Genomic DNA, 55,738 nt, shown 5'->3' on the forward strand with positions numbered 1-55,738 from the left:
GCTCCATCAAGCCCCCGACTTCAGCCGGGCGGCGGCACGGCGCCGCAGCAGCCCGCGCGCGAGCAGCGCCAGCAGCAGGCTGCCCGCGCACACCAGCACCGCCAGCCACAACGGGTGGTTGGCGAAGAACCAGCGCATCGCCGTCAGCGGCGGCAGGCGGCCGACGTGGTAGGTCTGGTTGCCGGCCAGGCTCACCAGCCTGTCCCGCTGCAGCAGGACCACGCTGCCCTGGAACAGGGCCAGCTTCCGCGGGTCGAACCAGGCCTCGAACAGGCGCGTGGCCTGCGCCGGGTCGTCGGCCATCAGCGCGACCACGCTGCGGCGCGCGCGCAGCGGCGACTCGAAGCCCATCAGCACCACGTCCCCGGCCTCCGGGCGCACCGCCACCTCGGCGGTGGTCGGCAGGTCGGTGCGGCGGGCGGCCGGCGAGAGGAACGGCAGCTTGCGCCCGATCCAGTCGCTCAGCGCGAAGCGCCGGTCCTCGCCCTGCCCGCCCACCGGCAGGTGCGCGGCCCAGCGCTCGAACAGCGGCTGGTTGCGGCGCGAACCCAGCACCAGCAGGTCGCGCCCGGCGTGCTGCTCGACCTGGGCGGCGGAGACCACGCGCGCGCGCAGCGCCGGGTAGCCGGTGGAGGCACCCATGCGCCCGAACAGGGCCAGGGCATTGGCCACGTCGTCGGCGCCGGGGTTGTCCGGCATCACCAGCGCGGTCTCGGCCAGGTCGGCCAGGCGGGTGAACGGGAAGCCGGCGTTGCCGAACGCCGCCAGGTTGGGCATGGCGATGAAGTGGGCGAAGCCGCTGACGTCGATGGTCGAATCGCCATCGATCGCCGCCGACACGTCGGGGAAGGTGTTCTTGCAGGCCTCCGCCACCGGACGGTCGAAGAAGAAGTGGAAGCGCAGCTGGCTGCTGGCCGAGAACGGGCCGGTCGGCAACCGCAGCGGCTGCTCGATCGGCATGCGGCCCTTCGGCGCGACCTGGTGCCACAGCTGCACCGGCAGCGCCCGCCCGCGCGGCCGCCCGTCCAGCGGCAGGGTGGCGACGAAGGCGTCGTTGATGCTGACGTTCAGCGCCGAGCGGTTCGCGCCCTCGGGCAGGGTGTAGCGGTAGCGCAGGTTCACCGGGATGCCTTCGCTCTCCCACACGAACAGGTCCGGGGCCAGGCGCAGGCCGATCCGGACCAGGTCCGGGTGGTAGCCGCGCACGTTGAGCGCCGCCGTGTCCGGCACCAGTTCGTCGAAGCGCACCGGGCGGTCGCCGGGCAGCCAGGCCGGCGCGTCGTAGGGCTTGCGCGGCGCGGCCTCGCGGAAGTCGCGGACCAGCGCACGCTCGCCCGCCAGCGGGGTGCCCAGCGCCAGCGCGCTGGCGGCGGTGCGCAGCTCGTCCTCGTCGCGGCCCAGCACCAGCAGCAGCTTGGCGTTGGGGTCCTGCGGGTGGGTGGCGACGGCCAGGGTCGGGCCCTCGACCTCCGGCAGCTCCACGCCCGGCGGCGGGTTGCGCGGGGTGCCGAACAGCACCGCGTGGCCCTGGGCCGGCAACATGCCGGTGTAGGCGGGGAACAGCGCGCCGCGGTAGCCGGCCAGGGCGCCGAACCAGGACGCGGTGATGCCGGCCGCCTGCAGGGTGGCGTTGGACGGCTGCCCGGCGAACACGAACGGCAGCTCCAGGCGCGCGGTGTCGCGCGGGTCGAAGAACGGCAGCGGCAGCAGCGACAGGTCGTCGGCCAGCTGCAGCGGCGCCCAGGCCAGCTCGATGTAGCTGCCGCGGTCGATGTTGGCCCACAGGCTGGTGTGGTCCGGGTCCTCGCAGTCGCGGGTGTAGTGGCCGATCAGCTGCAGGTTGATCCAGTTGTGGTCCACGAACAGGCGCGGGTCCAGCTCGATGTCGCGCTCAAGGTCGCGTCCGCCGTCCTCGGCGGGCACCGGCACGGTGGCCGCGGTGACGCCGTTGACCGTGACCTTCAGGTGCGACAGGTCCGGCAGCAGCGCCGGCGAATAGCTGTACTTCAGGTGCAGGGTGGCGCGCTGGACCACCTGGTCGCTGCGCACCGGAAACGGCACGCCGGCGGTGCCCTCGATGCCGCGCAGGGTGATCTCGTAGTCCACGCCCAGCTGGCGCAGGGTGGCGCGGCTCTGGCGCAGCTCCTGGCCCTGCGGCGCGGCGGCGGCCGGGTCCTGGGCATGGGCCAGTCCGAACAGGAAGGCGAAGGCGAAGGCGGCCGGGATTCTCAGGCGCATGCGGGCGGTGGTGGTCTGGGTGGAGGGTCGGTGGCTGGGGTTCATGCCTTCTCCCCCGCGCGCGGGCCGCGGAAGCCTTCGCGGCTGCTGCTGGCCACGTGCCGGCCCAGCGCCACGAAGCCGCGCATGCTGGCGCGCAGCACGCCGCCCAGCGAACCGAGGAAGGTGTCGCGGTCGTGGCGGCCCCACTGCGAGAGCCACAGGTCGGCGCGGGCGAAGGTGGAGGCCACCAGCCAGCGCTCCTGCTCCAGGTCCAGCTCGCGGAACTCGATGCTCAGGCCGTGCTCGTCGCGGTCCTGGCGCACCACCGCCGGCAGGCTGCAGCTGCGGCCGCGGTGGCCCAGCTCGACCTGGACCTCGGTGCCCGGGGCCAGCGGGTGCGGCGCGTCCGGGCGCAGGGCCATGCCGCCGGTGGAGAAGTCGATGGTGTGGCAGGGCACGCTGGTGCCGTCCGGCAGGTGCAGCAGCGCCGGCATGCGCAGCGGCACGCGGTGGGCGCGGCGGATCTGGCGCTGCTCGCTGCAGGTGGCGATGGTCGCGCCGAGGATCATCATGTTGTAGGCGGTCCAGCCGAGGTTGAGCCACAGCGTCTGCACCTCGCCCTCGGAGCCGCCGAACACCAGCCGCAGGATGCCGGCGGCCATGCCGGTGAGGTTGAGCACCAGCAGGAACAGGTAGGGCTTGGCGATCTGGGTGTCGAAGTAGCTGCGCTGCACCAGGCCACCCTTGGCGGTGACGTTGAACTTGCCCAGCTTCGGGTTGATCACCGCCATGGTGGTCGGCAGCAGGATGTACCAGGCGAGGGTGGTCTCGTAGACCTCGTTCCACAGCAGGCTGCGGTAGTGGCCCTGCACCCGCAGGTTGGTCAAGCCCGACTGCACGATGTGCGGCAGCGCGTAGGCCAGGATCATCAGCGCCGAGGCGTGGATCACGTGCGCGCCGAACAGCAGGAAGGCCAGCGGCGCGGTGAGGAAGATGATCCGCGGCAGGCCGTAGAAGAAGTGCAGCATCGCGTTGGTGTAGCAGATGCGCTGGGCGAAGCTCAGGCCGCGGGCGAACAGCGGGTTGTCGACCCGGAAGATCTGGGCCATGCCGCGCGCCCAGCGGATGCGCTGGCCCACGTGCGCCGACAGGCTCTCGGTGGCCAGGCCGGCGGCCTGCGGGATCGGCAGGTAGGCGCTGCCGTAGCCGCGCTGGTGCAGGCGGATGGCGGTATGCGCGTCCTCGGTCACGGTCTCCACCGCCACGCCGCCGACCTCTTCCAGCGGGCCGCGCCGGATCACCGCGCAGGAGCCGCAGAAGAAGGTCGCGTTCCAGGCGTCGTTGCCGTCCTGGAGCAGGCCGTAGAACAGGTGGCCCTCGTTGGGCACCTTGCCGAAGGTGCCGAGGTTGCGCTCGAACGGATCGGGCGAGAAGAAGTAGTGCGGGGTCTGCACCACCGCCAGCTTCGGGTCGCGCACCAGCCAGCCCATCGCCACCTGCAGGAACGAGCGCGAGGGCATGTGGTCGCAGTCGAAGATGGCGACGAATTCGCCGGAGGTCTTCTTCAGCGCGGCGTTGATGTTGCCGGCCTTGGCGTGGCTGTTGTTGGTGCGGGTCAGGTAGTGCACGCCGGCCTGCTCGCAGAATTCGCGCAGCTCGTCGCGGCGGCCGTCGTCGAGCACGTAGACGTTGAGCTTGTCCTCCGGCCAGTCCAGCACCGAGGCCGCCAGCACGGTGGTGCGCACCACCGCCAGCGGCTCGTTGTAGGTGGGGATGAACACGTCGACCGTCGGCCACTGCGACTGGTCCTGGGGCAGCGGCACCGGCCTGCGGTTGAGCGGCCAGGCGACCTGGAAGTAGCCCAGTACCAGCACCAGGAAGGCGTACAGCTCGGCCACCAGCAGGCCGCTGCCCAGCACCAGGTCCAGGGGGGTCCCCACGTCCATGGTCCGGGTCAGGCGCCACCAGATGTAGCGGGTGGACATGGCCAGCGACAGACCCATCAGCGCCAGCACCACCAGCCGGCTGGAACTGCGCCGCAGCAGCAGCGCGGCGACGAACACCGCCGCCGACAGCACGAACTGCTGCTTCACGTCCAGCGGCACGCTGGCCACGAAGCCGACCAGCGCCAGCCCGGCGACCCACAGCGCGGCGGTCGCCAGCTTGCCGCCCACGACGCTTCCCTCCCGCTTGTCCCCCAGTCCCATTCGCATGTCCTCGTCGCGTCCGGGCGCCCGGATCAGTTCCCGCCGAACCCGGCAGGCGCCCGCCTGGCTGGATCAGTGGCCACGCAGCCGCCGCAGCGGGCTCTCGTTGCCGGTCTCCGCGCTGGCCCCTGCCAGGCGGTCGAACAATTGCTGCAACGGCGTGCGCGGCGCCGGCGGCAGCGCGCGGGCGGCAGCCGGGGCTGCCGGGACGACGGACGCGTCTTCGCCGGCCCCGATCGCGATCGCGGGAGCCGTTGCCGTTGCCGTTGCCGTTGCAGGTGCAGGTGCAGGTGCAGGTGCAGGTGCCGGCCTTGCCGCGGCCGCAGGCGCGGGCTTCGGCGTCCGCAGGCGCCGGGTGCCGAAATCGCGGTAGTCCACCCCGCCGTCTGCACCGAGGCGGTTGAACAGTCCGGCGACGTCGTCGTCGCCGCTGCTCGGGGAGTTCGGGTCGCGCATCGGGGAGGCCCTCAGGTCACGCGGCACAGCACGTAGCTGTCGACATGGCCGGCATCGGCCTGGGTACACACCACGTCCAGCACCGGCGCGCCTCCGGCGGCGTGGAACCAGGCGCGGTAGACGCCTTCCAGGTAGGCGGCAAGCCACGGCCGCCCGGTTCCGCCCGCGGCCGCCAGCGGCGAGGCGCCGTGCCGGACCAGCACGCAGTCAGGCTGCTCCTCGAATTCCACCCGGCCCCAGTCCAGCGCCGCCCACACCGCGTTGGCCGCGTCCTGCAGCGCCTGCAGGGTCGCCGCCTCGGGCAGCGGATGGGCTGCGGCGAAGCGCCCGCCGAGCCGCGCCATCAGGCGCGCGCGGTCGCTCTCGTCCAGCCCCTGTTCCAGTTCCTCGCACAGCGCGCGCACGAAGCCCTGCCATTGCGGCGAACAGCAACGGGAGCGGTAGTGGTCCAGCAGGTCGGCAGGGCTCATGCGGCAACTCCCCGGTCGAGGCCAGGGCAATGGGGGAAGGGGGATACGGACCCGAGCTTTCGCAAGACCGGCACCGAGTACCGGCGCACAAAAAAATATGCGAATTACGTCGCAAAAACCAGCGCCACAGTATTCAGTTAGCCAGCTGACGCACTACGCCACTTTCTGACGCATTGCGTCACACCCCTCGCCGGATCAGCGTTCTGGGGGCTCGGCCACCGAGAATACCTGACGCAGGTAGGCCAGGTAGCCTGGGTCGTCGACCATGGTCTTGCCCGGGCTGTCGCTGAGCTTGGCCACCGGCTGGTCGTTGCAGCGGACCATCTTCATCACGATCTGCAGCGGCCTGGGGCCGAGGTCGTTGGTGAGGTTGGTGCCGACCCCGAAGGACATGCGGCAGCGACCGCGGAAGTGGTCGTACAGCGCCATCACCCGCTCGATGTCCAGGCCGTCGCTGAACACCAGGGTCTTGGTGCGAGGGTCGATCCGGTGGGCCTGCAGGTGGGCGATGATCCGCTCGCCCCATTCGAACGGGTCGCCGGAGTCGTGGCGCATGCCGTCGAACAGCTTGCAGAAGTACAGGTCGAAGTCGCGCAGGAAGGCATCCAGCCCGATCACGTCGGTCAGGGCCACGCCCAGGTCGCCGCGGTACTCGCGCGCCCAGGTATCGAACGCGGCCACCTGCGAATCGCGCAGGCGCGGGCCCAGGGCCTGGAACGCCTGCAGCCACTCGTGGGCCATCGTGCCCTGCGGCACCAGGCCGTACTTGCGCGCGAAGTACACGTTGGAGGTACCGACGAAGTGGCTGCCGAACTCGGCGCGCAGGTGCGGCAGCACCTCGCCGTGCCAGGCGTGCGAATAGCGCCGGCGGGTGCCGAAGTCGGTGATCACGCAGTCCTCGAAGCCCACCGCCTCGCGCAGGCGCGCGGTCTTGGCGCGGATCCGGCGCAGGCCTTCCTCGCGGTCCGGCGGGCCGTAGGTGCCGGTCATGTACAGCTCGCTGACGATCGCCAGCAGCGGCACCTCGAACAGGATGGTGTGCAGCCACGGCCCGCGCACGCGCAGCTCGATGCCGCCGTTCTCGTCCGGGTTGGCGCGCAACTGCACGTACTTGCGGTCGAAGTGGAACAGGCCGAGGAAGTCGACGAAGTCCGGCTTGATGAAGCGCAGCCCGCGCAGGTAGTCCAGCTCCTCCGGGGTGGCGCGCAGCGCGCACAGGGCGTCGATCTGGTCGGAGATCGCGTCCAGGTACGGGACCAGGTCCACGCCTTCGCTGCGGCAGCGGAACAGGTATTCGACCTGGGCGCCGGGATGCTGGTGCAGCACCGCCTGCATCATCGTCAGCTTGTACAGGTCGGTGTCCAGCAGCGAGGGAATGATCGGCACGGTCGCCTCCGGGAGCGTCATCGACGCGGCCACATGCGCGGCAGCCGCGCCAGGAAATGGGCCCAGATCGCGGCGAACACCGCGGCACGGACCAGCGGTCCGCGACGGGGCGCCTCGAAACGGGAGAAGTAGCGCCAAAGCCCGCGGTGCTTGTGCCACTCCACGAACAGCGGGCGCGAGCGGCTGGACACGCCGCGCACGTGCAGCACGGCCACGTCGTTGGCCACCGCCACCAGTGCCCCGGCCCGGCGCGCGCGGCGGCACAGGTCCAGGTCCTCGGCATGCAGGCGGTAGCCTTCGTCGAACCCGCCGATGCGCCCGAACAGCTCCCGCGGCACCAGCATCAGCGCGCCGGACACCGCGTCCACCGGCTGCAGCACCCGCTCCGGATCGGCCGCCACGTCCAGCTTCGCCGCGGCCGCCGGGTTGCGCAGCATCGCCGCGAAGTCCGGATCGCGGCGGCGCGCGGCGCCGTCGTGAACGCCGTCCTCGCCGTACAGGTCCGCGCCCAGCAGGCAGGGCCCGCCATGGGCGAGCGCGTGCGCGCGCAGGCGCACCAGCGAGTCGCGCTCCACCTGCAGGTCGGGATTGACGAAGGCCAGCCACGGCGCATCGGTGTCCGCCGCGCCCTGGTTGCAGGCCACCGCGAAGCCGGGATTGTCGGGGTTGGCGATGAAGCGCACCCGCGGGTCGGCCACCGCGTGCTGGCGCGCGATCTCCAGGGTGCCGTCGTCCGAACCGTTGTCCACCACCCGGATCTGGGCGACCCCGTCGGCGATGCGCAGCCGGTGCAGGCAGGCGTCCAGGGTCGAGGCGCTGCGGTAGCTGACCACCACCGCGGCGATGTCCGCCGGCGTGCTCATGCGCTGGCCCCGGCAACGTCGAACAGGTCGTCCTGGCGGCTGTCGCGCAGGCGCGCGTGCAGGTCCTGCAGCTCGGCGCGCGCGGCACGCAACGGGTCGCGCATCAGGAAGTCCGCCAGCCGTGCCTGCCAGGCCGGCCAGCGCGCGGCCAGCAGGTCGAGGTCGCCCTGGGCCGCCCCGCCCTCGCCGCCGCGGGCGACGAACGCGGTTTCGCATAGCACGTTGCGCCAGCCCAGCCCGGCCAGGCGCAGCGACAGGTCGGCCAGGGCCCCATACCAGGAGCCGAAACTGGCCGTGTCCAGGCCGCCGGCGCGGGCGCGCGCCGAACCGCGCAGGGCCACGGCGTGGTCGACCGCGGTCGGCAGCTCCGGGTGGCGCGGCGCCATCGCCGCGCAGGCCTGCGCGGTCAGCGCCGGATCGGCCGGCGCCGGCGCGACCTCGCCCAGGCGTGGCCAGCTGGCGACCTCGCCGGCATTGCACCACGGGGTGGCGGTGGCGATGGAGGCGTCACGCGCCAGGCAGGCGGCCAGCTGCGCCAGCCAGCCCGGCAGCGGCCGCGCGTCGGCCGAGAGCACCACCACGTCGGCGTCGCCGCAGGCGGCCAGCATCTGCTGCAGGTGCGCGACCGGTCCGACCGGCTGCGGGCGGCGGGTGTACTCGGCGCGCAGCCGGGTGCGCTGCAGCCAGCGCTCCACCAGGGCCACGCCGCGCGGGCCGGCCTGGGCGTCGTCGGCCAGCCACACCGGGGTGCCGGCGGGCGTGGCGGCGTCGAGCGCGGCCAGGCAGGCATCCAGCGCGTCCTCGTCGGCGGCAAGCGGCAGCAGCACGATGGGCAGGTCGCTCACGGCGGGACCGGGACTCCTTCTGGAAACGGCGCAACTTTAGCAGGGCCGCGCGCCCGGCCCGGATACGCGACGGCGCCCGCCGGGGCGCCGTCGTTCACTCCATGTCCGGGGGGCTCAGCCGACCCACACGCGCGCGTTGCGGAACATCCGCATCCACGGCGAGTCGGCGCCCCAGTCGCCCGGATGCCAGCTGAGGTTGACCGTGCGCGCCACCCGCTCCGGATGCGGCATCAGGATGGTGGCGCGGCCGTCCTCGCTGGTCAGGCCGGTGATGCCGTCCGGCGAGCCGTTGGGGTTGAGCGGATAGGTGGTGGCGATGTTGCCGTCGCCGTCCACGTAGCGCAGGGCCACGCGCGCGGCCGCCTGGTCCACCGCCGAGTCGAACTCGGCGCGGCCCTCGCCGTGCGCCACCGCCACCGGGATGCGCGAACCGGCCATCCCGCGCAGCAGCACCGAGGGCGACTCCACCACCTCCAGCAGCGAGGTGCGGGCCTCGAACTGCTCGCTGCGGTTGCGCAGGAACTTCGGCCAGTGGCGGGCACCGGGGATGATGTCCTTGAGCTGGCTCATCATCTGGCAGCCGTTGCACACGCCCAGCGAGAAGGTGTCCTGCCGGGCGAAGAACGCGGCGAACGCGGCACGCAGCTCCGGGCGCTCCAGGATCGAGGTGGCCCAGCCGCGGCCGGCGCCAAGCACGTCGCCGTAGCTGAAGCCGCCGCACGCCGCCAGGCCCTTGAACCCGTCCAGGGTGGCGCGGCCGGCGACCAGGTCGCTCATGTGCACGTCGACCGGGGTGAACCCGGCGCGGTCGAACGCGCGCGCCATCTCGATGTGGCTGTTGACGCCCTGCTCGCGCAGGATCGCCACCCGCGGCCGCGCGCCGGTGTTGATGAACGGCGCGGCCACGTCCTCGGCCGGGTCGAAGCTCAGCTGCGGCTTCAGTCCCGGGGCGGAGAAATCGCGCGCCACCGCGCGCTCCTCGTCGGCGCTGTCGGGGTTGTCGCGCAGCTTCTGCATGGCGTGGGTGACCGACCACCAGGCATCGAACAGCTCGTCCCACTCCCACTGCGCCAGCAGCGCGCCGGAATGGCGCACGCGGACGCGCGGAGTGCCGGTCGGACGGGCGATGCGCTGGGCGCACTCGGTCAGGGCATGGCGCTCGACCAGGTCGGCGAACGCGGCGCGGTCCTCGTCGGCGACCTGCACGATCGCGCCCAGCTCCTCGTTGAACAGGGTGCGGAACGGATCATCGCCCCAGCCGTCGAGCACGATGTCCAGGCCGCGGCGCGAGGCGAAGGCCATCTCGCACAGCGCGGCGAAGGCGCCGCCGTCGCTGCGGTCGTGGTAGGCCAGCAGCAGCCCGGCCTCGCGCGCATCGCGGATGAGGGCGAAGAAGTTGCGCAGGCGCTCGGGGTCGTCCAGGTCCGGGACCTCGCCGCCAAACGCCGGCAGCTGGCCTTCGGCGTGCACCTGGGCCAGCACCGAGCCGCCCAGGCGCTGGCGCCCGCCACCCAGTCCGATCAGCCACAGGTCGCTTTCCGGCTCGGCGGCCAGCAGCGGGGTCAGCTGCCGGCGCACGTCGGCCACCGGCGCGAACGCCGAGACCACCAGCGACACCGGCGACACCGACTTCTGCGGCTGGCCGTCGGCCTGCCACTGCGCCTGCATCGACAGCGAGTCCTTGCCCACCGGGATGCTGACTTCCAGCTCCGGGCACAGTTCCATGCCCACCGCGTGCACGGCGTCGTACAGCAGCGCATCCTCGCCCGGGTGGCCGGCGGCCGCCATCCAGTTGGCCGACAGCTTGACCTGCTCCAGCGCCTCGACCGGCGCCGCACACAGGTTGGTGATCGCCTCGCCCACCGCCATGCGCGCGGCCGCGGCCGAATCCAGCAGGGCCAGCGGGGTGCGCTCGCCGATCGCCATGGCCTCGCCGGCCACGCCGTCGTAGTCGGCCAGGGTGATGGCGCAGTCGGCCAGCGGCAGCTGCCAGGGGCCGATCATCTGGTCGCGCGCGGTCAGGCCGCCGACGCTGCGGTCGCCGATGGTGACCAGGAAGCTCTTGGCGGCCACGGTCGGGTGCGCGAGCACGCGCAGGCCGGCCTGGCGCAGGTCCAGCGCGGCGGTGCTCAGCGCCGGCCACGGCGCGGGCGCCGGGTGCACGGTGTCGCGGTGCATCTTCGGCGGCTTGCCGAACAGCACGTCCATGGGCAGGTCGATCGCCGGGTCGGCCGGGATGTTGCCCGGGGTCGCGCCGTAGGCCACGACCAGCCGCTGCTCGGCGGTGGCCACGCCCACGGCGGCGAACGGGCAGCGCTCGCGCGCGCAGATCTCGGCGAACTCGTCCAGGCGTTCGGCCGGGATGCCCAGCACGTAGCGCTCCTGCGACTCGTTGCACCACAGCTCCAGCGGCGACAGCGACGGGTCGTCGGTCGGCACCCTGGCCAGGTCGATCACGCCGCCCACGCCGGAGTCGTGCAGCAGCTCGGGGATGGCATTGGACAGGCCACCGGCGCCGACGTCGTGGAAGAAGTGGATCGGGTTGCGCTCGCCCATCGCCACGCAGCGGTCGATGACCTCCTGGCAGCGGCGCTCCATCTCCGGGTTGTCGCGCTGCACGCTGGCGAAATCCAGGTCCTCGGCGCTCTCGCCGGAGGCCACCGAACTGGCGGCGCCACCGCCCAGGCCGATCAGCATCGCCGGGCCGCCGAGCACGATCACCGCGTCGCCGGGCTTGAGCGGGATCTTCTCCACCTGCACGCGGTCGATCGCGCCCAGGCCGCCGGCCAGCATGATCGGCTTGTCGTAGGCGCGGACCAGCTTGCTGCCGTCCGGGCCCTCGCCTTCCGGCAGCTCGAAGCTGCGGAAGTAGCCCAGCAGGTTCGGCCGGCCGAACTCGTTGTTGAACGCGGCGCCACCCAGCGGGCCGTCGAGCATGATCTCCAGCGCCGGGGCCATGCGCGGGTTGAGCGCGCGCTCGCCCTCCCACGGCTGCGGCAGCGTGGGGATGCGCAGGTGGGACACGGTGAAGCCGGTCAGGCCGGCCTTGGGCTTGCCGCCGCGGCCGGTGGCGCCCTCGTCGCGGATCTCGCCGCCGGCGCCGGTGGAGGCGCCCGCGAACGGCGAGATCGCGGTGGGATGGTTGTGGGTCTCGACCTTGATCTGGAACGCCGAGGGCACCGGCGGCTCGCTGCGGTACTCGCCGGTCGCCGGGTCCGGGCGGTAGCGCGAGGCCACGTGACCCTCGATCACCGCGGCGTTGTCGCTGTACGCGCTGAGCGTGTGCTGCGGCGCCTTCTGGTGGGTGTTGCGGATCATCCGGAACAGGGAACGCTCCTGCTCCTTGCCGTCGATGGTCCAGCTGGCGTTGAAGATCTTGTGCCGGCAGTGCTCGGAGTTGGCCTGCGCGAACATCATCAGCTCAACGTCCGAGGGATCGCGGCCCAGCTCGGCGTAGCGCGCGCGCAGGTACTCGATCTCGTCCTCGGCCAGGGCCAGGCCCAGGCGGCGGTTGGCCGCTTCCAGCCCGTCCAGCGGGATGCGCTCCAGCGGGCGCCGCGCCGGGGCGGCGAACAGCGCCGAGGCCGCCTCGCGCGACTCCAGCAGCGACTGGGTCATCGGGTCGTGCAGCAGCTTGCCGAGCGCGGCCTGGGTGGCGGCGTCGTCCGGCCAGCCCGCCAGGTCCAGGCGCATGCCGCGCTCGACCCGGGCGACCGGCTGGCCGGCGCCCTGCAGCAGTTCGGTGGCCTTGCTCGACCACGGCGAGCGCGTGCCCAGGCGCGGCACCACGTAGCGCGACAGCGCGCCTTCGGCCCGCGGCGCCGGCTCCGGGCCGGCCTGGAGGATGCGGTTGAGCGCGTCCGGATCCGGTGCGGCATCGCCCGGCTGGACGAAGTAGACGTGCCAGGCGCCTTCGATGCGCAGGCCGGGGACGAGGGACTGCAGGCGGGTTTGGAGCCGTTGCCGACGGAACGGCGAAAGGGCGGGCGCGCCCTCGAGGACGATCATGTCCGGGAGATGTCGCTGGGAAAGGCCGGCCATTGTACCGGACCCGGCCGCCGGCTTCGCCGCGGGCGGCCGCGGTGGCGGCCGCGCCGGAAGCGGCGGTTCAGCGCCCGCCGGCGCCCTCGCCCTTGCCGGCCAGGCGGTCCAGCGCCTCGCGCAGCGCCGCCGGGGCCATGTAGCCGCCCAGCTGGGTGCCATCGGGCGCGAACACCGCCGGGGTGCCGTTGACCCCGACCCGCTGGCCGATCGTGTAGTGCATCGCCACCGGGCTGGTGCAGCTGCGCGCCTGCACCCGGCCGCCGGCCTTGGCCTCGGTCAGGGCGCGGCGCCGGTCGGGCGCGCACCACACCGAGACCATGTCGCGGAAGTCCTGGCTGGCCATGCCCATGCGCGGGAAGGCCAGGTACTCCACCGCGATGCCCTGGCGGTTGTACTCGGCGATCTGCTCGTGCATGCGCCGGCAGTAGCCGCATTCGACGTCGGTGAACACGGTCACCGTGTACGCCGGGTTGGCCGGCGCGAACACGATGCGCTCCTCCTTCGGAACCCCGGCCAGGACCTTGCGGCGGTAGGCGTTGAGGCCCGGGCTGGCGGCCGGCGCGCGCGCCTTCAGGTCGATCGGCTGCGACTGCAGCAGGTAGCGGCCGTCGTCGGAGACGTACAGCACCTGGCCCTCGAGCAGGACCTCGCGGAAGCCGGGGAACGGCGCCGCGCCGAGGTAATCCGGCTCCGCGCCCGGGACCACCTCCGCCAGCGCGGCGCGCACCGCCTGCTCGGGACCGCCCTTGCCGGCAGCGCCCGGTTTGGCGCCCCCTGCGGCCTTGTCGGGCGTGGACGGAGCCGGCTGGGCACAGGCGCCAAGGCTGATCGCGCAGAGCAGCGCGACGGCAAGCGGTCGGAACATTCGGAAAACCTGTCGGGACTGAGGCCGGGGATTCTGGCACAGCGCCGATGAGCGGATCCGCACCGGGGCCTGGCCGGCGCTTCCTCCGCGGTATCGCGGCGCCTGCCCCCCCGCCGGCAGGGGCCCAGGGAGCCTGCCATCCCTGGCGCACGTCGGCTTAGGCCCCGGCCCGGCCATCCATGGCCGGGCGTTCGCCCCTTTTGCGGCATGCCGCAAAAGGGGCTCACCCCCTCGGATGGTGCTTTGCGTGGAGGCGTTGGAGGTGCTGGCGCGCGACCATGGTGTAGATCTGGGTGGTCGACAGGCTGGAGTGGCCCAGCAGCAGCTGCAGCGCGCGCAGGTCGGCGCCGTGGTTGAGCAGGTGGGTGGCGAAGCTGTGGCGCAGGCCGTGCGGGGTCACCGAGCGTGGATCGATCCCGGCGGCGGCGGCATGGCGCTTGATCGCGCGCCAGAAGTCCTGGCGGGTCGGCGCGCTGCGGCCGGCACCGAGGAACAGCGGCACCTCGCCGCTGGCGTCGGGCGCCACCGGACGGCCGCCGGCCAGCACCGGGCGGGCCTCGCGCAGGTAGCGCTCGAGCCAGTCCTGCGATTCCTCGCCCAGCGGCACCAGCCGCTCCTTCGAGCCCTTGCCGCGCACCCGGACCACGCCCTGGCGCAGGTTGACCGCATTGGCCGGCAGGTTGACCAGCTCGCTCACGCGCAGGCCGGCGGCGTACATCAGCTCGAGCATGGCGCGGTCGCGCAGCCCCTCGGGCGTGGACACGTCCGGCGCTGCGAGCAGGGCCGCGACCTGGGACTCGGACATGGCCTTGGGCAGCGGCCGCGGCAGGCGGGGCGGGTCGATCAGCGCGGCCGGGTCGTCCCGGCGGATCCCCGCCAGGACCAGGTGGGCGTAAAACGCGCGCAGGCAGGCGCGCAGGCGGGCATTGCTGCGCGGGCCGTAGCCCTGGTCCGCGCGCCAGGCCAGGTAGGCGAACAACGCCTCGCGGTCGGCGCCCACCAGCCCGCCGCCGGCGCCGTCGCGCCAGCGCGCCAGCAGCTCCAGGTCGCGGCGGTAGGCCTCCAGGCTGGCCCGGGCCAGGCCGCGCTCGGCCCAGGCAGCGTCCAGGAAGCGCGCGATCGCGCGGGCATCGTCCTCGCGCAGCGGCGGCAGGGCCATGGCCTGCCCGCGGCGCTCGGCCGCAGTGCGGGGACGGTCGCTCACCGGGCGGCTCCGGCGGCGTGGCAGGCGGGGCAACGGCGCTTCATCGCGCAACAGGATACGTCGCCGCGCCGCTATCCTTTGCCGCATGCACGTCCCCGCCCAGCCCTCCCCTGCCGCCGAAGCGGCTTCCGCCGCGCGCCCATCGGCGCTGGTCCTCCGCCGCCTGCTGTCCCTGTGCTACGACCTGCTGCCGGTGGTGGCACTGTGGATGCTGACCGCGATCCCGTTCGTGCTGCTGGACGTGGCCCTGCACGGCGGCGACACCCGCCACAACATCGAGCCCTTCAGCCTGATGTCCTGGCTGCTGTGGTCCGCGTGCTGGGCGGTCACCGGCCTGTACGCCACCGTCAGCTGGCGCCGCGGCGGCCAGACCCTGGGCATGCGCCCGTGGCGGCTGCGGCTGCGCACGGCCGACGGCGCGCCGCCGTCATGGCGGGCGCTGTGGTTGCGCTACGCGGTGGGCACGCTGTCGCTGCTGGCCGGCGGGCTGGGCTTCTGGTGGGCCTGGTTCGACCGCGGCCGCCTGGCCTGGCACGACCGCGCCAGCGGTACCGGCCTGGAGCGGCTGCCGAAGCGCAAGAAGTAGGCCTCAGCCGGACTTGCGCCGGAACAGCCACCACGAGGTGGCCAGCATCAGCATCGGCGGCAGGGCGTAGGCGATGCGGTAGTCGAAGCGGAACGCCCCGGCCAGCCGCCCGAACTGCATCTGCAGCAGCATGAAGCCCAGCGAGAACACGATGCCCAGGAACAGGCGCTTGCCCATGCCGCCGCTGCGCAGGCTGCCGAACGCGAACGGCACCGCGGCCAGGCACAGGGCCAGCACGTTCAACGGGTAGAACCAGCGGCTCCAGTAGGTGTCCTCGTAGTCGCGTGCGTCCAGGCCGTTGCGCCGGCGGTACTCGATGCTGGCCTGCAGGTCGGCGGCCGAGAGGTTGCGCGGACGGGTCACGCCGGCGGCCAGGGCGTTGGGATCCAGCTCCGAATTCCAGCGCTGCTCCTCGGCGGTGGTCTGCACCGCGCTGGCCTCGCCGAACGCCACCCGCCGCACCTGGCGCAGCTTCCAGCCGCCGGCGTCGTGCACGGCCATGCCGGCGCGGGTCAGCGCCAGCAGGCGGCCGTCCCCGCCCACCTGGTACAGGCGCACGTCGCGCAGCTCCAGCACGCGCTGGCCGCCCTCCACCCGCTCCTGGCCGTCGACCGCGTTGAGGAAGGTGTCGCCCTCGCGGGCCCACAGGCCGGAGTAACGGGCCATGGCCACGTTGTTGGTCTTGGCCGCCAGCTTGAGCTGGTCGGCCTGGCGCTGGCCCCAGGGGGCCAGGGTCTCGCCGGTCAGCACCATCAGCGCGGTCAGCAGCACCAGGGCCGCGGCCACCGAGATCGACAGCCGGCGCCGCGACAGGCCCAGCGCGCGCAGCGCGGTCAGCTCCGAGGTGCCGGCCAGCTGGCCGAGGCCCAGCAGCGAGCCGATCACCGCCGCGTACGGGAAGATCGTGTAGGCCCGGCGCGGCACCGAATAGGCCACCACCGCCAGCGCGGTGGGGAAGTCGTAGCTGCCCTTGCCGAGGTCGCCGAGCTGGCCGGACAGGGCCAGGACCACGTCCAGGCCAACCAGCACCGCCCAGGTCAGCAGCACCGAGGCCAGGACCACCCGGCCGATGTACAGGTCGTGCAGGCGCACCAGGGACCTCATGCCGCCACCCTCCGCGGACGCGGCAGGCGCCCGTCGCGCAGGTACAGCCACAGGGCGAAGGCCAGCAGCGGCAGGGTCAGCCACCACAGGCCCGCCGGTGCCGGCAGGCGGCCATCGGCCAGCATGCGCACGCCGATGAACATCAGGTTGAGCCCCACCAGGTAGGCCAGGAAGCCCAGCATCAGCCGGCCGTAGCGCTGCTGCCGCGGCGAGCTGCGCGCCAGCGGCACGGTCAGCAGGGCAAAGCCCAGGGCCAGCAGCGGCGGGGCCAGGCGGCCATGCAGCTCGGCAATCGCGGCCGGGCGGCCGTCGCCGAACAGGTCCAGGGTGGAGGCGATGGCGGGGTCGTCCTCGCCGCGGTCCTCGGCCCGGTCGGGCAGCGCCACCTCGTTGACCGCATAGCGCATCAGGCGGAAGTCCAGGCCGCCGCCGATCGGACCTTCCACCCGGTGTCCGTCGACAAGCCGCAGGAAACGGTCGCGATCGCCGCCGAACTCCAGGCTTCCACCGCTGGCGGTGACCACGTCGATCCGATCCTCGCGCTCGCGCTGCAGGAACACGCCCTGCAAGGTGCGGCCATCCTCGCTCATGCCGTCGATGTAGACGATCCCGCCGCCGGGCAGGGAGGTGAAGCGGCCCGGCTCCAGCCCGGCCACGATCAGGCTGCGGTTGGCCTGCTCGACCATCTTCGCCGCGGTGCGCTGGGCCCAGGGCCCCAGCCACAGCGAGCACAGCCCGACCAGCAGCACCACCGGCAGCACCGCCATCAGCAGCGGCCGCAGCAGGCGCCGCGGGCCGACGCCCACGGCGTTGAGCACGGCCATCTCCGAATCGCGGTACAGCCGGGCCACGGCCAGCATCAGGCCCAGCATCAGCGCCAGCGGCAGCACCAGCGGCAGGTACACCAGCAGCTGCAGGCCCAGCTGGGACAGCAGCAGGCGCGCCGGCAGGCCGCCGTCGGCGATCTCGCCCAGCACGTCCACCAGCACCCCGCCCAGGCTCACCGTGAGCAGCACGATCAGGGTCGCCAGGAAGCTCTGGACGAAGTCGCGCAGCAGGTATCGGTCGAGCTTCGGCATCGGCGGGGCCAGTCCTATAAAATCCCGGGTTCGCTTCGCGGACCCCGCCGGCCGGGATCTCCCGGCCCATGATCGAGGGGCGATCCGCGATTGTACGTACCTGCTCCCGGAATCTGATCAATGGCCCTGCAATTCACCCTGAACCGCGAGGCCGCCGCGGCGGCCGCCACCGACTGCGTCGTGATCGGCGCCTTTGCCGACAAGACGCTCACCCCCGCGGGCCAGGCGATCGACGAGGCCAGCGGCGGGCGCCTGCGCGCCCTGCTGGAACGCGGCGACCTCAATGGCCGTACCGGCAGCAGCCTGGTCCTGCACGACCTGGCGGGCGTGGCCGCGCCGCGGGTGCTGGTGCTGGGCCTGGGCGAGCCGGCCAAGTTCGGCGTGCCGCAGTACCTGAAGGCCGCCGCCGACGCGGTGCGGGCGCTGAAGACCGGCCCGGTCGCGCATGCCCTGTTCACCCTGTCCGAAGTCGCCATCCCCGGCCGCGACGCGGCCTGGAACGTGCGCCAGGCCGTGGTCGCCGCCGACCACGCCGCCTACCGCTACACCGCCACCCTGGGCAAGAAGAAGGACGAGCCGGGCCTGCGCGCGCTGGCCATCGCCGGCGACGATGCGGCCGCCCTCGCCCAGGGCCAGGCCATCGCCGAGGGCGTGGCCTTCACCCGCGAGCTGGGCAACCTGCCGCCGAACATCTGCAACCCGGCCTACCTGGCCGCGCAGGCCGAGGCCTTCGCCGCCGCCCACGAGGGCGTGGAGGCCGAGATCCTGGACGAGCAGCAGATGGAAGCCCTGGGCATGGGCTCGCTGCTGGCCGTGGCCCGCGGCTCGGCCAACCGTCCGAAGCTGGTCGTGCTGAAGTGGAACGGCGCGGCCGACAAGGCGGCCAGGCCCTACGTGCTGGTCGGCAAGGGCATCACCTTCGACACCGGCGGCGTCAACCTGAAGACCCAGGGCGGCATCGAGGAGATGAAGTACGACATGCTCGGCGCCGGCAGCGTGCTGGGCACCTTCGTCGCCGCGGTGAAGATGCAGCTGCCGCTGAACCTGGTGGCGATCGCCCCGGCGGTGGAGAACGCGATCGACGGCAACAGCTACCGCCCGTCGGACGTGATCACCTCCATGTCCGGCAAGACCATCGAGGTCGGCAACACCGACGCCGAGGGCCGCCTGATCCTGTGCGATGCGCTGACCTACGCCCAGCGCTTCCAGCCGGCCGCCCTGGTCGACGTGGCCACCCTCACCGGCGCCTGCATGGTCGCCCTGGGCAAGTTCGCCACCGGCCTGATGAGCAAGCACGACGACCTGGCCGACGAGCTGCTGGCCGCCGGCGAGCACGTGTTCGACCGCGCCTGGCGCCTGCCGCTATGGGATGAGTACCAGACCCTGCTGGAGTCCAGCTTCGCCGACGTCTACAACATCGGCGGCCGCTGGGGCGGCGCGATCACCGCCGGCTGCTTCCTCTCGCGCTTCACCGAGGGCCAGCGCTGGGCGCACCTGGACATCGCCGGCTCGGCCAGCGACGAGGGCAAGCGCGGCATGGCCACCGGCCGCCCGGTGGGCCTGCTGAGCCAGTGGCTGCTGGACCGCGCGGCCGAAGGAAGCGCCGCGTAAGCGGCCCGCCATGCCCCGCGCCGACTTCTACCTGATCGCCAAGCCCCGGTTCGCCGGGCAGCCACTGCTGCTGGTGTGCGAACTGGCCAAGCGCGCCTACGCGACCAACCAGTTCACCCTGGTGCTGGCGCGCGACGCGGCCCAGGCCGAGGAACTGGACGACCTGCTGTGGTCGTTCGAGCCGGACGCCTACATCCCGCACCAGATCGCCGGCGACGAGGAGGACGAGCTGACCCCGGTCCTGATCGTCCCGCCGGAGATCGAGGCCCCGGCGCGCCCGCTGGTGATCAACCTGCGCGACGCCGCCTGGACCGCCGCCTGCGAACGCGTCCTGGAAGTGGTGCCCGCCGACCCCGCCGCCCGCGGCCCGCTGCGCGAGCGCTGGCGCCAGTACCAGGCCCTGGGTTACGACCTGAACAAACATGACATGTGAGGGGCCGTGATTCGGGATTCGTGATTGGTGATCCGAAAAGGCGACAGCAAAACCGCCTGCCACCCATCCCGGTCCGACGAAGCACTGCTCTTTCCAATGACGAATAACGAATCACCAATCACGGCCCTTATGTCCACTCTTCCCTCCGGCTACGAACCCAAGACCTTCGAATCGCGGCTTTACGCCGAATGGGAAGCCAGCGGCTGCTTCGCGCCGCGCGGCGAGGGCAAGCCGTACTCGATCCTGCTGCCGCCGCCCAACGTCACCGGCACCCTGCACATGGGCCATGCCTTCCAGCACACGCTGATGGACGCGCTGGTGCGCTTCCACCGCATGGACGGCTACGACGTGCTGTGGCAGATGGGCACCGACCATGCCGGCATCGCCACCGAGATGGTGGTCAGCCGCAACCTGGCGGCCGAGGGCAAGGGCGAGACCCGCGATTCGCTGGGCCGCGAAGGCTTCATCGCCAAGGTCTGGGAGTGGAAGGCCAGCTCCGGCGACACCATCGAGCGGCAGATGCGCCGCCTGGGCGCCTCCGGCGACTGGTCGCGCAGCACCTTCACCATGGACCCGCAGCCCTCGGCGGCGGTGGTCGAGGCCTTCGTGCGCTGGCACGAGGAAGGCCTGATCTACCGCGGCCAGCGCCTGGTCAACTGGGATCCGGTGCTGAAGACCGCGATCTCCGACCTGGAGGTGGAAAACGTCGAGGAGGACGGCTTCCTCTGGTCGATCCGCTACCCGCTGGCCGACGGCGCGAGCTACGAGTACGTCGAGCTCGACGCCGACGGCAACGAGGTCCTGCGCGAGACCCGCGACTACGTGGTCGTGGCCACCACCCGCCCGGAGACCATGCTGGGCGACACCGCGGTGATGATCCACCCGGAGGACCCGCGCTACCCGGGCCTGGTCGGCAAGGAAGTGGTGCTGCCGCTGACCGGCCGCCGCGTGCCGGTGATCGGCGACGAATACGTGGACCGCGCCTTCGGCACCGGCGTGGTCAAGGTCACCCCGGCGCACGACTTCAACGACTACCAGGTCGGCGTGCGCCACAAGCTGCCCCTGATCAACATCTTCACCCCCGAGGCCGCGGTCAACGACAACGCCCCGGAGAAGTACCGCGGCCTGGACCGCTACGAGGCACGCAAGGCCGTGCTGGCCGACCTGGAGGCCCAGGGCCTGCTGGTGGAGACCAGGCCGCACAAGCTGCAGGTGCCGCGCGGCGACCGCACCGGCCAGGTGATCGAGCCCTACCTCACCGACCAGTGGTTCGTGCGCATGGACGCGCTGGCCAGGCGCGGCCTGGAGCTGGTCGAGTCCGGCCAGGTGAAGTTCGTCCCGCCGAACTGGATCAACACCTACCGCCACTGGATGGAGAACATCCAGGACTGGTGCATCAGCCGCCAGCTGTGGTGGGGCCACCGCATCCCGGCCTGGTTCGACGAGGCCGGCAACTGCTACGTCGGCCGCAGCGAGGCCGAGGTGCGGCAGAAGCACGGCCTGGGCGCCGAGGTGGCCCTGCGCCAGGACCCGGACGTGCTGGAGACCTGGTTCTCCTCGCAGCTGTGGCCGTTCTCGACCATGGGCTGGCCGGACGAGAAGGCGATGGCCGAGCGCGGCTTCGACCGCTACCTGCCGTCCTCGGTGCTGGTCACCGGCTTCGACATCATCTTCTTCTGGGTGGCGCGCATGATCATGGCCACCGACCACTTCACCGGGAAGGTGCCGTTCCGCGACGTGTACATCACCGGCCTGATCCGCGACGCGCAGGGCCAGAAGATGTCCAAGTCCAAGGGCAACGTGCTCGACCCGCTGGACATCATCGACGGCATCTCGCTGGAGGACCTGGTCGCCAAGCGCACCCGCGGCCTGATGCAGCCCAAGCTGGCGGAGAAGATCGAGAAGGCCACGCGCAAGGAATTCCCGGAGGGCATCCCCGCCCACGGCGCCGACGCCTTGCGCTTCACCATCGCCGCGCTGGCCGGCCACGGCCGCGACATCAAGTTCGACCTCGGCCGCGCCGAGGGCTACAAGAACTTCTGCAACAAGCTGTGGAACGCCACCCGCTTCGCGCTGATGAACACCGACGGCGCCTCGTCCAGCGGCGTGCCGCAGCCGCAGACCGATGCCGAGAAGTGGATCCTGGCGCGCCTGGCCGCGGTCACCGCCGAGGCCCGCGCGCAGTTCGCTGCCTACCGCTTCGACCTGCTGGCGCAGGCGCTCTACGAGTTCGCCTGGAACGAGTTCTGCGACTGGTTCGTGGAGCTGGCCAAGCCGGCCCTGGGCGGCGACGACGCCGCGGCCGCGGCCAGCACCCGCCACACCCTGCTGTACGTGCTGGAGGCGCTGCTGCGCCTGCTGCACCCGCTGATCCCGTTCGTGACCGAGGAACTGTGGCGCCAGGTCGCCCCGCGCCTGGGCATCGCGGCGGCCACGGTGTCGCTGCGCCCGTACCCGGCCGAGGCCGACTTCGCCGGACAGGACTACGCCGCCGCCGAGGCCGACATCGAATGGCTCAAGGCCATGGTCTCCGGCCTGCGCCGCGTGCGCAGCGAGCTGGGCGTGTCGCCGGGCAAGCCGGTGCGCCTGCTGCTGGCCGACGGCGTGGACGCCGACCGCGCCCGCGTCGCCCGCTTCGACTCCCAGTTGCGCTTCCTGCTGCGGCTGGAGTCGATCGAATGGCTGGCGGCCGGCGCCGCCGCCCCGGCCGCCGCCGCGGCCGTGGTCGGCGAGCTGAAGCTGCTGGTGCCGCTGCAGGGCCTGGTCGACCTGGACGCCGAGCGCGCGCGCCTGGACAAGGAGATCGCGCGCATCTGCGCCGAGAAGGAGAAGAGCGAGGCCAAGCTGGCCCGCTTCAGCGAGAAGGTGCCGCCGGCGGTGGTCGAACAGGAGCGCCAGCGCCTGGCCGACTGGACCACCAAGCTCGCCGCCCTGACCGAGCAGCGCGCGCGGCTTTGAGGACAGCGGGGCGGCCAGTGGCCGCCCCGTTTGCTTGCCGGCCCGCGAGCCTGCCCTGCGTGGGGCGCATGTTTGCGCGCCACGGACATGCATGTGCCGCATCCCGCAGGCGTGATGCCTCCGCGGATGCGCTGCGCTTGCCGGGGCTAAGCGGCCTCCGCAGGACGGCGGAACAGGGACGGGAGCGGCGCCGTCAGAGCGGCGGCATCCGGGCGATGTCGCCGGAGACCAGCTCCATCGCCATCACCAGCGCGTCCTCGCGGCCATTGTGCGCCGGGTAGTAGCGCGGGCGGCGGCCGATCTCGTTGAAGCCCTCGCTCAGGTACAGGGCGATGGCCGGTGGATTGGACGGCCGCACTTCCAGGAACACCCGGTGCGCGCCGCGGTCGCGCGCCATTCTCAGCAGCGCGCGCAGCACGTAGCGGCCCAGCCCGCGCGACTGCCGCTCCGGCGCGGTGCACAGGTTCAGCACGTGGGCTTCGTCGGCGGCGATGCTCATCACCCCGTAGCCGGCCGGCTGGTCGTCCTGCAGCGCCAGCAGCGCCGGGTACCCGGCCAGCAGGCAGTCGCGGAAGATGCCGCGGGTCCACGGGAACGGATAGGCCCGCTTCTCGATCGCCATCACCGCGTCCAGGTCGCCCTCGCGCATGGCGCGCAGCCGCCACTGCGGCCGCGCGGTCTCGCGGTAGGCGGCGATGCTCACGCCGGCCTCCGCAGCGCGCGCAGCAGCGGCCACAGCTGGCGCTTGGCGGCCGGGTCGGCGCGCAGGCGCTCGCTGGGCCAGTCGGCCAGCAGGGCCTGCAGCCGCGGGTCGGTCGGCGGCAGCCCGGAAGCGCGCAGCACCGCCAGCTGCAGGCGGTCGGGCAGGCCCACCGGGCGGCGCATGCTGCCGGGACGCGGCATGGACGTGGCGGCCGCGGGCGCCGGGGCCGCCGCATCCGCCTCCGGTGCGGCCGGCGCGCGCCGGCGCGGCGGCGGCGCGATATCGCGGTCGGGATCGCGGCCGACCGGGGGCGCCGGGCGCGCCGGCGCCGGTGCCGTCGGCGGCGCCGGACGCTCCGGCGCGGCCACCCGGGCCTGCACCGGCTCCAGCCGTTCCTCCTCCTCCGTGCCGGCCACGCGCAGCACGCTGTAGCCCAGCGCCTGCAGCCACCAGCGCTGGCGTGGGCTCCACGGCGTGCCGGCCTGGGCCTGCATGTCAGGCCACCTCCTGCGACGGCCGGAAGCGCTGCCAGGCCCACATCGCCGGCCCGGACAGCGCGTACAGGATGCCCACTGCCAGCAGCGCGCGCGGCAGGTCGATCACCAGTACCGCGATCACCACCGGCACCACCAGCAACACCGCGAACGGCACCTTGTCCGCGCGCGCCCCGCCCTCGCCGCTGCCCTTGAAGCTCCAGTAGCGGATCTGGCTGACCATCAGCAGGGCCGCGCACAGGGTCACGCCCAGCGCGACGTAGCGCAGCTCCTCGCCGCTCCAGCCCAGCTCGCCGTCGGCGAAGGCCCACACGAAGGACATCATCAGCCCCGCCGCCGCCGGGCTGGCCAGGCCGACGAAGAAGCGCTTGTCGACCACGCCCACCTGGGTGTTGAAGCGGGCCAGGCGCAACGCCGCGCAGGCCGCGTACAGGAAGGCGATGGCCCAGCCGACGCGGCCGGCGATGCCGCCGTCGAACTTCAGCGAGGACAGCGACCAGTGGTACATGACCAGGGCCGGGGCCAGGCCGAAGCTGACCAGGTCGGCCAGCGAGTCGTACTGCACGCCGAAGGCGCTGCTGGTGCCGGTCAGGCGCGCCACCCGGCCGTCGATGCCGTCGGCGATGGCGGCGACGAACACGGCGATGGCGGCCGCGGTGAACTGGCTGTTGGCCGCCGCGATGATCGCGTAGAAGCCCGCGAACAGGCCGCAGGTGGTGAACAGGTTGGGCAGCAGGTAGATGCCGCGGGAACGCGGCGGCGGGCGATCGAGATCCATGCCGCCAGTGTACGGGGCGGCCGCCCGGCTGCGAACCGGTCCCTTGCCACGCCCGGCGGTGGATGCTGCAATCGGGGCCTCACGAAGCCTGGGGAGCCTGTCCGATGCGCCTGCCGTCCCGCACCTGCCTGCTGCTCGCGGCCGCCGCCTGTGCCAGCGGCCCTGCCCTGGCCGGCAACATCTACAAGTGGAAGGACGCCAACGGCGTCACCCATTCCTCGGACCAGCCGCCGTCGGGGCAGCACTACGAGGTCCGGCGGGTCGCCGGCAGCGGCTATGCGGTGGAGTCCGAGCCCGCCGGGGAAGCACCGGAAAGCGCCACCTGCACCCAGGCCCGGCGCAACCTGGCCGCCTTCGACGACCCGCGCCCGGTGCAGCTGGACAGCGACGGCGACGGCAAGCCCGACCGCACCCTGACCGACGAGGAGCGGCAGTCGCACCGCGCGGTCGCCGAGGCCGCGGTCAAGGCCAACTGCCCGGCCTGACCGCCCGGCCCGCGACATGGCTGGCCGGCCTGGCCAGCTCCCGCCCAGGGGCCCGTCCACCGGCCCAATGCCGCGTTTCCCGTTGCCGGGCTCCGGACGCAGCCCCGGCGGCCCGGCCCATCGGTACCGGTCCGCCGCGAAGGCGGTCGCCAGCGCACGGGCCCCGGCTCGGCCTGGCCCTCCCGCGCCGCCAGGGCCGCAGCCCGGCGCGGCCGCGCTGCCCGGCCATGTCCGCCGCGCCCTCCCCGCCCCCCGCCAGCCACGCCATGGCCAGGCGCCGGTGCTGCCGCGACGGCGTGCGTCGCATCCCACCACCGCCTGGCCGCCCTGATCCCGGGACCGGGACTGCCATGCGGCCTGGCCACGTCGCCGGGCGATCCGTCCTGCCTGGGGCCGGCTGCCGGCCCGCGCTGCCCGCGGTGCTGGCAGAATGTCCGGTTTCCGCACCCCCATTCCGGCATTCCAATGCGCCTTTCCCGCTTCCACCTGCACACCACCAAGGAAACCCCGGCCGACGCCGAGCTGGTCAGCCACAAGCTGATGCTGCGCGCCGGCATGATCCGCAAGCTCGCCGCCGGCCTGTACACCTGGACCCCGCTGGGCCTGCGCGTGCTGCGCAAGGTCGAGGCGGTCGTGCGCGAAGAAATGGACCGCGCCGGCGCGGTGGAACTGCAGCTGCCGACCATCCAGCCGCGCGAGCTGTGGGAGGAAACCGGGCGCTGGGGGAAATTCGGCGGCCAGCTGCTGAAGATCAAGGACCGCAAGGAAGCCGAATACTGCTTCAGCCCGACCGCCGAGGAGGCAATCACCGACTTCGCCCGCCAGGAACTGAGCAGCTACAAGCAGCTGCCGGTGAACTTCTACCAGATCCACACCAAGTTCCGCGACGAGATCCGCCCGCGCTTCGGCGTGATGCGCGCGCGCGAGTTCCTGATGAAGGACGCCTATTCCTTCCACGTCTCCGACGAGGACCTGGCGCGCGAATACGAGAACATGAAGGCGGCCTACATCCGCATCTTCACCCGCCTGGGCCTGGAGTTCCGCGCGGTGCAGGCCGATTCGGGCGCGATCGGCGGTGACGCCTCGCAGGAATTCCACGTCCTGGCCGATTCGGGCGAGGACGCGCTGGCCTTCTCCACCGCCTCCGATTACGCCGCCAACGTGGAAACCGCGCAGGCCGCCGCCCCGGGGCCGCGCCCGGCCGCGGCCGAGGAAATGCGCAAGGTCGAAACCCCGGTCCAGAAAACCTGCGAGGACGTGGCCGCGCTGCTGGGAATCCCGCTGCAGCGCACGGTCAAGTCGGTGGCGTTTTTCGGCGAGCAGGGTTTTGTCCTGGCCCTCGTGCGCGGCGACCATTCGGTAAACGAAATCAAACTGGCCAAGGTTGACGGCGTGGGTGAATATCGCCCGGCCACCGAAGCGGAAATCCTCGAGCACCTGGGCAGCGAGCCGGGTTTCCTCGGCCCGGTGGGCGCGAAGAAGGCCATCCGCGTGGTTGCCGACCGCGAGGTCGCGGCGATGGCGGATTTCGTCGTCGGCGCCAACGAGCCCGGTTTCCACCTGGCCGGGGTGAACTGGGGCCGCGACCTGCCGGAGGCCGACGTGGTGGCGGACATCCGCAACGTGGTCGCCGGCGACCGCGCCGCCGACGGCGGCGAAATCCGCCTGGCGCGCGGCATCGAGGTCGGCCACGTGTTCCAGCTCGGCCGCAAGTATTCGCAGGCCATGGGTTTCACCGTGCTGGACGAAAACGGCAAGGCCGTGGTCCCGGCGATGGGCTGCTACGGCATCGGCGTTTCCCGCATCGTGGCCGCGGCGATCGAGCAGAACCACGACGAGGCCGGCATCGTCTGGCCGGTGCCGATGGCACCGTGGGCGGTGGCGATCTGCGTCATCAACCCGAAGAAGGACCCGCAGGTTGACGAGGCGGCCGAATCGCTGCTGCAGGAGCTGAAGGCAGCCGGCATCGACGCGGTGCTGGACGACCGCGGCCTGCGCCCGGGCCCGATGTTCGCCGACATGGAACTGATCGGCATCCCGCACCGCGTGGTGGTTTCCGCGCGCGGCCTGGAGGCCGGCACCTACGAATACCGCGCCCGCCGCGGCGGCGAGGCCGAGGCGCTGGACCGCGCGCAGCTGCTGCAGCGCCTGGCGGACTGAGCGCGCGTTTTCCCGGCGGTTATGGCGGCCCGATTATCCGGCGATAATCGGGCCGTTTTTTCTTGACGCACCGTTCATTGCCGGGTTTATTGCACTGGATTATCCTGCAGTCGATTGCCCAGGGATGGGCCTCCCATGATTGCCGGAGAATATGATGTCGATTGATCTGAGTACGCTGTCGCCCCGGGAACTGGGTTCCCTGATCGCCACCGCCAAGAAGCGCCAGGCCCTGCTGTCGAAGCGGGCCCCGATCGCCAAGGTCCGCAGCAAGCTGGTCAAACTGGCCAAGGCCGAGGGCTACACCATCGAGGAGCTGTTCGGCGCCCCGGGCGGCGGCCGCGCCAGCGCCGCGGCCGGCAGCGGCCGCGCCCGCAAGCTGGGCAAGGTGCCGCCGAAGTACCGCAACCCGGAAAACCCGAAGGAAACCTGGACCGGCCGCGGCAAGCAGCCGCGCTGGCTGGCGGCCTATGTCGCCCAGGGCCGCGATGTGGCCGAGTTCCTGATCCCGGGTGCAGCCGCCCCGACCCCGGCCAAGGCCGCCAAGGGCGCGCGCAAGCGGGTGGTCAAGAAGGCCCGCGGCAAGTAACCGCCCCCTACGTGGAAACGCCGGCCCGGGGGCCGGCGTTTCCTTTTGCGCCCGCACCGGCGGCTCAGAGGTTCTTGCGCGCCGGCAGCAGCAGGTTGCCGAACAGCAGGCCGGCGACCAGGGCCACCACGATGTTGAGCACCAGCAGCACCGCGTTCTGGCCGGCGTCCACGTCCTGCTGCTGGACCATGGTGAGCAGGCCGCGCAGGCTGGCGCTGCCGGGCACCAGCATGATGATGCCGGGCAGGCGGATCAGCGCGCCCGGACGCTGCGCCCAGCGGCCGAAGCCGTTGCCGGCGGCGGTCAGCACCAGCGCCGAGAGGAAGATGCCCACCGGGCTGCCCCATTCGTGGCCGCCGAAGCGCGAGATCAGGTAGCCGGTGATGGCCGCGCCCATGACCCAGGGGTAGTCGCGCGGGCTGGCCTTGAACAGCACCGCGAAGGCGAACGAGGCCACCGCCATCGACAGCCATTCCACGCTTTCCGGTTGCGGCCGCAGCGCCCGCACCTGCGGCTCCAGGCCAAGCACGTCCAGCAGGTTCACCGCCACCACCGCGCCCACGGTCAGCTTCAGCACCGTGGTCAGGGCGCCTGCGAAACGCACGGTGCCGGAGACCCAGTGCTGGCTGGACAGCTCGTTCATGGCGTTGGTGATCGCCATGCCGGGCAGCAGCGCCACCAGCGAGGCGATCACCACGGTATTGAGGTTCAGCGGCGCCACCAGGGCCGCGACCAGGCTGACCACCGCGCCGGCGGCCAGCGCCGACAGCGCCTCGCTGGCCTCGCGCAGCGCGGCGCGGCGGGCGCAGTACTGGTCGAGCAGGCCGATCATCAGCCCGGTGGCCGCGGCCACCGCGATGTCCAGCCACGGCAGCCGCCACAGCCCGGCCACGCCGGCCGCGGCCAAACCGTAGCCGAACACCTGCATGGCGCTGGCCAGGGCCGAGGGCGGCCGGTCCAGTGCGCGCAGCGCGGTATGGCCCTGGGTGATGGTCAGCTGGCCGCTGGCCACGGCCTCGGCGATGCGGTCGGCCTCGCACAGCTTGTGCAGGTCGTTCTCCCCGGGGGACAGGCGGATCACCCGGGTGGTGTCGGTGCTGCCCAGCGGCTTGCCGGGCTCGCTGAAGCTGAGGATCAGGCCGGTGGGGTTGGACCAGGCCTCGCACTCCAGGTCCAGGCGCTGCGACAGCGCGGTGATCGCCGCCTCCAGGCGCTGGGCGGTGGTGCCGTAGCGGTGCAGGCGCACCGCCATCTCGGCGACGAAGGCGATGCGCTGGGGATAGCTGGCCTGGGGCCGGGCGGGGACGTTGGACATCGCACTAGTATCGCGCCAGCGGCGGCGCAGCAGTCACCGCCTTGCCTGTATGCTGCGGCCGGACTATGGACCCGACCCCCCCGAACCCGCCCGGCTGGACCCTGGCCCCCGGCTCCGAGCAGGAGGCGCGCCTGGCCGGCGACTGGACGCTGGAACACGCCATGGAGCTGGCCGCGCGCCTGCGCGAGCTGCCCGAGGCGGTGACCGCGGTGGACGCCACCGGGATCGGGCGGATCGACTCGGCCGGGGTGATGCAGCTGATCCGCTTCGCGCGGCGCCGGCGCCTGCCGGAGGCGGCGGTGCGCTTCAGCACGGCGCACCTGCCGCTGGTGCAGGTGATCGAGGACGTGTCCGACGAGCGCCCGGTGCGCAAGCGCGACTACGGCTTCGCCGCCGCGCTGGAGCGCCTGGGCCGCGCCACCCACGCCGTCGGCCGCAACATCGTCGAGCTGCTGGGCTTCACCGGGGAGAACCTGGTCAAGCTGCTGCGCCTGCTGCGCCAGCCCCGGCGCTTCCGCCTCACCGCCACGGTGGCGCACATGGAACAGGTGGGCCTGGACGCGGTGCCGCTGGTGGCGCTGCTGTCCTACCTGGTCGGCGCGGTGATCGCATTTCTGGGCTCGACCATCCTGGCCGACTTCGGCGCCGAGATCTTCGTGGTCGAGCTGGTGTCGATCGCCTTCCTGCGCGAGTTCGCGGTGCTGCTCACCGCGATCGTGCTGGCCGGCCGCACCGCCTCGGCGTTCACCGCGCAGATCGGGGCGATGAAGGCGCGCGAGGAGATCGACGCGATCCGCACCCTGGGCCTGGACCCGATCGACCTGCTGGTGATCCCGCGCCTGGTCGCGCTGCTGGTGATGCTGCCCCTGCTGACCTTCGTGGCGATGATGGCCGGCCTGGCCGGCGGCGTGACCGTGGGCGCGTTCGACCTGGAGATCCCGCCGCAGATGTACCTGGCGCGGATGCACGAGACCCTGCAGCTGCGCCACTTCCTGGTCGGCCTGTCCAAGGCCCCGGTGTTCGCCATGGTGATAGGCCTGATCGGCTGCCTGGAAGGCATGCGCGTGCAGGGCACGGCGCAGTCGGTCGGCGAGCGCACCACCTCCAGCGTGGTGCAGACCATCTCGCTGGTGATCATCCTCGACGCGCTGGCGGCGCTCTGGTTCATGAACATGGATTGGTGAAAGGGCGGGATTGGTGAAAGGGCGGGATTGGTGATTCGTGATGGGTGATTCGACGAACGGTGATTGGTGATTCGTGATGGGTGATCCGAAAAAGCCAGAAGCAGGCCGCCGGGTTTCCGGAGAGAATGCTTTTGCTTTTGCTTTGACGAATGACGAATCACGAATCACGAGCGACCAGCCCGCGGACGCGGATGGCGGCGAGGCGGCCATCCGCGTCCGCGGGCTGGTCAACCGATTCGGATCCCAGACCGTCCACGACGGCCTCGACCTCGACGTGCGCCGCGGGGAGATCATCGGCATCGTGGGCGGCTCGGGCACCGGCAAGTCGGTGCTGATGCGCAGCATCCTCGGGCTGCAGCGGCCGACCGACGGCAGCATCGAGGTACTGGGCGCGGACGCGCGCTCGGACGATCCGCGCCAGCGCCAGCACATCCAGCGCCATACCGGGGTGCTGTTCCAGGACGGCGCGTTGTTTTCCTCGCTGACCGTGGGCGAGAACGTGGAGGTGCCGCTGCGCGAGCACCACCCGGAGCTGCCGGAGACCTGGCGCCGCGAGCTGGCGCTGCTGAAGGTCAAGCTCGCCGGACTGCCCGCCGACGCCGCGTCCAAGCTGCCGGCGCAGCTGTCCGGCGGCATGCGCAAGCGCGCCGGGCTGGCCCGGGCGCTGGCGCTGGACCCGCCGCTGCTGTTCCTGGACGAGCCCACCGCCGGCCTCGACCCGATCGGCGCCGCCGCCTTCGACCACCTGCTGCGCACCCTGCAGCAGGCCCTGGGCCTGACCGTGTTCCTCATCACCCACGACCTGGACACCCTGTACGCTATCTGCGACCGGGTGGCGGTGCTGGCCGACCGCAAGGTCGTGATCAACGCCCCGCTGGAGGAAGTCGAGCGCTTCGACCATCCCTGGGTGCAGGAATACTTCCACGGCCCGCGCGCCCGCGCCGCGCGCGGCCAGCGCAATCCCCCGCGCCAGGAGGCGGACTGAGATGGAAACCCGCGCCAACTACGTGCTGATCGGCGCCTTCACCATCGTGGTGTCGGTGGCCCTGCTGCTGTTCGGGCTGTGGGCGGCCAAGTACTCGTCCGAACGCAGCTGGCAGCGCTACATGATCGTGTTCGACGAGGCGGTGACCGGCCTGTCGGTGGGCAGCAGCGTGCAGTACAACGGCATCTCGGTCGGTTCGATCGACAAGTTGTCGCTGGACCCGCAGGACCCGCGCCGGGTGGTGGCGATCATCCGCGCCGACGCCAACGTGCCGGTCAAGACCGACACCCGCGCCAAGCTCGCCATCACCAGCCTCACCGGCCCCGCCATCATCCAGCTGTCCGGCGGCTCGCCCGGGGCGCCGCTGCTGACCGCGGTGGACACCCGCGACACTCCCCAGATCCAGACCTCGCCCTCGGCGCTGCAGAACATCACCGACACCGCCAACCGCATCGTCGAGCGCCTGGACCAGGTGCTCAGCGACCAGAACGTGGCCCACATCGGCCGCACCCTGGAGAACATCGAGCGCATCAGCGCCAGCATGGCGGCCAAGGACGAAGGCATGGAGGCGCTGCTTGCCACCGCGCGCGACGCCGCGCGCAGCCTCGACCAGACCCTGCAGAACACCAATGCCACCGTGCAGCGGGTGGACCAGAACCTGGTGCGGGAGCTGCCGGCGCTGATCAGCCGCCTGGACTCGACCCTGGCGCGGCTGGATTCGGCAGCGGGCAACGCCGACGCGATCCTTGGCGAGAACCGCGCCGCGATCAACAGCTTCGCCAACGACGGCCTGGCCCAGCTGGGCCCGACCCTGACCGAGCTGCGCGCGCTGATCCGCGACCTGCGCCAGATCAGCGACCGCCTCGAGAACAACCCGGCGCGCTTCCTGCTCGGCCGCGACGGAGCCAAGGAGTTCGAACCGCAATGACGCCCGTTCCCTTCCCCACGCCCGCCGCGCCCGCGCGCCGGCTCGCCTTCCTGGTCCTGGCCGCGACGCTGGCCGGCTGCTCGCTGGTCGGCAAGCCCGGCGACCCGGTGACCATCTACGCCCCCGAGGCCGCGGCCACGCCGGATCCCTCCTGGCCGAGGGTGGACTGGCAGCTGGCCATCGCCCGCCCGTCCGCCCCGCGCCTGCTGGACTCGCCGCGCATCGGCGTGCGCCCGGTCCCGGGCGAGCTGCAGGTGTACAAGGGCGCGGTCTGGGTGCAGCCGCCGACCGACATGCTGGAGGCTACGGTGCTGCGCGTGCTGGAGGACTCCGGCAAGATCGACGCGGTCGGCCGCGTGGCCACCGGCCTGCGCGCGAACTACCGGCTGGCGCTGGACATCCGCCGCTTCGAGGCCGACTACCGCGGCGGCGACCGCCCGGCGGCGGTGATCGAGGTGGTGGCCAAGCTGATGCACAACACCGACCAGCGCGTGGTCGCCAGCCAGACCTTCACCCAGGTGCAGCCGTCCCCGGCCACCGACATCGGCAGCGTGGCCGCGGCCTTCGACCAGGCCCTGGCCAAGGTCGGCCGCCAGGTCGCCGGCTGGACCCTGGCCGCAGGCCAGGCCGACGCCGCCAGCCGCCCCGCGCCCTGAGCGCGCGGCCCGTCCCCTGCAGCAAGCCAGACCCGCAAGCTCCCGGCTCCACCGCCCCCCCAACACTGGCGCCGCGCGCCCCGGATGAGCACCATGTCGGACCCTGCCTGCCCCGTCTGCCGTGCCGGCACCAGCACGCCCTTCGCCACGATCGATGGCTTCGGCTACTTCGAATGCGGCGCCTGCGGCAGCCTGCACATCGACCCGCAGGTACTGGCGGCGATCGACGCCGGGGAGCAGCCGCTGGGCGCCTACGCCGACAGGTACTGGAAGCAGGAACGCAAGGCGGCGCAGGAACGCGCTGCCGGTTCCTCGCTGTGCTGCGCCGGCGAGGCCATCCTCTACTGCCGGCGCCCGGTGGAACGCTTCCTCGACGTGGGCACCGGCCCGGGGTACCTGCTCGAGCGCCTGCAGGCCCTGCTCGACCCGGAGGCGCGCATCTTCCACGGCGTGGAGAAGTTCCCGCCGGCCTACGCGGTGGACTGCCCGAACTTCGACGTCGGCGATGTCGCCGGCCTGGATGGCAGCTTCGACGCCGGCACCTGCATCGAGGTCATCGAGCACCTGACCCCGGCGGTCCTGGACCACATCGCGCGGGCGCTGCGCCGGCTGAGCCGCAAGGGCTCGCTGTGGCTGCTCAACTCGGGCATGCCCGAATACGTCAAGCACGAGGACCCGGGTTACCTGGACCCGACCCGCCGCGGCCACATCGTCAGCTACTCGATCCGCGGGCTGGAGGCGATCTTCGCGCCGCACGGGTTCCGGATCAGCCCGCTGCCGGGCAAGAGCTACGCCAGCATCGCCGAATTCGACCCGGATCCGGCCCCGGAGGACTTCAGCGAGCGCATCTACCGTCCGCTGCCGGAGAACGACGCGCTGCTGGCGCGCTGCGGCCTGCTGCGCCAGGCAACGATCCAGAGCGCGCGCGCGTCCTACTACTTCGGCGGCTACCTGGAGCGCACCCGCTGGGCGCTGTCGCTGGACCGCGAGCTGGCGGAACTGCGCGACCAGCACGCCCGCCAGCTGCGGGAACTGGCGCAGCAGTACGAGCACGAACTGGCCGAACTCAGGGCGCAGCTGCCGCAGGCGGCGGACGCCGGGGATGCGGCTGCACCTGGCGGAAGGTCAGGTTGATGCGCGCGCCCACCGGCCGCGCGGTGCGCGGCAGGGCATGCTTCCAGTGGCGCTGGGTGGACCCGCCCATCAGCAGCAGGCTGCCGGGCTCCAGTTGAAGCGCCAGCTTGCGCGCCGGATCGTCGCGCCGGCGCAGCACGAAGCGGCGCGGCGCGCCCAGGCTCAGCGAGGCGATCAGCGGCTGCGGGCCCAGTTCCAACTCGTCGTCGCTGTGCCAGCCCATGGCGTCGCGGCCGTCGCGGTAAAGGTTGGCCAGTACACTGTTGAAGCGCGCGCCCAGCTCGTCCTGCAGGCGCCTGCGCAGTGCCGCCAGTTCCGCGTTCCAGGGATGCGGCACGAAGCGGCTGCCGGAATAGCGGTAGACCGCCTGCGGGTCGCCGATCCAGCAGCTCAGCCGCGGCGAATCCACCTCGCGGCCGAAGATCCGGATCCGGTGCACCTCCCACGGCAGCCCGTCCAGCAGGCGCTGCATGAGGTCGGCGGCCGCCGCCGGCGGCAGCCAGCCGCGGGCCAGTTCCAGCCGGGCGTCGGGGAGCTCGAAGCGCTGCCATTGCATGCCCGCCACGCTAGCAGGTGCGGCCCCTGGCGCGCAGGGATTTGCCCCGCCGTCCGCGAAACCCGAGAATGCCGGGCCAGCCAGAACAGCCAGCCGGAGCCGTGATGACGGAAACCACCGCCCCAACGCCCACGCCCGAGGTGGAACGCGACGTGATGGAGTACGACGTCGTCACCGTCGGCGCCGGTCCGTCCGGCCTGGCGTTCGCCATCCGCCTCAAGCAGCTCAACCCGGAGCTGTCGGTGTGCGTGATCGAGAAGGCCAGCACGGTCGGCGCCCACATCCTGTCCGGCGCGGTGATCGAGCCGGGCCCGCTGGACGCCCTGCTGCCGGGCTGGCGCGACAACCCGCCGCCGGTGTGCGTGCCGGCCACCGGGGACGAATTCTGGCTGCTGACCAAGGATGGCGGCACGAAGCTGCCCGTCGTGCCGCCGGGCATGCGCAACCACGGCAACTTCATCGTTTCCCTGGGCGCGATGTGCGCCTGGCTGGCGCCGCAGGCCGAGGCCCTGGGCGTGGAGATCTACGCCGGCTTCGCCGCCGCCGAGACCCTGCATGCCGAGGACGGCACCGTGCTGGGCGTGCGCATCGGCGACATGGGCGTGGCCAAGGACGGCTCGCTCAAGCCCGGCTACACCCCCGGCATCGACATCCGCGCCAAGGTCACGGTGCTGGCCGAGGGCGCGCGCGGCCACCTGACCAAGCGCCTCATCAAGCGCTTCGGCCTGGACGCGGACAGCGACCCGCAGAGCTACTCGATCGGCATCAAGGAACTGTGGCAGCTGCCGGAAGGCCGCACCAGCCCGGGCAAGATCGTGCACAGCTTCGGCTGGCCGGCGGACAACGACACCTACGGCGGCAGCTTCCTGTACCACCTGGAGAACAACCAGGTGGCGATCGGCTACGTCAGCGGCCTGGACTACAAGGATCCGGAGTACCGCCCGTGGGAGGCCTTCCAGCAGTGGAAGAACCACCCCCACGTCAAGCCGCTGCTGGAAGGCGGCAGCATCCTCTCCGCCGGCGCCCGCGCCATCGTCACCGGCGGCTACCAGGCCCTGCCCAAGGTGGAGATGCCTGGCGCGCTGCTGGTCGGCGACACCGCCGGCCTGCTCAACGTGCCCAAGGTCAAGGGCACCCACCAGGCGATCCGCAGCGGCATGCTCGCCGCCGAGCACCTGGCCGCCAGCGGCCTGGACCCGGCCGGCTTCGACGCAAAGCTGCGCGCCTCGGAGGTGGTGTCCGAGCTGAAGAAGGTCCGCAACATCAAGCCCGGCTTCAAGAAGGGCCTGTGGCTGGGCATGGCCAACGCCGCCTGGGAGACCGCCACCGGCGGCGCCTCGCCGTGGACGCTCAAGGGCTCGCCGGACTGGTCCTCGCTGCAGAAGCTGGGCCAGTACCAGGCCCCGGACCGCGGCTGGGTGGAGCGCACCCTGCCCCCGCGCGACCGCCTGCAGGCGGTGTACTACGCCGCCACCGAGCACGACGAGGACCAGCCGGTGCACCTGAAGGTGGCCGACACCTCGATCTGCGTGGAGCGCTGCACGGTCGAGTACGGCAACCCCTGCACCCGCTTCTGCCCGGCCGGCGTGTACGAGATGGTCGAGGACGAAGCCGGCAGGCGCCTGCAGATCAACGCCGCCAACTGCGTGCACTGCAAGACCTGCGACATCAAGGACCCGTACGAGATCATCACCTGGGTCACGCCCGAGGGCGGCTCCGGGCCGAACTACCAGAACCTCTAGGCCCGCCCGCGACCCGCACCGCGGAAACCCGTTAGGATCGCCCCCACTGCCTGGAGTGGGGGGAACGACCTTGCGGTTCTGTTTTCCGGACTGGGAAAGTCGCCACGGCGACCAGGATGCGCTGGCGCAGGCCTGGCTGGCCTCGCAGGAATTCGCCGCGCGCGGACCCGATGGCCTGGCCACCGAATGCGTCCTGTGCGGGACGCAGGCGCGGCTGAAGCTGCATGGCGATCCGGCCTCACCCGACTTCAGGGAAGGCCTGGTGTGCACCGGCTGCGGGCTCAACACCCGGCTGCGCGCCTCGCTGAAGCTGCTGCGTGAGCAGCTGGCCCGCTGGCAGCCGGCGCCGGCGCCGCTGCCGGACCTGCTGGCGAGGCTGGGCCTGCGGCCACGCCTGCCGCGGGTCTACGTCACCGAGCAGGCCACCGCCACCTTCGTCTGGATGCAGCGCCACCTGCAGGCCGAGCTCCACGGCGGCGAGTTCGAGCCCGACTGGCGGCGGCGCCGCGGCCTGACCCACGCGCTGCGGCGGATGGGCGGACGCGGCAGGGTCGTGTTCCGCGACCTGACCGCGCTGGATTTCGCCGATGCCTCGCTCGACGGCGTGGCCAGCTTCGACGTGCTCGAGCACGTGCCCGACTACCAGGCCGCCATCGGCGAAATGTACCGCGTGCTCCGGCCCGGCGGCGCCTGCGTGGCCACCTTTCCGTTCACCGACCAGCCCACGACCCTGGTCCGGGCGCGCCTCGCCGCCGACGGCGGGATCGAACACCTCGAGCCGCCCGAGTACCACGGCGACCCGATCAGCGGCGGCATCCTCTGCTACTACCACTTCGGCTGGGACGTGCTCGACCGCTTCCGCGAGGCCGGCTTCAGCCAGGCCTGCATGGCCATGCCGTACTCGCTCGAGCACGGCCTGCCCTACGGGATGTGGACCCTGATGGCGATCCGCTGACCGCCTGTGCGGCGGTCAGGCGGCGATCGGAACCCCGGTCTTCGCGCGCAGCTCGTCGAGGCCGACGCCCGGCGCGGTTTCCACCAGCTTCAGCCCGTCCGGGGTGACGTCGAACACGCCCAGGTCGGTGATGATGCGGTGGACCACGCCCACGCCGGTCAGCGGCAGGGTGCACTCGGGCAGGATCTTGTGCTCGCCGTTCTTCGCGGTGTGCTCCATCAGCACCACCACGCGCTTCACCCCGGCCACCAGGTCCATGGCCCCGCCCATGCCCTTGACCATCTTACCCGGCACCATCCAGTTGGCCAGGTCGCCCTTGTCGGTGACCTGCATGGCGCCGAGGATGGCCAGGTCGATGTGGCCGCCGCGGATCATGGCGAAGGAATCGTGGCTGCCGAAGTAGCTGGCGCCCGGGCGCGCGGTCACGGTCTGCTTGCCGGCGTTGATCAGGTCCGGGTCGACCTCGTCCTCGGTCGGGAACGGGCCGATGCCCAGCAGGCCGTTCTCCGACTGCAGCCACACGTCCACGCCCTCGGGGATGTGGTTGGCGACCAGGGTCGGCAGGCCGATGCCCAGGTTCACGTAGGCGCCGTCCTCCAGCTCCAGGGCGGCGCGGCGCGCCATTTCGTCGCGGGTCCAGGCCATCACTTGCCTCCCTGCTGGCGCACGGTGCGCTGCTCGATGCGCTTCTCCGGCGCGGGGTTGTGGACGATGCGGTCGACGTAGATGCCCGGCAGGTGGACCTGGTCCGGGTCGATCGCGCCGACCTCGACGACCTCCTCCACCTCGGCAACGCAGACCTTGCCGGCCATGGCACAGGCCGGGTTGAAGTTGCGCGCGGTCTTGCGGAACACCAGGTTGCCGGCCGTGTCGGCCTTCCACGCCTTGACCAGGGCCACGTCGGCCACCAGCGCGGTCTCCAGCACGTAGTGCTTGCCGTTGAACTCGCGCGTCTCCTTGCCCTCGGCCACCACGGTGCCGTAGCCGGTGGCGGTGTAGAACGCCGGGATCCCGGCGCCGCCGGCGCGCAGGCGCTCGGCCAGGGTGCCCTGCGGGTTGAACTCCAGTTCCAGCTCGCCGGCCAGGAACTGGCGCTCGAATTCCTTGTTCTCGCCCACGTAGGACGAAATCATCTTGCGGATCTGCCGGGTCTCCAGCAGCAGGCCCAGGCCGAAGCCGTCCACGCCGGCGTTGTTGGAGATCACGGTCAGGTCCTTCACCCCCGAATCGCGCAGGGCCGCGATCAGTGCCTCGGGGATGCCGCACAGGCCGAAGCCGCCGACCGCCAGCGTCTGCCCGTCGGCCACCAGGTCGGCCAACGCGGCGTGCGCGTCGGCCATCAGCTTGCTGCGGGATGTCCGGTTGCCCATCTGAGTCCTCGCCAATGCCGGGATGGGGCCATTCTAGTGGGTCCGCCGGGCGTTTCGGCCGTCCCTTGCCGCGACGCCGGCGCCGCGGCGGGTAGAATCGGGAGAACGTCCCCCGTGCAAAGGAATGACCCATGACGCTCCCCGCTTTCAAGGCCTACGACATCCGTGGGCGCGTTCCGGACGAACTGGACGAGGACCTGGCCCGCAGGATCGGCGTGGCCCTCTCCGACCAGCTGCGCCCCGGCCCGGTGGTCCTGGGCCATGACGTGCGCCTGAGCAGCCCGGCGCTGCAGGCGGCGCTGTCGGCCGGCCTGCGCAGCAAGGGCCGCGAGGTGATCGACATCGGCCTGTGCGGCACCGAGGAGGTGTACTTCCAGGTCGACCACCTCGACGCGGCCGGCGGCGTGATGGTGACCGCCAGCCACAACCCGATGGACTACAACGGAATGAAACTGGTGCGCGAGAATGCGCGCCCGATCTCCTCCGACACCGGCCTGTTCGCCATCTCCGACGCCGCCGAGGCCGATACCGCCCCGCCCGCACCCCCGGCTGCCGGCGAGCGCGCGCTGACCGACAAGACCGCCTACATCCAGCACCTGCTGGGCTACGTGGACGTGTCCACGCTCAAGCCGCTGAAGCTGGTGGTCAACGCCGGCAACGGCGGCGCCGGCGCGATCATCGACCTGCTGGCCCCGCACCTGCCGCTGCAGTTCGTGCGCATCAACCACGAACCGGACGGCAGCTTCCCCAACGGCATCCCCAACCCGCTGCTGCCGGAGAACCGCCAGGCCACCATCGACGCGGTGCGCGAGCACGGCGCCGACTTCGGCATCGCCTGGGACGGCGACTTCGACCGCTGCTTCTTCTTCGACGAGCAGGGCCGCTTCATCGAGGGCTACTACCTGGTCGGCCTGCTGGCCCAGGCGATCCTGGCCAAGCACCCCGGCGGCAAGGTCGTGCACGACCCGCGCCTGGTCTGGAACACCGTCGAGCAGGTGCAGGAAGCCGGCGGCGTACCGGTGCTGTGCAAGAGCGGCCACGCCTTCATCAAGGAGAAGATGCGCGCCGAGGACTGCGTGTATGGCGGCGAGATGAGCGCGCACCACTATTTCCGCGAGTTCGCCTATGCCGACTCGGGCATGATCCCCTGGCTGCTGATCGCCAGCCTGGTCTCCACCAGCGGGCGCAGCCTGGGCGACCTGGTCGAGGCGCGCGTGCGCAAGTTCCCGTGCAGCGGCGAGATCAACTTCCGCGTGGCCGACGCCGAGGCGGCGGTGGCGCGGGTGATGGACCACTTCGCCGCGCAGTCGCCGGCGCTGGACCACACCGACGGCATCAGCGCCGACTTCGGCGACTGGCGCTTCAACCTGCGCAGTTCCAACACCGAGCCGCTGCTGCGGCTGAACGTCGAGGCCCGCGGCGACGAGGCGCTGCTGCGCGCGCGCACCGAGGAAATCTCGCGGCTGCTCTCGGCCTGACCTGGAAGCCCATGAACGACCTGCTCCCCGTCCTGTTGTCCGGCGGCTCCGGCACGCGGCTGTGGCCGCTGTCGCGGGAGTCCTATCCCAAGCAGTTCCTGCCGTTGCACGGGGAGCTGACCATGCTCCAGGAGACCTGGCGCCGGGTGGCCCCGCTGGCCACCCGCGCGCCGCTGGTGGTGGCCAACGAGGCGCACCGCTTCGTCGCCGCCGAGCAGCTGCACCAGGTCGGCGCGGTGCCGCAGGCGATCCTGCTGGAGCCGGCCGGCCGCAACACCGCCCCGGCGATCGCCGTGGCCGCGCTGGAGGCCGGCGCCGGCGGCGAGGATCCGGTGCTGCTGGTGCTGCCCTCCGACCACGTGGTGCGCGACCCCGAGGCCTTCCGCCGCGCGGTGCTCGAGGCCCTGCCGGCGGCCGAGGCCGGGCGCCTGGTCACCTTCGGCATCGTCCCCACCGGCCCGGAGACCGGCTACGGCTACATCCGCGCCACCGCCGGCGAGGGCGTGCGCGCGGTGGAGCAGTTCGTGGAGAAGCCGGACCTGGCCACCGCGGAAGGCTACGTCGCCTCCGGCGCGTACTACTGGAACAGCGGCATGTTCCTGTTCCGCGCCTCGCGCTACCTGGCCGAGCTGGAGCGGTTCAACCCGCAGATGCTGGCGGCGGTGCGCAAGGCCTGGGCCGGCGCGCGCCGCGACGCCGACTTCGTGCGCCTGGACGCGGCGGCCTTCGCCGAGGTGCCCTCGGACTCGATCGACTACGCGGTGATGGAGAAGACCGACCACGCCTCGCTGGTGCCGCTGGACGCCGGCTGGAGCGACGTCGGCTCCTGGACCGCGCTGCGCGAGGTGTCCGAGCGCGACGCCGACGGCAACGCCCACCACGGCGACGTGATCGCGATCGACTGCCGCAACACCTTCGCCTACGGTGAACGCCTGATCGCCCTGGTCGGGCTGGACGACGTGGTGGTGGTGGAAACCGCCGACGCGGTGCTGGTCGGGCGCGGCGACCGCATGCAGGAGGTCAAGGAAGTGGTGGCGCGGATCCGCGCCGAGGATCGCCCGGAGGCCACTTGGCACCGCAAGGTCTACCGTCCCTGGGGCGCGTACGACTCGATCGACAGCGGCCAGCGCTTCCAGGTCAAGCGGATCACGGTCAAGCCCGGCGCCAGCCTGAGCCTGCAGATGCACCACCACCGCGCCGAGCACTGGGTGGTGGTCAGCGGCACCGCCGAGGTCACCCGCGGCGACGAGGTGATCCTGCTGACCGAGAACCAGAGCACCTACATCCCGCTGGGCGTGACCCACCGCCTGCGCAATCCCGGCAAGCTGCCTCTGGAGCTGATCGAGGTCCAGTCCGGCAGCTACCTGGGCGAGGACGACATCGTCCGCTTCGAGGACACCTACGGCCGCACCTGAGCGGCCGCGGGCAGCGCCGGCACGTTCCCGTGCCGGCCGTCAGGCCGCCGGAGCGGCGGCGCGTTCGGCCGCCAGTGCGGCGATCACCGGGCGCAGCGCGTCGCGCCAGTGCGGCAGCGCCACCGCGAAGTCGCGCCGCAGCGCGGTGGTATCCAGGCACGAGTAGGCCGGGCGCCGCGCCGGGGTCGGGAACTCGGCGGTGGTGATCGCCTGCACCCGCGGCGCGCGCGGCAGCAGGCCCGCTTCCACCGCTTCGGCGAAGATCGCCTCGGCAAAGCCATGCCAGCTGGTCTGGCCATCGGCCACCAGGTGCAAGGTGCCGCTGGTGCCGGTATCGTCCAGCGCCCGGCGCAGGGCCACCGCGGTGACCTCGGCGATCAGCGCCGCCGGGGTCGGCGTGCCGACCTGGTCGGCCACCACCCGCAGCTCGTCGCGCTCGGCGCCCAGGCGCAGCATGGTGCGCAGGAAGTTGTGGCTGTGCGCGGCGTAAACCCACGCGGTGCGGAACACCAGGTGGCGGCCGCCGGCGGCGCGGATCGCCTGCTCGCCGGCCAGCTTGCTGGCCCCGTACACGCCCAGCGGCGCGGTCGGGTCATCCTCGCGGTAGGGGCTGCTGCCCTGCCCGTCGAACACGTAGTCGGTGGAGTAATGCACCAGCGGGATGCCGGCCGCGGCGCAGGCCTGGGCCAGCACGCCGGGCGCCTCGCCGTTGATGCGGAACGCGGCCTCCGGCTCGGACTCGGCCCTGTCCACCGCGGTGTAGGCCGCAGCGTTGATGACCGCGTCGGGCGCGACCTCGCGCACCACTTCGGCCAGGCGCCCAGGGCTATCCAGGTCGGCGGCGATGGCCTGGCCGCCATCGTGCAGGCGGCCGTCGCGGGTGGTGGCGACGACCTCGCCCAGCGGCGCCAGGCTGCGGCGCAGCTCGCGCCCCAGCTGGCCGTTGCCGCCGACCAGCAGCAGCCGGGTCATGGCGCGTACACCGGCAGGCGGTCCTCGGGGATCCCGGCCAGGAACGGCGCGCTGCTGTCCTTGGCCGACAGCACCGGCTCGGCGATGGGCCAGTCCACGCCGATGTCGCCGTCGTTCCAGCGCACCCCGGCGTCGGACTCCTTCACGTACACGTCGGTGCACAGGTAGCTGAAGATCGCGTGCTCGGACAGCACCGCGAAGCCGTGGGCGAAGCCCTCCGGGATCCAGAACTGGCGCCGGTTCTGCGCACTGAGCACCACCGCTTCCCAGCGGCCGAAGGTCGGCGAGCCGCGGCGGATGTCCACCGCCACGTCGTAGACCTCGCCTTCCAGCACGCTCACCAGCTTGCCCTGCGGCCGCGGCCACTGGTAATGCAGGCCGCGCAGCACGCCGCGGGTGGAGGTGGACACGTTGCTCTGCACGAACCGGGTCGGCAGGCCGTGCTGGGCGAAGCGCTCGGCGTTCCAGGTCTCGAAGAACACCCCGCGGGCGTCGCCGAACACCGCCGGCTCGATCACCACGCAGCCCGGCAGGGCGGTCTCGATCACCTTCATCGCACCACCCCGCGCTTGAGCAGGGCCAGCAGGTACTGGCCGTAGCCGTTCTTGGCCAGCGGCTGCGCCAGCTTCTCCAACTGCGCCGCGTCGATCCAGCCGTTGCCGTAGGCGATCTCCTCCGGGCAGCACACCTGCAGGCCCTGGCGGTCCTGGATGGTCTGGATGAAGTTGGAGGCATCGTGCAGCGACTGGTGGGTGCCGGTGTCCAGCCAGGCGTAGCCGCGGCCCAGCTGCTCCAGGTACAGCGCGCCCTCGTCCAGGTAGCGCTTGTTGAGGTCGGTGATCTCCAGCTCGCCGCGGGCCGAGGGCTTGAGCTCGGCGGCGTAGTCGGCGGCCTTGCCGTCGTAGAAGTACAGGCCGGTGACGGCGTAGTTGGAGCGCGGGTTGGCCGGCTTCTCCTCGATGCCCACCACCTTGCCGCTGGCGTCGAACTCGGCCACGCCGTAGCGCTGCGGGTCGTTGACCCAGTAGCCGAACACGGTGGCGCCCTCGGTGCGCGCGTTGGCGCGGGCCAGGGTCGCGGTCAGGCCGTGGCCGTGGAAGATGTTGTCGCCCAGCACCAGGCAGCTGGGCTGGCCGGCGACGAAGTCGCGGCCGATCAGGTAGGCCTGGGCCAGGCCGTCGGGGCTGGGCTGGACCGCGTAGCGGATGTCCATGCCCCACTGCGAGCCGTCGCCCAGCAGGTTCTGGAACAGGGCCTGCTCGTGCGGCGTGTTGATGACCAGCACCTCGCGGATGCCGGCCAACATCAGCACGCTGAGCGGGTAGTAGATCATCGGCTTGTCGTACACCGGCAGCAGCTGCTTGCTGACGCCCTTGGTGATCGGATACAGCCGCGTGCCGGAGCCGCCGGCCAGGATGATGCCCTTGCGTTGCGTCATGGTTCTGTCCCGTGCGGCTTCAGGCCGCGGTGCCGATGCGTTCGAGGCGGTAGCTGCCGTCCAGCACCCGCCGCACCCAGTCCTGGTGCGCCAGGTACCAGTCCACGGTCGCGGCAATGCCCTGTTCGAAGCTGTACTTCGGCTCCCAGCCCAGCTCGTTCTTGAGCTTGGACGCATCGATCGCGTAGCGGCGGTCGTGGCCGGGGCGGTCGGTGGCGGGGGGGATCAGGACCTCGTGCGGCTGCCCGTCCGGGCGCGGCCGGCGCTGGTCGAGCAGGCGGCAGATGGTGCGCACCACCTCGATGTTCTCGCGCTCGGCGTTGCCGCCGACGTTGTAGGTCTCGCCCACCCGGCCCTTGGCCAGCACCGTGCGGATCGCCTCGCAGTGGTCGGCCACGTACAGCCAGTCGCGCACCTGCTTGCCGTCGCCGTACACCGGCAGCGACTCCCCGGCCAGCGCGCGCTGGATCACCAGCGGGATCAGCTTCTCCGGGAAGTGGTACGGGCCGTAGTTGTTGGAGCAGTTGGTGGTGAGCGTGGGCAGGCCGTAGGTGTGGTGGAAGGCGCGCACCAGGTGGTCGGAGGCGGCCTTGGACGCCGAGTACGGCGAGTTGGGCGCGTACGGGGTGGTCTCGGTGAACTTGCCGGTCGCGCCGAGGGTGCCGTAGACCTCGTCGGTGGACACGTGCAGGAAGCGGAACGCGGCCTTCGCCTCGTCTTCCAGGCCCTTCCAGTAGTCGCGCACCGCCTCCAGCAGGGCCAGGGTGCCGACCACGTTGGTCTGGACGAAGGCCGCCGGCCCGTCGATGGAGCGGTCCACGTGGCTCTCGGCGGCGAAGTTGAGCACCGCGTCGGGGCGGTGCTCGGCCAGCAGGCGCGCCACCAGCTCGCGGTCGCCGATGTCGCCATGGACGAACACGTGGTCCGGATTGCCCTGCAGCGAGGCCAGGGTGTCGAGGTTGCCGGCGTAGGTCAGCGCGTCCAGGTTGACCACCCGCACCCCGCGGGCCACGGCCTCCAGGACGAAATTGCCGCCGATGAAACCGGCACCGCCGGTGACGAGCCAAGTGGCCAAGCCGATTCTCCTGTTCATTGGCGCTTTTCGCGCCCGAGCCGGCAAGCATACCGATGCCCCTTGAATCGGAGCTGTTCAGGTGGATCGGAGCGGGCCGCCCGGCCACCATACGTGATCGCATGGTGGCCCCGGGCCCGGTAGAATCGGTGACTCCGCCCCGGATTGGCCGCCGCGAACCGGGCCGTTCCCGTTCCAGCTCAAGGATTCCGCAAACGATGAAGATCCTCGTCGCCTACAAGCGCGTGGTGGACTACAACGTCCGCATCCAGGTCAAGCCGGACGGCTCCGGCGTGGTGACCGAGGGCGTCAAGCTCTCGCCCAACCCGTTCGACGAGATCGCGCTCGAGGAGGCCCTGCGCCTGCGCGACAAGGGCATCGCCACCGAGGTGGTGGTGGCCACGATCGCTCCGGCCGACGCCCAGGCGCACCTGCGCAACGGCCTGGCGATGGGCGCCAACCGCGCCATCCACGTGGTCACCGACCAGCCGGTGCAGCCGCTGGCGGCCGCCCGCACCCTGCTGAAGCTGGTGGAGAAGGAGCAGCCGGACCTGGTGATCCTGGGCAAGCAGGCGATCGACGACGACGCCAACCAGACCGGCCAGATGCTGGCCACCCTGTGGGGCCGCCCGCAGGCCACCTTCGCCAGCAAGCTGGAAGTGGCCGATGGCAAGGCCACGGTGACCCGCGAGGTCGACGCCGGCCTGGAGACCCTGGAAGTGGACCTGCCGGCGGTGGTGACCACCGACCTGCGCCTGAACGAACCGCGCTTCATCAAGCTGCCGGACATCATGAAGGCCAAGAGCAAGCCGCTGGAGACCCTGCAGCTGGCCGACCTCGGCGTGGACGCCGGCCCGGAGCTGAAGACCACCGCCTACGCCCCGCCGCCCAAGCGCAGCCGCGGCGTGATGGTCAAGGACGCGGCCGAACTGGTCGCCACGCTCAAGGCCAAGGGCCTGCTCTGATCCTCCCGGCCGCGCCGGGCGCCCCGCGCCGCGCGGCCCCCTGATTCCGGAGAACGCTCCAATGTCCAAGATCCTCGTCGTCGCCGAACACCTGGACGGCAAGCTCAACCCCGCCACCGCGCGCACCGTCAGCGCCGCACAGGCGCTGAACCCGGAGGCCATCGACGTGCTCGTGCTGGCCGCCGACCCGGCGGCGGTCGCGGCCGAGGCCGCGCAGATCGCCGGCGTGACCCGCGTGCTCGCCGTGGCCAACCCGGCCAATGCCCAGGCCATCGCCCAGGTGCTGGGCCCGCAGGTGGCGAAGCTGGCCGCCGGCTACAGCCACGTGTTCGGCCCCTCGACCACCTTCGGCAAGGACCTGATGCCGGTGGTCGCCGCCCTGCTGGGCGTCAACCAGGTCTCCGACCTGATGGCGGTGGAGGGCGAGTACACCTTCAAGCGCCCGATCTACGCCGGCAACGCCATCGTCACCGTCGAGGCCCCGGCCGGGCAGGTCGTGGTCGCCACCGTACGCACCGCCTCCTGGCCGCAGGCCGCCGGCGGCAACAGCGCCCCGGTGGAGGCGGTGCAGGTCGAGGCCGCCCTGCCCTCGCATACCCGCTACGTGGGCCTGGCCGCCGGTGCTTCCGACCGCCCGGACCTGCAGTCCGCGCGCCGGGTCGTCTCCGGCGGCCGCGGCGTCGGCTCGGAGGAGAACTTCCGCCACATCTACTCGCTGGCCGACAAGCTCGGCGCGGCGGTGGGCGCCTCGCGCGCGGCGGTGGACGCCGGCTACTGCCCGAACGAGATGCAGGTCGGCCAGACCGGCAAGATCATCGCCCCGGAGCTGTACGTGGCCATCGGCATTTCCGGCGCGATCCAGCACCTGACCGGCATCAAGGACGCCGGCACCATCGTGGCCATCAACAAGGACCCGGAAGCGCCGATCTTCGAGATCGCCGACATCGGCCTGGTGGGTGACCTCTTCACCATCCTGCCGGAGCTGGAAGCGGCCCTCTGAGGGCCGCACCCGGGCCTACGGGCTGCACGGTTCGGTGGCCAGGGTGCGCCGGGCAAGCAGGCGGCCGCCGGCGGTCCGCAGGGTCACTGTGTAGCCGTCGTGCGCCCAGGCCCCGGCCTCGGCGCGGCCGCGCGGGCCCTCCAGCACCCACAGCTTGGGCGGCTTGCCGAGGTTGTTGACCTCCAGCCGCACGCCTCCCTCGCCGGCCTTGCCGGCGTCCCACTCCACCGCGGTGGCCGCCGGCGTGGTGCAGGCGCCGACCCGGCCGGGCTCCAGCACCAGCCGCGCGCTGCCATGGTCGACGTTGAGCCAGGCCGCGGCCGCCGTCGCAGCGGCCAGCAACGCCCCGCCGATGCAGCCACGCAGGCGCGCGCTCATCGCAGGAACTCCTCGAACCGGCCCTGCATGCGCGCCACCGCCGCGGCCTCCACGCCGCGGCGCAGTTCATCCGCCTCCGGCGAATCGGGCGGCAGCGCGGCCAACCTGCGCCCAGCCACCCGCACCAGGTCGAAGTACGGGTCCCCGGCCAGCCCGGCCACTTCCAGCGCTTCGGCCGCCAGCTCCCAGGAGTGCAACGGCCGCGCCCCGGCCCGGCGCCCGCCGTCGCCCACGACCAGCCACGGCACCATCTGCTCCTCCGCCTGGCCGCCGTCGGCGAACTGCAAGGTGTTGTAGACCTCCGGCAGGGCCGGCAGGTGGTCGCCGAAGAACACCACCACGAACGGACGCCCGCGCTGCTCCATCCGCCGTAGCAGGCGCTCCAGTTCGCGGTCGGCGTTGCCCAGGTGGTAGAGGTAGTTGCGCAGGCTGCCGGCAGCGCGCGCCGGCAGGAGGTCGGGCACCGGCACCGCCTCCTTGGCGGCGGCATCGCGAACCGGGGCCTCGCTTTCGTAAGGGCCGTGGTTCTCGATGCTGATGGCCGCCACGAACAGCGGCGCGTCGGCCGCCTCAAGCTCCTGCAGCACCAGGTCGGTCATCGAGGCGTCGGAGTACCAGACGCCGTCGCGCACGCCCTGCCCGCGGAATGCCTTCTCGGTCAGGAAGCGCTGGATGCCCATGGCGCGGAAGGCATCGGTGCGGTTCCAGAACGCGCCGGAATTGCCGTGCACCGCCACCGTGGCGTAGCCGAGGTCGCGCAGCAATGCAGGCAGTCCGGGCATCCGCGGCCTGGCCATGTCCACGTAGGGATACATCACCGAGGGGAAGGCGCTGACCGGCATCCCGGTCAGCACCTCGAACTCGGTACGCACGGTGCCGCCACCGTAGGTCGGCACCCGCATCGGCCCGCCCGCGCCCCGCTCCAGCAGCGCGCGGGTGGCGGGAATCGGGTCGGCGACCTGGTCCATGCCGGCCAGGATCCGCGGATCCATGAACGACTCGCTGAGGATCACCACGATGTCTGGCAATGCCTCCGCGCCGGCCTGCGCCGGCACGATGCCCGCGCGCTCCTCAGCGGTGGCCTCCAGCAGCGCGCGCAAAGCCGCCTCGTCCACCGCATGCACGGCGTTGGAAAGGTCCAGGTGCTTGAACACCAGGCTGCTCATCAGCCCGGCGTGGAGTGCGCCCGGCCCCGGCCCCAGCGGCGAGGGCCGCACGGCGTCCCGGGTATAGAACGCGGTCCATGGCCAGGCTGCCAGGTACAGCGCGGCCACCAGCGCCGCGCCGGCGCCGAAGACCACCACCTTGGCCAGGCGGGCGCGGCCCATCCACGGCCGCTCGGCCCAGAAGGCCAGGGCCAGCAGCAAGGCCCCGCCGCCAGTCCAGGCCCAGACGGCCGCAGCATCCTCGAGGTAGGAGCCGAGCAGCTCCAGGCTGGCGCGGTTGAAGCTGGTCAGGAAATAGAAGTCCTGCAGCGCCAGCGGCGCGCCCAGCACCTGCAGCTTCACCGCCGACACCTTGTACAACAGCACCTGCAGCAGCAGGACCAGCAGCAGCGAGGACAGCAGGCGCCGGCTCAGGCTCCACAGCACCAGCACGAACGGCACCGCGACCGCGGCGTTGAGCAGCATCGCCGCCGGGGTGCGATAGGCGCTGGCCGCCACGCCCAGGACCCAGCGGTCCATGCCCCACAGCAGCGGCACGTACAGCACTAACCCGAGGCACGCGCACAGCCAGTGCCAGGGTACCCGCCCCTGCCACGCGTCGCTTGCCGGGACCGCAACAGGCAACGCCTGCCTCATGCCACCGGGCCATCCGGCTGGCGCCGGACCGCGATTTCCGATGTCGGGAATCTTTCCACTTGCCCCTCCCGGACCCGTCGGCGAGGGCCGACGGATCCAGCTACCCCCCCCCCCCCCGGGGCTGACAACTGGCAGGGGGCAGTCTAGCACCCGGCGCCGGCACTGCCGGGAAAGGGCCGGGAACGGCCAATCCCGGCAAAACCCGGGCGCCGGAGCCGCCACGGCACGGACCGGGGCGGCGGGAGGTCCACTGCGCCGGGCTAGTGGCCGCGCAACCTGCGCCCCAGGCGGCTGCTCAGTACCTTGCGCGGCACGGAGGCGATGTCATAGGCCAGGAATGCCAGCAGCAGCTGCAGGCCAACCAGCAGCGGGAGGGCGGCCAGCATCACGGTGCCGGTACTGGCGGGCGCGCCGGTCGAGACCGACAGCCCCCAGTGGTAGAGGCCGAACACGGCGCCGAACAGCACCAGCGCGCAGCCGGCCAGCAGCTCCAGCGACGCCAGCGACATGTCGCGCAGGAAGTAGCTGTAGAACACCCGCTTGAAGAAGTTGCGGCCGTGCTTGAGCAGGAATTCGGTGAGCACCTTGCCGATCCTGAGGTTGCTCACCTCGTCGCCGTAGCGGGCGTCCATCGGGATGTCGACCACGACCGCGCGGAAGGTCCCGAGCCGGAACAGCAGATCGGTCTCGAAGAAATAGCGGCGGCTGATCCGCTCGAACGGCAGCAGCGCCGCGACCCGGGCGGAAATGGCGGTATAGCCGTTGGTCGGATCGAACAGGTCCCAGTAGCCGGTGGAGACCTTGGCCATGAACGACAGGGCCGCGTTGCCGAACAGGCGGATCGCGGGCATCTGGCCGATGTTGCGCAGGTCGTAGAAGCGGTTGCCCTTGGTGTAGTCGGCCTCCAGCGCGGCGATCGGGGCGACGAAGTTGGGCAGCAGCGCCGGATCCATCTGCCCGTCGCCGTCGATCTTGACGATGATGTCCGCGCCCAGCTCCAGCGCGCGCTGGTAGCCGGTCAGGACCGCGCCGCCCACGCCCTGGTTCTGCGCGTGGTAGACCACGCACACCCGCGGGTCGCTGCAGCCAGATTCCACCAGCTTGCCGGACCCCTCCGGGCAGGCGTCGTCGACGACGATGATGTGGTCCACGTCGTCGCCGATGGATGCGATGACCTGCAGGATGTGGCGGGTCACCTTGTAGCTGGGGATCACCACCGCCACGCTGGGCGGCGAGGAATCGGTCGGTTTCATCGGTTGTTCCTCTGGAGGATCCGCCTGGCCTGGTCGCGTACTGCGCCGAGGCGGCATTCGCCCTGGCGGTTGCCGGGCAGCGACCACAGTTCGACCCCGCGCTCCCGGTCGACCGGGACGTAGCCCAGTGCCTGCATCGCCGCGCGCTGGCCGGGACTGGCCTCGGCCGGCACCACGATGCCGGAGGTGCCGGTGGCCCTGAGCACTTCGCGCCAGCGTTCGCCACTGGGGTCCTCGTCGGCCCACTCCTTGGCCAGCTTCAGGCGCTGGTCGTACCAGGCCATCGAGTGCGCGCGCCCCTTGCCGCCGGCGACGAACGGCGCGCTGGTGTCGGAATTGAGCACGCAGGTATCCGGATCCCGCGCCAGGTAGCGCTCGATCAGCGCGCGCTGCGGGATCATCTCCGCGACCAGCTGCGTCCTGGCGCCCCTGCCCTCGAGCAGCAGCGCCTGCCACGGGTTCTCCTTGAAGATCCAGATCGTGGTGGGCGCCAGCGCCAGGTTGGCCGCGGCCAGCAGCGGGATGCCGGCCGCGAAGCCGGCCCGGCGGAGGCAGCCGGCGGCGCCCACCACGCCGACCGTGCCCAGCAGGGCCAGCGCCGGGAAGACGTAGCGCAGGTACTGCAGCTGGGCGAACAGCAGCAGGCCGGAGGCCAGCGCCCACAGGCCCACGGCGCAGGCGGCACGCGAGCAGGACATGGCGTAGATGCAACCCGGCAGCAGCACCAGGAATGCCAGTCCGGCCGCGCCGGGGGCGTGCTCGCCGAAGCGCGGGCTGTGGAAGGTCAGGTCCCACAGGAGCGAGGCGTCGATGCCCGCGCGCCAGCGCGCATCGAGGAAGTCGACCGGCGGCATGTACGGCGACTGGAAGATCGAGTTGAACAGCGGGAACACCGGGTTGCCGGTGACGAGCAAAGCGTAGAAATAGCTGCTCCCGCCCACCACGCTGGCGGCGACCACCAGCCTGGCCAGCCCCCACCACTGCCGGTGCCGCAGCGCCTGCCAGCCGATCCAGGCCAGCGCCGGCAGGGCATAGACCACGTTCGACGCCTTCAGCCCGGCCAGCAGGCCGAACAGCGCGCCGATCGCCAGCGCGCCGCGCGACAGGTCGCACCTGCCGGCGAGCAGCGCCGCCAGGTGCAGCACCACCGCGGCCACGCAGCCGTCGACCTGCATGGTCGAGCCGAAATAAACCGTCAGCGGGTGCGAGGCGAATACCGCCGCCGCGGCCAGCGCGACCTCGCGGCGCCCGTCCAGCGCCAGGGCCAGGCGGTAGGCGCCGGAGATGCCGAGCAACAGCCACAGCAGGCCCATCGAGGCCCGCGACTCCTGGCCCGCCAGCAGGGCGGCGAGGGAATGCAGGACGTTGTTGGCCCAGGGCGCGACCGCCCAGACCTGGCTGGAGACGTCCAGCCGGTAATAGCCGCCCTCCAGCAGCTGGCCGACCATGCCCAGGTGGGCGGCGTTGTCGTCGTAGTTGAGGCTCGGCAACCACAGCGCGATCGAGGCGAAGCCGGCGACGCCCGCCAGCAGCGAGCTCCACCACGGGTGCTGGCGGCGCAGCTGGCCGAACCCGGCAGCCACCGCACGGGCCTGCTCGAGGACCGCTTCCCGGCGCCAGGCGACCAGCAGCACCGCCGCGGCCAGGTGGATGCGGCCGTCGTGCACCTGGAACGGCAGCAGCCAGCCGACCACCGCCGCGACCACCGCGAGGCCGACCAGGCTGGTCAGCCAGGGATCGGACCCGGAGCCGGTGTGGAACAGGCTGCCGACGCCCCAGGACACGGCCAGCAGCAGGGCCGCCGCGGCAAGCGCGGAAAGCCCGCAGTAGTAGGCCACGCCCAGCACCGCGAGGAAGCCGAGCACCAGCGCTGCCCCGCCCGGGCGCCCGGAACGGGCGGCCACGAGGTTGACGAGCAGTGCCCCGGCCGCGGCGGCGAGCGCCGCCTGCAGGTAGCCACCGAGGTAGCCATTGGCGCTGGCCGGGAACAGGCCCTTCCGCCATGCGGCATAGCCGACGACCACGAAGAACAGCACGAGGAGGAACTCCGCCCCCCCGCGCAGGCCGGACCGCAACACCTGCTGGTTCATTCCATTGCTCCGTCAGTCGGTCCGAGGCAGGCCAGGCCCGCGACCTCGAAGGCGGCGAGGTCCCGGCGGCTGTCGGCATCGACCAGATGGAAGCGCGTGCCCCCGGCGACCCACTGCCCGGTTTCCGCCTCGCCCTGCGCCGCGCCTGAGGCGAACACCTTGCGCCCGCCATCGTCGCCGCGCACCTGGACCAGAACCGACTGCACCGCCGGATCCTTCACCTTCCACGCGATCCGCGCCGCGACCCGCTGGCCCTCGCAGGCGCCGACGGCGCCGGGCTCGACGCTGAGCACGGCATCCTCGTTCTCCACCGAGGTCGGATGGGGGGGCACGCCGTCCTGCACCGGCTCGATCCGCCCGCAGGCGGACAGGATCGGGAGGGCCAGCACCGCCAGGGTGCCAACGATGGCAGTTCGCATCATGTGTTACCGGACTCGCCTTTCAGGAAAAGACCCGCGGGATTCCCGCAGGCAATTCGAACCTCGTTACTCCACCGGCACTGTCGGCGGATCCATGGATGGCAAGCCGCTTTGCGTCGCGCGGTCCGCCGGGCCCGTGCCTGGCGACGACCGGCCGCATCGGGCGCCGATGATCCGGGCATTGCCCATGCACTTCAAGCTTTCACGCCAGCGGCGCGCGCGAACCGTGACGGCCGGCCGCCGGAGCGGCCTCCCCGGCGCCGGCCACCAGCGTCCTGGCAACCTCGTCCAGGCTGGCGACCGCGATCCCCGCCGCACGCTCGCCCGGCTCCGCCCCGGGGCCGCACAGCAGGAACCGGCGGACGACCCCCGCAGCCGCGGCCGCCTCCATGTCCTTGGGCGTGTCGCCGACCATCACCGACCCGGCCGGATCCAGCCCGTGCCGGCCAATGGCCTCCAGCAGCATCCCCGGCTCCGGCTTGCGGCAGGCGCAGGCCACCTTGTACGCGCCCTGCCCCGCCTCCGGGTGGTGCGGGCAGTAATAGGTCGCCAGCAGCGGCGCGCCCTCCTCGGCGAAGCGCGCGTGCACCCAGCGCGTGTAGGCGCGGAACTGCTCCTCGTCGTAGTAGCCGCGGGCGATGCCGGCCTGGTTGGTGGCCACCACGAGCACGTAGCCGGCCGCGCGCGCGGCGCGCGCCAGCTCGAAGATCCCGGGGACCCACTCGGTGCGCCCGGGGGTATGCACGTAGCCGTGGTCGACGTTGACCACGCCGTCGCGGTCCAGGAACAGCGCCCGGTGCGGCCCGCCACCGACCAGCCCCGCCGCTTCCGGCGGCACCGTCACCACGGGCTCGCGGACCCCGCTCACGCCGCGCCTTCCCGGAACAGGTGCTGGGCGCGGACGTAGTCCTCCGGCACGCCGATGTCGATGAAATCCGCGGTGCGCTCGAACGCGGCCACCTGGCCGGACTCGCTCCATGGCCGCAGCACCAGCTCCTCGAACGACCAGGCGCCCTGCGGCGCGGGCAGCCGCGCGAACGCGGCCGCGTCCAGGAAATAGCTGCCGGCGTTGATCAGGCCAGGCCCGGCGCCACCCTTCTCGCGGAAGCCGACCACGCGCCCGCCGGCCACTTCGACCGCGCCGTAGCGCCCTACGTCGTCCACCGCCGCCAGGGCGATGCCCAGCGCGCAGCCGTGCCCGCGGGTGGCCGCTTCCAGCGCGGCCGGGTCGTAGCGCAGGAAGGTGTCGCCATTGGCCAGGTGCACGCCGTCGCCCTGGGCCAGGGCCAGCGCCTGGCGGATGGCGCCGCCGGTGCCCAGCGGCGCGTCCTCCACCGAATAGGCGATCTCCATGCCCTGCCAGCGGCGCCCGACCGCGTCCTCGACCTGCGCGGCGCGATAGCCCGTGGCGAGGATCACCCGGCGCAGCCCGGCCGCCGCATAGGCGTCCAGCAGCCAGGCCAGGAACGGGCGGCCGGCCACCGGGGCCAGCGGCTTGGGCACGTCGCTGACCACCGCACGCAGGCGCGTGCCGAGGCCGCCGACCAGGACGATCGCTTCCTCAGCGGCCATCTTTGGGGAAGATCTCCGACTCGATCAGGGCGCACAGCAGGTGGCCGATGAACTCGTGGCCTTCCTGGATGCGCGGGGTCTCGTTCGATGGGACCTGGAAGCAGACGTCGCAACGGCCGGCCATGTCGCCGCCGCCCGCGCCAGTGAAGCCGATCACCTTCACGCCCTTGGCCTCGGCCGCGTCGAGCGCGCGCAGGATGTTCTTCGAGCGCCCGGAGGTGGAGATGGCGATGAACACGTCGCCCTCCTGGCCCAGCGCCTCGACCTGGCGGGCGAAGGTGTAGTCGTAGCCGTAGTCGTTGCCGATCGCGGTGAGGATCGAGGTGTCGGTGGTCAGCGCGATCGCCGGCAGGCCCGGGCGGTCGTAGTAGAAGCGGCTGACCAGTTCGCCGGCCCAGTGCTGGGCGTCGGCGGCGCTGCCGCCGTTGCCGGCGAACAGCAGCTTCCTGCCTGCGCGCAGGGCGTCGACGCACAGCCGCACCGCCTGCGCGATCTGCTCGCGCAGCCGCGCGTCGGCGGCCATCGCGTTGAAGTTGGCCAGGGTCTTGTCGAACTCCGCCTGGACGAAGGTATTCAACCGATTTTCCATGAGGACGCTCCGTGCGGAGTGAAGTGGGTGTCGTAGACGGTGCCGCCGGCGCCGGACAGCGCGCGCACCAGGCGCACGCGTTCGGCCGGGTCGCACACGAACATCATGAAGCCGCCGCCGCCGGCGCCGGAGACCTTGGTGGCGAGGGCGCCGTTGGCGAAGGCCAGCGCCTCCAGTTCGTCGATCATCGGGTTGGTGATGCTGGATGCGCTCTGCTTCTTGGCTTCCCAGCCGGACTGCATGACCTGGGCGAAGCGCGCCAGGTCGCCGCGCAGCAGCGCCTCCTTCATCTGCACCGCCTCCTGCTTGAGCCGGTGCATCGCCTCCAGCGAATCGGTGCGGCCCTCGCGGATGTTGCGCGACTGCTCGTCGATGATCTTGGCCGAGGCCCGCGACACGCCGGTGAAGTACAGCACCAGGCTGGCCTCCAGCTCGTTCCAGATCCATTCCTTGATCCGCAGCGGGTTCACGATGACCCGGTCGCCGGCGTAGAACTCCATGAAGTTGAAGCCGCCGAACGCCGCCGCGTACTGGTCCTGCTTGCCGCCGGCCAGGGCCAGGTCCTTGCGCTCGATGTCATAGGCGATCTGCGCGATCTCGTACTCGCCCAGGGCCAGGCTGAAATACTCGTTGAACGCGGTGACCAGGGCCACGACCATGGTCGAGGACGAGCCCAGGCCGGATCCGGGCGGGGCGTCCGAATGCGCGCGGATGCGCAGCGCCGGGCGGCGCCCGCCGAGCAGGCGGTCGGCCACGTGCAGGTACACGCCGCGCATCAGCTGCTGCGGGCCCGGCGAGCGGTCAACCTCCTCCGGGTCGAGCACCTGCACCGAACCGGCGTCGAGCGCATGCAGTTCGAGCTTGCCGGTCGGGGAACGGTCGAGGGTGGCGTACGCGAACTTGTCGATGGTGACGTTCATGACGAAACCACCG

50 protein-coding genes (1 of these 50 cut by a window edge) are annotated in these 55,738 nt (G+C 72.0%); 18 read left to right on the plus strand and 32 right to left on the minus strand.

The window, feature by feature from the left end:
- Positions 1–6 precede the first annotated feature (6 nt).
- From bcsB to xerD, 10 genes are all read right to left on the minus strand, one after another.
- Complete coding sequence (bcsB, locus tag B351_RS0113340; protein ID WP_026010715.1) at positions 7–2,238, minus strand: cellulose biosynthesis cyclic di-GMP-binding regulatory protein BcsB; 2,232 nt, start codon at positions 2,236–2,238, stop codon at positions 7–9.
- Positions 2,239–2,279: 41 nt separating this feature from the next.
- A complete protein-coding gene (gene bcsA / locus B351_RS0113345; protein WP_019399537.1) occupies positions 2,280–4,427 on the minus strand; it encodes a UDP-forming cellulose synthase catalytic subunit in 2,148 nt (715 codons plus the stop codon).
- A 72-nt stretch (positions 4,428–4,499) separates the two neighbouring features.
- A complete protein-coding gene (locus B351_RS17690; protein ID WP_156810470.1) occupies positions 4,500–4,883 on the minus strand; it encodes a hypothetical protein in 384 nt (127 codons plus the stop codon).
- An 11-nt stretch (positions 4,884–4,894) separates the two neighbouring features.
- Positions 4,895–5,353: a cellulose biosynthesis protein BcsD gene (bcsD, locus tag B351_RS0113350; RefSeq protein ID WP_019399538.1), complete on the minus strand. Its 459-nt coding sequence runs from the start codon at positions 5,351–5,353 to the stop codon at positions 4,895–4,897.
- Positions 5,354–5,548: 195 nt separating this feature from the next.
- On the minus strand, positions 5,549–6,760 hold the full coding sequence (gene pncB / locus B351_RS0113355; protein ID WP_019399539.1) for a nicotinate phosphoribosyltransferase: 1,212 nt from the start codon (positions 6,758–6,760) through the stop codon (positions 5,549–5,551).
- Positions 6,757–7,602, minus strand: coding sequence for a glycosyltransferase family 2 protein (locus B351_RS0113360; protein ID WP_019399540.1), 846 nt, complete (start codon positions 7,600–7,602; stop codon positions 6,757–6,759). The genes pncB and B351_RS0113360 overlap by 4 nt, the downstream gene beginning before the upstream one ends.
- Complete coding sequence (locus B351_RS0113365; protein ID WP_019399541.1) at positions 7,599–8,447, minus strand: glycosyltransferase family 2 protein; 849 nt, start codon at positions 8,445–8,447, stop codon at positions 7,599–7,601. Before B351_RS0113365 ends, B351_RS0113360 begins: the two co-directional genes overlap by 4 nt.
- A 114-nt stretch (positions 8,448–8,561) precedes the next feature.
- Entirely contained in the window at positions 8,562–12,455 is a 3,894-nt protein-coding gene (gene purL, locus B351_RS0113370; protein ID WP_019399542.1) for a phosphoribosylformylglycinamidine synthase, read from the minus strand.
- A gap of 100 nt (positions 12,456–12,555) precedes the next feature.
- The gene (locus tag B351_RS0113375; protein ID WP_019399543.1) at positions 12,556–13,356 is read right to left on the minus strand and encodes a thioredoxin fold domain-containing protein; all 801 of its coding nucleotides are present in this window, start codon (positions 13,354–13,356) and stop codon (positions 12,556–12,558) included.
- Positions 13,357–13,579: 223 nt separating this feature from the next.
- The gene (xerD, locus tag B351_RS0113380; RefSeq protein WP_050992222.1) at positions 13,580–14,515 is read right to left on the minus strand and encodes a site-specific tyrosine recombinase XerD; all 936 of its coding nucleotides are present in this window, start codon (positions 14,513–14,515) and stop codon (positions 13,580–13,582) included.
- 130 nt (positions 14,516–14,645) lie between these two features.
- Between xerD and B351_RS0113385 the strand changes: the two genes are divergently transcribed.
- Complete coding sequence (locus tag B351_RS0113385; protein WP_019399545.1) at positions 14,646–15,146, plus strand: RDD family protein; 501 nt, start codon at positions 14,646–14,648, stop codon at positions 15,144–15,146.
- A gap of 3 nt (positions 15,147–15,149) precedes the next feature.
- Here the strand turns inward: B351_RS0113385 and lptG are convergent, their stop codons facing one another.
- The gene (lptG, locus tag B351_RS0113390) at positions 15,150–16,250 is read right to left on the minus strand and encodes an LPS export ABC transporter permease LptG (protein WP_019399546.1); all 1,101 of its coding nucleotides are present in this window, start codon (positions 16,248–16,250) and stop codon (positions 15,150–15,152) included.
- Positions 16,247–17,329 (minus strand): LPS export ABC transporter permease LptF, encoded by a 1,083-nt coding sequence (gene lptF, locus B351_RS0113395; protein WP_019399547.1) that lies wholly within the window; start codon positions 17,327–17,329, stop codon positions 16,247–16,249. The genes lptG and lptF overlap by 4 nt, the downstream gene beginning before the upstream one ends.
- Positions 17,330–17,449: 120 nt before the next feature.
- Here lptF and B351_RS0113400 point away from each other — a divergent pair, with 120 nt between their 5' ends.
- From B351_RS0113400 to B351_RS0113410, 3 genes are all read left to right on the plus strand, one after another.
- Positions 17,450–18,940, plus strand: a complete 1,491-nt coding sequence (locus B351_RS0113400) for a leucyl aminopeptidase (protein WP_019399548.1) — start codon at positions 17,450–17,452, stop codon at positions 18,938–18,940.
- A gap of 10 nt (positions 18,941–18,950) precedes the next feature.
- On the plus strand, positions 18,951–19,373 hold the full coding sequence (locus tag B351_RS0113405) for a DNA polymerase III subunit chi (protein WP_019399549.1): 423 nt from the start codon (positions 18,951–18,953) through the stop codon (positions 19,371–19,373).
- 129 nt (positions 19,374–19,502) lie between these two features.
- The gene (locus tag B351_RS0113410; RefSeq protein WP_019399550.1) at positions 19,503–22,331 is read left to right on the plus strand and encodes a valine--tRNA ligase; all 2,829 of its coding nucleotides are present in this window, start codon (positions 19,503–19,505) and stop codon (positions 22,329–22,331) included.
- A 193-nt stretch (positions 22,332–22,524) separates the two neighbouring features.
- On the opposite strand, the gene rimI is transcribed toward B351_RS0113410, so the two are convergent.
- From rimI to pssA, 3 genes are read right to left on the minus strand one after another with little or no spacing between them, the layout of a single operon-like run.
- Entirely contained in the window at positions 22,525–22,980 is a 456-nt protein-coding gene (rimI, locus tag B351_RS0113415) for a ribosomal protein S18-alanine N-acetyltransferase (protein WP_050992224.1), read from the minus strand.
- A gap of 50 nt (positions 22,981–23,030) precedes the next feature.
- Positions 23,031–23,528: a hypothetical protein gene (locus B351_RS0113420; RefSeq protein ID WP_019399552.1), complete on the minus strand. Its 498-nt coding sequence runs from the start codon at positions 23,526–23,528 to the stop codon at positions 23,031–23,033.
- A gap of 1 nt (position 23,529) precedes the next feature.
- Positions 23,530–24,306 carry a CDP-diacylglycerol--serine O-phosphatidyltransferase gene (gene pssA, locus B351_RS0113425; RefSeq protein ID WP_019399553.1) on the minus strand — a complete coding sequence of 259 codons (777 nt, stop codon included), beginning with the start codon at positions 24,304–24,306 and terminating at the stop codon, positions 23,530–23,532.
- 104 nt (positions 24,307–24,410) lie between these two features.
- On the opposite strand from pssA, the gene B351_RS0113430 reads away from it, so the two are divergent.
- The 3 genes from B351_RS0113430 to B351_RS0113440 all read left to right on the plus strand — a co-directional run bounded on the left by B351_RS0113430 (position 24,411) and on the right by B351_RS0113440 (position 27,537).
- Positions 24,411–24,791 (plus strand): DUF4124 domain-containing protein, encoded by a 381-nt coding sequence (locus B351_RS0113430; RefSeq protein ID WP_019399554.1) that lies wholly within the window; start codon positions 24,411–24,413, stop codon positions 24,789–24,791.
- Between the two features lie 465 nt (positions 24,792–25,256).
- Positions 25,257–26,951 (plus strand): proline--tRNA ligase, encoded by a 1,695-nt coding sequence (locus B351_RS0113435; RefSeq protein WP_019399555.1) that lies wholly within the window; start codon positions 25,257–25,259, stop codon positions 26,949–26,951.
- Between the two features lie 154 nt (positions 26,952–27,105).
- On the plus strand, positions 27,106–27,537 hold the full coding sequence (locus B351_RS0113440; protein WP_026010717.1) for an H-NS family nucleoid-associated regulatory protein: 432 nt from the start codon (positions 27,106–27,108) through the stop codon (positions 27,535–27,537).
- Positions 27,538–27,601: 64 nt separating this feature from the next.
- On the opposite strand, the gene B351_RS0113445 is transcribed toward B351_RS0113440, so the two are convergent.
- Positions 27,602–28,852 (minus strand): threonine/serine exporter ThrE family protein, encoded by a 1,251-nt coding sequence (locus B351_RS0113445; protein ID WP_019399557.1) that lies wholly within the window; start codon positions 28,850–28,852, stop codon positions 27,602–27,604.
- 65 nt (positions 28,853–28,917) lie between these two features.
- On the opposite strand from B351_RS0113445, the gene B351_RS0113450 reads away from it, so the two are divergent.
- The 5 genes from B351_RS0113450 to B351_RS0113470 all read left to right on the plus strand — a co-directional run bounded on the left by B351_RS0113450 (position 28,918) and on the right by B351_RS0113470 (position 33,739).
- Entirely contained in the window at positions 28,918–30,036 is a 1,119-nt protein-coding gene (locus tag B351_RS0113450) for an ABC transporter permease (protein ID WP_019399558.1), read from the plus strand.
- A 142-nt stretch (positions 30,037–30,178) separates the two neighbouring features.
- The gene (locus B351_RS16845) at positions 30,179–31,021 is read left to right on the plus strand and encodes an ABC transporter ATP-binding protein (RefSeq protein WP_019399559.1); all 843 of its coding nucleotides are present in this window, start codon (positions 30,179–30,181) and stop codon (positions 31,019–31,021) included.
- Position 31,022: 1 nt separating this feature from the next.
- The gene (locus tag B351_RS0113460; protein WP_019399560.1) at positions 31,023–31,949 is read left to right on the plus strand and encodes an MlaD family protein; all 927 of its coding nucleotides are present in this window, start codon (positions 31,023–31,025) and stop codon (positions 31,947–31,949) included.
- Entirely contained in the window at positions 31,946–32,605 is a 660-nt protein-coding gene (locus B351_RS0113465; protein WP_019399561.1) for an ABC-type transport auxiliary lipoprotein family protein, read from the plus strand. The genes B351_RS0113460 and B351_RS0113465 overlap by 4 nt, the downstream gene beginning before the upstream one ends.
- Before the next feature lie 93 nt (positions 32,606–32,698).
- The gene (locus B351_RS0113470) at positions 32,699–33,739 is read left to right on the plus strand and encodes a bifunctional 2-polyprenyl-6-hydroxyphenol methylase/3-demethylubiquinol 3-O-methyltransferase UbiG (RefSeq protein WP_156810472.1); all 1,041 of its coding nucleotides are present in this window, start codon (positions 32,699–32,701) and stop codon (positions 33,737–33,739) included.
- On the opposite strand, the gene B351_RS0113475 is transcribed toward B351_RS0113470, so the two are convergent.
- Positions 33,672–34,295 carry an alpha-ketoglutarate-dependent dioxygenase AlkB gene (locus tag B351_RS0113475; RefSeq protein WP_039731652.1) on the minus strand — a complete coding sequence of 208 codons (624 nt, stop codon included), beginning with the start codon at positions 34,293–34,295 and terminating at the stop codon, positions 33,672–33,674. The two genes, B351_RS0113470 and B351_RS0113475, sit on opposite strands and share 68 nt — an antisense overlap.
- Positions 34,296–34,399: 104 nt before the next feature.
- Between B351_RS0113475 and B351_RS0113480 the strand changes: the two genes are divergently transcribed.
- On the plus strand, positions 34,400–36,037 hold the full coding sequence (locus B351_RS0113480) for an electron transfer flavoprotein-ubiquinone oxidoreductase (RefSeq protein ID WP_019399564.1): 1,638 nt from the start codon (positions 34,400–34,402) through the stop codon (positions 36,035–36,037).
- Positions 36,038–36,107: 70 nt separating this feature from the next.
- The gene (locus tag B351_RS17165) at positions 36,108–36,992 is read left to right on the plus strand and encodes a class I SAM-dependent methyltransferase (protein ID WP_019399565.1); all 885 of its coding nucleotides are present in this window, start codon (positions 36,108–36,110) and stop codon (positions 36,990–36,992) included.
- 15 nt (positions 36,993–37,007) lie between these two features.
- On the opposite strand, the gene B351_RS0113490 is transcribed toward B351_RS17165, so the two are convergent.
- Complete coding sequence (locus B351_RS0113490; protein WP_019399566.1) at positions 37,008–37,637, minus strand: CoA transferase subunit B; 630 nt, start codon at positions 37,635–37,637, stop codon at positions 37,008–37,010.
- Complete coding sequence (locus B351_RS0113495) at positions 37,637–38,362, minus strand: CoA transferase subunit A (RefSeq protein WP_019399567.1); 726 nt, start codon at positions 38,360–38,362, stop codon at positions 37,637–37,639. Before B351_RS0113495 ends, B351_RS0113490 begins: the two co-directional genes overlap by 1 nt.
- A gap of 131 nt (positions 38,363–38,493) precedes the next feature.
- On the opposite strand from B351_RS0113495, the gene B351_RS0113500 reads away from it, so the two are divergent.
- Both B351_RS0113500 and B351_RS0113505 read left to right on the plus strand, forming a co-directional pair.
- Entirely contained in the window at positions 38,494–39,840 is a 1,347-nt protein-coding gene (locus B351_RS0113500; RefSeq protein WP_019399568.1) for a phosphomannomutase/phosphoglucomutase, read from the plus strand.
- An 11-nt stretch (positions 39,841–39,851) separates the two neighbouring features.
- The gene (locus tag B351_RS0113505; protein WP_019399569.1) at positions 39,852–41,255 is read left to right on the plus strand and encodes a mannose-1-phosphate guanylyltransferase/mannose-6-phosphate isomerase; all 1,404 of its coding nucleotides are present in this window, start codon (positions 39,852–39,854) and stop codon (positions 41,253–41,255) included.
- 39 nt (positions 41,256–41,294) lie between these two features.
- Here B351_RS0113505 and rfbD read toward each other — a convergent pair whose 3' ends face one another.
- From rfbD to rfbB, 4 genes are read right to left on the minus strand one after another with little or no spacing between them, the layout of a single operon-like run.
- Positions 41,295–42,227: a dTDP-4-dehydrorhamnose reductase gene (rfbD, locus tag B351_RS0113510; protein WP_019399570.1), complete on the minus strand. Its 933-nt coding sequence runs from the start codon at positions 42,225–42,227 to the stop codon at positions 41,295–41,297.
- Positions 42,224–42,781 (minus strand): dTDP-4-dehydrorhamnose 3,5-epimerase, encoded by a 558-nt coding sequence (rfbC, locus tag B351_RS0113515; RefSeq protein ID WP_019399571.1) that lies wholly within the window; start codon positions 42,779–42,781, stop codon positions 42,224–42,226. The genes rfbD and rfbC overlap by 4 nt, the downstream gene beginning before the upstream one ends.
- Entirely contained in the window at positions 42,778–43,665 is an 888-nt protein-coding gene (gene rfbA, locus B351_RS0113520) for a glucose-1-phosphate thymidylyltransferase RfbA (protein WP_019399572.1), read from the minus strand. The genes rfbC and rfbA overlap by 4 nt, the downstream gene beginning before the upstream one ends.
- A 19-nt stretch (positions 43,666–43,684) precedes the next feature.
- The gene (rfbB, locus tag B351_RS0113525) at positions 43,685–44,740 is read right to left on the minus strand and encodes a dTDP-glucose 4,6-dehydratase (protein ID WP_019399573.1); all 1,056 of its coding nucleotides are present in this window, start codon (positions 44,738–44,740) and stop codon (positions 43,685–43,687) included.
- A gap of 215 nt (positions 44,741–44,955) precedes the next feature.
- Here rfbB and B351_RS0113530 point away from each other — a divergent pair, with 215 nt between their 5' ends.
- Both B351_RS0113530 and B351_RS0113535 read left to right on the plus strand, forming a co-directional pair.
- Complete coding sequence (locus tag B351_RS0113530; protein WP_019399574.1) at positions 44,956–45,702, plus strand: electron transfer flavoprotein subunit beta/FixA family protein; 747 nt, start codon at positions 44,956–44,958, stop codon at positions 45,700–45,702.
- A gap of 61 nt (positions 45,703–45,763) precedes the next feature.
- A complete protein-coding gene (locus B351_RS0113535; RefSeq protein ID WP_019399575.1) occupies positions 45,764–46,702 on the plus strand; it encodes an electron transfer flavoprotein subunit alpha/FixB family protein in 939 nt (312 codons plus the stop codon).
- Positions 46,703–46,717: 15 nt separating this feature from the next.
- Here B351_RS0113535 and B351_RS0113540 read toward each other — a convergent pair whose 3' ends face one another.
- The 9 genes from B351_RS0113540 to B351_RS0113580 form a co-directional block, all read right to left on the minus strand.
- Positions 46,718–47,080 carry a hypothetical protein gene (locus B351_RS0113540; protein WP_019399576.1) on the minus strand — a complete coding sequence of 121 codons (363 nt, stop codon included), beginning with the start codon at positions 47,078–47,080 and terminating at the stop codon, positions 46,718–46,720.
- Entirely contained in the window at positions 47,077–48,792 is a 1,716-nt protein-coding gene (locus tag B351_RS0113545) for an LTA synthase family protein (RefSeq protein WP_019399577.1), read from the minus strand. Before B351_RS0113545 ends, B351_RS0113540 begins: the two co-directional genes overlap by 4 nt.
- Before the next feature lie 350 nt (positions 48,793–49,142).
- Positions 49,143–50,135, minus strand: coding sequence for a glycosyltransferase family 2 protein (locus B351_RS0113550; protein ID WP_019399578.1), 993 nt, complete (start codon positions 50,133–50,135; stop codon positions 49,143–49,145).
- Positions 50,132–52,225 carry a hypothetical protein gene (locus tag B351_RS0113555; RefSeq protein WP_019399579.1) on the minus strand — a complete coding sequence of 698 codons (2,094 nt, stop codon included), beginning with the start codon at positions 52,223–52,225 and terminating at the stop codon, positions 50,132–50,134. The genes B351_RS0113550 and B351_RS0113555 overlap by 4 nt, the downstream gene beginning before the upstream one ends.
- Positions 52,222–52,644 carry a hypothetical protein gene (locus B351_RS0113560; protein WP_156810473.1) on the minus strand — a complete coding sequence of 141 codons (423 nt, stop codon included), beginning with the start codon at positions 52,642–52,644 and terminating at the stop codon, positions 52,222–52,224. Before B351_RS0113560 ends, B351_RS0113555 begins: the two co-directional genes overlap by 4 nt.
- A gap of 202 nt (positions 52,645–52,846) precedes the next feature.
- A complete protein-coding gene (locus tag B351_RS16855) occupies positions 52,847–53,512 on the minus strand; it encodes a D-glycero-beta-D-manno-heptose 1,7-bisphosphate 7-phosphatase (protein ID WP_019399581.1) in 666 nt (221 codons plus the stop codon).
- The gene (locus B351_RS0113570) at positions 53,509–54,216 is read right to left on the minus strand and encodes a nucleotidyltransferase family protein (RefSeq protein WP_019399582.1); all 708 of its coding nucleotides are present in this window, start codon (positions 54,214–54,216) and stop codon (positions 53,509–53,511) included. The genes B351_RS16855 and B351_RS0113570 overlap by 4 nt, the downstream gene beginning before the upstream one ends.
- On the minus strand, positions 54,206–54,793 hold the full coding sequence (locus B351_RS0113575; RefSeq protein WP_019399583.1) for an SIS domain-containing protein: 588 nt from the start codon (positions 54,791–54,793) through the stop codon (positions 54,206–54,208). The genes B351_RS0113570 and B351_RS0113575 overlap by 11 nt, the downstream gene beginning before the upstream one ends.
- Positions 54,790–55,738, minus strand: partial view of a hypothetical protein gene (locus B351_RS0113580; RefSeq protein WP_019399584.1) — the 3' portion only. It continues 80 nt past the right edge of the window; 949 of the gene's 1,029 nt are visible here — the last part of the coding sequence; its start codon lies off the right edge, out of view; it ends in the stop codon at positions 54,790–54,792. The genes B351_RS0113575 and B351_RS0113580 overlap by 4 nt, the downstream gene beginning before the upstream one ends.

This window comes from Pseudoxanthomonas sp. GW2 (assembly GCF_000283075.1).
Classification (GTDB): Bacteria; Pseudomonadota; Gammaproteobacteria; order Xanthomonadales; family Xanthomonadaceae; genus Pseudoxanthomonas.

What these genes read in the sequence shown, in the direction of transcription:
- B351_RS0113550 (WP_019399578.1), bottom strand. Translation starts at nt 50,135, where the DNA reads ATGAAACCGACCGATTCCTCGCCGCCCAGCGTGGCGGTGGTGATCCCC.
- B351_RS0113440 (WP_026010717.1), top strand. Translation starts at nt 27,106, where the DNA reads ATGTCGATTGATCTGAGTACGCTGTCGCCCCGGGAACTGGGTTCCCTG.
- B351_RS0113360 (WP_019399540.1), bottom strand. Translation starts at nt 7,602, where the DNA reads ATGAGCACGCCGGCGGACATCGCCGCGGTGGTGGTCAGCTACCGCAGC.
- B351_RS0113430 (WP_019399554.1), top strand. Translation starts at nt 24,411, where the DNA reads ATGCGCCTGCCGTCCCGCACCTGCCTGCTGCTCGCGGCCGCCGCCTGT.
- B351_RS0113470 (WP_156810472.1), top strand. Translation starts at nt 32,699, where the DNA reads ATGTCGGACCCTGCCTGCCCCGTCTGCCGTGCCGGCACCAGCACGCCC.
- B351_RS0113495 (WP_019399567.1), bottom strand. Translation starts at nt 38,362, where the DNA reads ATGGGCAACCGGACATCCCGCAGCAAGCTGATGGCCGACGCGCACGCC.
- B351_RS0113435 (WP_019399555.1), top strand. Translation starts at nt 25,257, where the DNA reads ATGCGCCTTTCCCGCTTCCACCTGCACACCACCAAGGAAACCCCGGCC.
- B351_RS0113475 (WP_039731652.1), bottom strand. Translation starts at nt 34,295, where the DNA reads ATGCAATGGCAGCGCTTCGAGCTCCCCGACGCCCGGCTGGAACTGGCC.
- B351_RS0113375 (WP_019399543.1), bottom strand. Translation starts at nt 13,356, where the DNA reads ATGTTCCGACCGCTTGCCGTCGCGCTGCTCTGCGCGATCAGCCTTGGC.
- purL (WP_019399542.1), bottom strand. Translation starts at nt 12,455, where the DNA reads ATGATCGTCCTCGAGGGCGCGCCCGCCCTTTCGCCGTTCCGTCGGCAA.
- B351_RS0113480 (WP_019399564.1), top strand. Translation starts at nt 34,400, where the DNA reads ATGACGGAAACCACCGCCCCAACGCCCACGCCCGAGGTGGAACGCGAC.
- B351_RS0113445 (WP_019399557.1), bottom strand. Translation starts at nt 28,852, where the DNA reads ATGTCCAACGTCCCCGCCCGGCCCCAGGCCAGCTATCCCCAGCGCATC.
- B351_RS0113450 (WP_019399558.1), top strand. Translation starts at nt 28,918, where the DNA reads ATGGACCCGACCCCCCCGAACCCGCCCGGCTGGACCCTGGCCCCCGGC.
- pssA (WP_019399553.1), bottom strand. Translation starts at nt 24,306, where the DNA reads ATGGATCTCGATCGCCCGCCGCCGCGTTCCCGCGGCATCTACCTGCTG.
- rfbD (WP_019399570.1), bottom strand. Translation starts at nt 42,227, where the DNA reads ATGACCCGGCTGCTGCTGGTCGGCGGCAACGGCCAGCTGGGGCGCGAG.
- rfbA (WP_019399572.1), bottom strand. Translation starts at nt 43,665, where the DNA reads ATGACGCAACGCAAGGGCATCATCCTGGCCGGCGGCTCCGGCACGCGG.
- B351_RS0113500 (WP_019399568.1), top strand. Translation starts at nt 38,494, where the DNA reads ATGACGCTCCCCGCTTTCAAGGCCTACGACATCCGTGGGCGCGTTCCG.
- B351_RS0113490 (WP_019399566.1), bottom strand. Translation starts at nt 37,637, where the DNA reads ATGGCCTGGACCCGCGACGAAATGGCGCGCCGCGCCGCCCTGGAGCTG.
- B351_RS0113570 (WP_019399582.1), bottom strand. Translation starts at nt 54,216, where the DNA reads ATGGCCGCTGAGGAAGCGATCGTCCTGGTCGGCGGCCTCGGCACGCGC.
- B351_RS0113400 (WP_019399548.1), top strand. Translation starts at nt 17,450, where the DNA reads ATGGCCCTGCAATTCACCCTGAACCGCGAGGCCGCCGCGGCGGCCGCC.
- B351_RS0113385 (WP_019399545.1), top strand. Translation starts at nt 14,646, where the DNA reads ATGCACGTCCCCGCCCAGCCCTCCCCTGCCGCCGAAGCGGCTTCCGCC.
- rfbC (WP_019399571.1), bottom strand. Translation starts at nt 42,781, where the DNA reads ATGAAGGTGATCGAGACCGCCCTGCCGGGCTGCGTGGTGATCGAGCCG.
- B351_RS0113560 (WP_156810473.1), bottom strand. Translation starts at nt 52,644, where the DNA reads ATGCGAACTGCCATCGTTGGCACCCTGGCGGTGCTGGCCCTCCCGATC.
- B351_RS0113535 (WP_019399575.1), top strand. Translation starts at nt 45,764, where the DNA reads ATGTCCAAGATCCTCGTCGTCGCCGAACACCTGGACGGCAAGCTCAAC.
- B351_RS0113540 (WP_019399576.1), bottom strand. Translation starts at nt 47,080, where the DNA reads ATGAGCGCGCGCCTGCGTGGCTGCATCGGCGGGGCGTTGCTGGCCGCT.
- B351_RS0113460 (WP_019399560.1), top strand. Translation starts at nt 31,023, where the DNA reads ATGGAAACCCGCGCCAACTACGTGCTGATCGGCGCCTTCACCATCGTG.
- bcsD (WP_019399538.1), bottom strand. Translation starts at nt 5,353, where the DNA reads ATGAGCCCTGCCGACCTGCTGGACCACTACCGCTCCCGTTGCTGTTCG.
- B351_RS0113405 (WP_019399549.1), top strand. Translation starts at nt 18,951, where the DNA reads ATGCCCCGCGCCGACTTCTACCTGATCGCCAAGCCCCGGTTCGCCGGG.
- B351_RS0113555 (WP_019399579.1), bottom strand. Translation starts at nt 52,225, where the DNA reads ATGAACCAGCAGGTGTTGCGGTCCGGCCTGCGCGGGGGGGCGGAGTTC.
- B351_RS0113465 (WP_019399561.1), top strand. Translation starts at nt 31,946, where the DNA reads ATGACGCCCGTTCCCTTCCCCACGCCCGCCGCGCCCGCGCGCCGGCTC.
- B351_RS0113420 (WP_019399552.1), bottom strand. Translation starts at nt 23,528, where the DNA reads ATGCAGGCCCAGGCCGGCACGCCGTGGAGCCCACGCCAGCGCTGGTGG.
- B351_RS0113505 (WP_019399569.1), top strand. Translation starts at nt 39,852, where the DNA reads ATGAACGACCTGCTCCCCGTCCTGTTGTCCGGCGGCTCCGGCACGCGG.
- rimI (WP_050992224.1), bottom strand. Translation starts at nt 22,980, where the DNA reads ATGCGCGAGGGCGACCTGGACGCGGTGATGGCGATCGAGAAGCGGGCC.
- B351_RS0113410 (WP_019399550.1), top strand. Translation starts at nt 19,503, where the DNA reads ATGTCCACTCTTCCCTCCGGCTACGAACCCAAGACCTTCGAATCGCGG.
- lptG (WP_019399546.1), bottom strand. Translation starts at nt 16,250, where the DNA reads ATGAGGTCCCTGGTGCGCCTGCACGACCTGTACATCGGCCGGGTGGTC.
- bcsA (WP_019399537.1), bottom strand. Translation starts at nt 4,427, where the DNA reads ATGGGACTGGGGGACAAGCGGGAGGGAAGCGTCGTGGGCGGCAAGCTG.
- lptF (WP_019399547.1), bottom strand. Translation starts at nt 17,329, where the DNA reads ATGCCGAAGCTCGACCGATACCTGCTGCGCGACTTCGTCCAGAGCTTC.
- pncB (WP_019399539.1), bottom strand. Translation starts at nt 6,760, where the DNA reads ATGACGCTCCCGGAGGCGACCGTGCCGATCATTCCCTCGCTGCTGGAC.
- B351_RS17690 (WP_156810470.1), bottom strand. Translation starts at nt 4,883, where the DNA reads ATGCGCGACCCGAACTCCCCGAGCAGCGGCGACGACGACGTCGCCGGA.
- xerD (WP_050992222.1), bottom strand. Translation starts at nt 14,515, where the DNA reads ATGGCCCTGCCGCCGCTGCGCGAGGACGATGCCCGCGCGATCGCGCGC.
- bcsB (WP_026010715.1), bottom strand. Translation starts at nt 2,238, where the DNA reads ATGCGCCTGAGAATCCCGGCCGCCTTCGCCTTCGCCTTCCTGTTCGGA.
- B351_RS0113530 (WP_019399574.1), top strand. Translation starts at nt 44,956, where the DNA reads ATGAAGATCCTCGTCGCCTACAAGCGCGTGGTGGACTACAACGTCCGC.